Below are 56,491 nucleotides of genomic sequence, written 5' to 3'. Positions count from 1 at the left end.
TGCATTTATTGCTTCGCCCGTCCGACCCACGCCTTTCACAATCTCTCGCCGGGCCTCGATTTCGAAAGCAAGCTGTTCGCCAAGCCAAACGCTGCCGCGCTCCTCAAGACCGAACTCTGCAAGCGAGGATATGTCTGCAAGCCATTGGCAATGGGCACCAACACTGATCCCTACCAACCCATCGAGCGCGACTGGCGCATCACCCGCAGCTTGCTCGAACTTCTCGCCGACTGCCGCCACCCGGTCACCATCACCACCAAGTCCGACCGAGTCACCCGCGACATCGACCTGCTCGCCGCCATGGCGGCCGACCGCCTCGCCGCGGTGATGATCTCGGTCACTTCGCTCGACCCCGCCACAGCGCGCAGCCTCGAACCCCGCGCCCCCGCCCCGCACCGGCGCCTGGCCGCCATCCGCAAGCTCTCCGCCGCCGGTATCCCGGTCTGGATTTCGATCTCTCCGGTCATCCCTGCCATCACCGACCATGAGACCGAAGCCATTGTCGCCGCCGGGGCCGAGGCTGGGGCCATCGGCGCCTTCACCTTGCCCGTCAGGTTACCAAACGAAGTCGCCCCGTTATTCCGCGACTGGCTCGCCGCTTACCATCCGGACCGCGCCGCCCGCGTCATGTCCCACATCACCGAAATGCGCGGCGGCCGCGACAACGATCCCGATTTCCACACCCGTTTCCGCGGCCAGGGCCCCTATGCCGCGCTGATGCGCCAACGGTTCGAAAAAGCCATCGCCCGCCACGGCCTCACCAACGCGCGAATGAACCTCGACTCCACCCTCTTCCGCCCCCCAACCGACCAGCTAACCCTATTCTAAGCCACAGCTCTTTTGACCGTCACCCCGGCGAAGGCCGGGGCCCATCTCCCGCCCGCTGCCACAGGGAACCATCCCGAGCACCCCAAATCCACCTAAATTCCCGGGAACTTGAAATCCTTGTACCGCTCCCGCAATTCCGTCTTCAGCAACTTCCCCGTCGCCGTATGCGGCAAATCCGTCACCACAAGCACTTCATCCGGCATCCACCATTTCGCAATCTTCCCATCCAGATAATCGAGAACACCCTGTTTCGAGACAGTTGCACCCTCTTTCTCACGCACCAGCAAAAGCGGCCGCTCATCCCACTTCGGATGCGGCACCCCGATCACCGCGGCCTCGGCCACGCCAGGCGCGCCGACGGCAGCATTTTCGAGATCGATCGAACTGATCCATTCACCCCCCGATTTAATCACGTCCTTCGATCGGTCGACGATCTGCATATACCCCAGCGGGCACAGCGTCGCGACGTCGCCCGTATCGAACCAGCCTTCGGCATTGAGAACGTTGCCGCCATCACCCTTGAAATAGCTGCCGACGATCCAGGGCCCACGCACCAGCAATCGCCCAAAGGCTCGCCCATCGCGTGCCAATTCTGCCCCATCATCACCGACGATCTTCATCTCGACGCCGTAAATGCCCCGGCCCTGCTTCACTCGATACCCGACCTGTTCGTCGTAACCCATTGCCGCAACTTCGGGCAATGCTGTTCCAACCGTCCCCAACGGCGACATTTCGGTCATTCCCCACAGTTGCATGACGCGCACGCCCTGCTTGTCGAACGCCTCGATCATGCTGCGCGGCACCGCCGACCCGCCGATGCACGTCCGCTCCAATTTGCCCAAGCCGCCACCATGCTTCTCCAGATGCTGGAGCATGCCCAGCCAGATCGTCGGCACCGCCAGTGCCAAGTCGACATCTTCGTCGATGATCAGCTTCTGCAATGTCGGCGCGTCAAAATGCGGCCCGCCCATCACCAGCTTGGCGCCGCAAGCCGCCGCCGTGTACGGAATGCTCCAGGCGTTGGCGTGATACATCGGGGCGATCGGCAGCACCGCGGATTGCGCCCCAATGCCGAACGTGTCGGTCATGCAAGCGGCCATCGCATGCAGGACATTGGACCGATGGCTGTATTGCACGCCCTTCGGATTGCCCGTCGTCCCGCTGGTGTAGCAAAGCCCCGCCGGCGCCTTCTCATCGACGATCGTCCACGGCTCATCGGCCGGTGCCGCCGCCAGGAGGTCCTCGTAGCACAGCAAATCCAGCGGGCTTTCTACCGGCATGTGCGCCCGGTCGGTCAGCAGGACGAAATGCTCGATTGTCGTCAACCGCGGTGCCAATCGCTCGACCAGCGGCACGAACGTCAGGTCGAAAAACAGTACCCGGTCTTCAGCATGATTGGCGATGTAGACGATCTGGTCGTCGAACAGCCGCGGATTTATGGTGTGCGCCACCCCGCCCATCCCCGAAATGCCGTACCAGCTTTCAACGTGCCGATGCGTATTCCACGCCAGCGTCGCGACCCGATCACCGACCGAGATTCCCATCGTCCGTAACGCCGACGCGACCTGCATGGCGCGATGGCGGATCTCGCTCCAGTTGCTGCGATGCTCACCACCCTCGCAGGTCAGGCTGACGACCTCGCGCCGGCCATGATTGCGCGCGGCATGATCGACCAGCGTTGAAACCAGCAGCGGCCAATCCTGCATATTGCCGGCCTGCCCGATCCCCGGCTGCCAGGTTGCGCTCATCGAAATCTCCCCAAGAAATTGTTACCGCCCTTGTGGCCCTTTGCTGCTTTGTTGACAACAGAACAGAACAGGAACATAGAAAGTGGCACAAGGGGACAGGCCAATGACGCTTCTCGCAACAATTGTGACGATGATCGCTTTCGCTGCGGTTTATGCAGCGGTCTTGGCCATGCTGGCGGCGCGTACGCCCGACTTGGCGGCCGCGCTATTCCGTCGCCCGCTTGGTCAACTCGGCGCGGCAAGCCCAGCAGCGGCCTCGCGGCGCTTCAGCCGGGCATAGCTCCGCACTGCGAACGGGACCGATACCGCATAGGCGACACTGACCAGGGTCAACGTCATCCACGGCGCCGAGAACAAAGCCCCGGCAAACAGACCAATGCCTGCCAATGCCGGCAGCCGCTGCGACCGCCGTAACCGTACCGCGCCCCAGCCATAGGTCGGCAGGCTCGACGCCATCAGGAATGCCGTGCTGAGCACCATCACCGAGACAAGCGTATACCGCACCCGCATGTCATCGAGCAGCGCCGGCTCGAGCCAGAACGTCAGGAACAACGGGCTAAGCGTCAAGCCGGCCGCGACCGGCGCCGGCACCCCGGTTAAATAACCCGCCCGCTTGTGCGGTTGATCGGCCGAATCGATCTGCGCATTGAACCTTGCCAACCGGAGCGCGCACGTTACCGCATGGGACAGCGCAATTACCCAGCCGATGCCCGGCAAATATTGCAACGACCACAGGTACACGATCAAAGCCGGCGCCACGCCGAACGCCGTCACATCAGACAGCGAATCAAGTTCAGCCCCGAAACGACTGTCACCTTTCAATAATCGGGCAATCCGTCCATCGACACCATCGAGCACCGCGGCCACGATGATCGCCCCGACCGCCTTCTCCCACTCACCGGCAATTCCAAAGCGAACCCCGGTCAGGCCAAAGCACAGCGCCAGTACCGTCACCGCATTCGGGATCAGCGCCCGCAGCGGTATCCCGCCCGGCAATTTCCGTTCGCGAAGCGGCTCCCGAGGCAGTGTCACTGCGCCATGCCGCGCGGTGGCCGCTCAGGATCCCCGATACGCGCCAGAATCGTCTCGCCGGCGACGGCCCGCTGCCCCACGATCACGGCCGGCACATACCCCGCCGGCAGAAATACATCGACCCGGCTGCCGAAGCGGATCAGCCCGAACCGCTCCCCCGCCGACAGCCGCGCGCCCGCCTCGACGAAGCGCATGATCCGCCGCGCCACCAGGCCGGCGATCTGCGTAAACGCCACCTTGGTCCCCGCCGCATCCTCGACAATGAAATATTGCCGCTCGTTGTCGTCGCTGGCCTTGTCGAGATCCGCGTTGAGGAACTTGCCCGGCACATAGGCAACCCGCGTCACGACGCCCGCGATCGGAGAGCGATTGATATGCACATCGAAGACATTCATGAAAACCGAGATCCGCGTGCATGGCCCTGGCGGCAACCCGCCTTCGCCAGCCAGTTGCCGCGGAGGCTCGACGGTGGTGATCAGGCTGACCAACCCGTCGGCCGGCGACACGATGATCCCGGCCTCCTGCGGCGTCACCCGGATCGGATCGCGGAAAAACGCCGCGATCCACACCGTCAGCCCGGCCAGCAGCCAGGCAATGGCACTCCATCCGAGCACGAACCCCGTCACCAGCACTGCCACGCCGGCAATCCCCACGAACTTGCGCCCCTCGGGATGCATCGGCGGCAACTTGTACTTCGCCGATTCACCCGGCACGATGGGAAGTGGCCGCTCGGGAACGGTTTCGATTTCGGTCGGAATTTCGCTGCTCATGCCTGGTGCTTTAGCGGGCTGGCACAGCGGGTGCAAACTCTCGCGCACGCTTCCCGGCTGACATCGCCCGCGCCCTTCGCTACCAGCACGCCATGATCACTTCCCTTCTCGTCTTTTGCGGCTCGCGCGCCGGTCATGATCCCGCCCAGGCGGCGCTCGCCGCCGACCTCGGCGCCCTTCTCGCCCAGCGCGGCGTCACCCTCGTCTATGGCGGCGGCGGCGTTGGCCTCATGGGCATCACCGCCCGTGCCGTCCTCGCCGGCGGGGGCAATGTCGTCGGGATCATCCCCGAAGCCTTGATGACCGCCGAAATCGCGCAAGCCGGCCTCACCGAAATGCACGTCGTCACCACCCTGCACGAGCGCAAGGCACTCATGCACCTGCGCGCCGACGCCATCCTCGCCCTGCCCGGCAGCATCGGCACCCTCGACGAACTGTTTGAATCGATCACCTGGCGCGAGCTCGGCATTCACGACAAGCCTGTGTGGCTGCTTGGCGCCAACGATTATTGGGCGCCGCTGCTTTTTCTCCTGCAGCACATCGCGGACCAGGGGTTCGCCCCGCCCGATCTCGCCCGCCTTGCCGAAAATCTGCCCGACTTGGCGGCCCTCGCCGACATGCTGCCGCAAAACTGTTAGGGCCCAACCGGGCAGTTTCATCGCCGCCTTTCTTGACCCCCCGGCCACCATGCCCCTAGAGCCTCGCTACACAGCAACCGCAGCTTATTCCCCGAGGAACCCATGGCGAAAATCAAGGTCCAGAATCCCGTCGTAGAGCTCGACGGCGACGAGATGACCCGGATCATCTGGCAATGGATCCGCGAGCAGCTGATCCTGCCCTATCTCGATATCGACCTGATCTATTTCGATCTGGGCATCGAGCACCGTGACGAGACCGATGACAAGGTTACCGTCCATGCCGCCAACGCGATCCGCGAGCACGGCGTGGGCGTCAAATGTGCGACCATCACCCCGGACGAAGCCCGGGTGAAGGAATTCGGCCTCAAGCGCATGTGGAAATCGCCAAACGGCACCATCCGCAACATCCTCGGCGGCGTCGTCTTCCGCGAACCGATCGTCATCAAGTCCGTCCCTCGCCTCATCCCGGGCTGGACCGACCCCATCGTCATTGGTCGCCACGCCTTTGGTGACCAGTATCGTGCGACCGATTTCCTCGTCCCCGGCCCCGGCAAGCTGGTGATGAAATGGGTCTCGCAAGATGGTGAGGAAACCATCGAGCACGAAGTCTTCGATTTCCCCAGCTCCGGCGTCGCCATGGGCATGTACAACCTCGACGATTCGATCCGCGATTTCGCCCGCGCCTGCCTCAATTACGGCATCGCTCGCCAATGGCCGGTCTATCTGTCGACCAAGAACACCATCCTCAAAGCCTATGACGGCCGCTTCAAGGACCTGTTTCAGGAAATATACGATAACGATTTCAAGGCGCAATATCGCAAACTTGGCATCGTCTATGAACATCGCCTTATCGACGATCTTGTTGCCTCGGCCCTGAAATGGTCGGGCAACTTCATCTGGGCGTGCAAGAACTACGACGGCGACGTCCAGTCCGACATGGTCGCTCAGGGTTTCGGCTCGCTCGGCCTGATGACCTCGATCCTGCTCACTCCCGACGGCAACACCGTCGAGGCCGAAGCCGCGCATGGCACCGTTACCCGCCACTATCGCATGCACCAGGAAGGCAAGCCGACCAGTACCAACCCGATTGCCTCGATCTTCGCCTGGACCGGCGGCCTCAAGCATCGCGGCAAGCTCGACAATACCCCGCAGGTTACGGCCTTCGCCGAAACCCTCGAGCGTGTCTGCATCGAAACCGTCGAATCGGGCGCGATGACGAAGGATCTTGCTCTGCTCATCGGACCCGACCAGGCCTGGATGACTACCGAGAAGTTCTTCGAAGCAGTCCGCGCCAATCTCGACAAGGCGGTTGCTGCCGGAATCTAGTCAGGCAGCACGCCGGACGGCAGGGGCGTGGCCCCTGCCGTCGATTTGATCGCGGCAAAACTGTGATCGCGGGCTGAGCCCGAGACCAAGCTGCTTCTGAAAGCCCCGCGCCATGCGCAGACTAATTGCCATCGTCACCCTGCTCGCGGCCACGCTTTCCGCCCCTGCGCTTGCCTGGGGCCTGACAGGCCACCGCATCGTCGGGGCCCTTGCACAAGACCATCTCGATGCCCGCGCCCAAGCTGGCGTCTCCCGCATCCTGGGGACCGAAAGCTTGGCTGAAGCGGCGCCCTGGCCTGACTTCATGCGCTCGAGCTCAGAAGCGTTCTGGAAACAATCGGTTCCGTTGCACTATGTTACTGTTCCGACGGGCAAAAGTTACGCCGAAGTCGGTGCGCCGTCCGAGGGCGATGCCGTTACCGCGCTGGCCAAATTCACAGCGGTCGTTCGCAATCCCGCTTCCTCGCTCGCCGACCGCCAGCGCGCCTTGCGCTTCATCATTCACATCGTCGGCGATCTCCATCAGCCCCTCCACGTCGGCCGCCCGGGCGACAAGGGCGGCAATGACGTCAAGGTCAGCTTTTTTGGCGATCCGACCAACCTTCACACGGTCTGGGATTCGACCTTCATCGACCGCGAAAAGCTCTCCTACACCGAATGGGCGAACTTTCTTCGCGTCCGCCAGACTCCGGACAACCTCGACGCCTGGAGCAACCCCGATCCGCAGGTCTGGATCGCCGAAAGCGCCGCCGCGCGTGAAACCATCTACCCGGTCACGCCGGATCTCGGCTACGCCTATGTCTTTGAGCACAAGGCCACACTCGACCTTGCTCTCGAACGCGCCGGCATCCGCCTCGCCGCCTATCTGAACTGGATTTTTGCCTCGCCATCTCGGCAACGCTGACCGAGCCTTTCGCGTCAGCGATAAGGCGGACGGTGCAACCCCTTGGGACTGAGCGTGAAAATTTCCGGGCCTGCTTCGGTGATGCCGATCGAATGCTCGAACTGGGCCGACAGCGAGCGATCGCGCGTCACTGCTGTCCATTCGTCATCGAGGATTTTCACGCCCGGCTTGCCGATATTGATCATCGGCTCGATGGTGAAGATCATCCCCGGTCGCAACTCGGGCCCGGTACCGGGGCGTCCGTAATGATGGACATCGGGCTGGTCGTGATAGACGAGGCCGACGCCGTGACCGACGAAGTCGCGCACCACTCCGTAGCGATGCTTCTCGGCATGTTGCTGGATGGCGTGCCCGATATCGCCGAGATGGTTGCCGGCGACCGCCTGCTCGATACCGAGGGTCAGGCATTCATAGGTGACGTCGATCAGGCGCTTGGCCTTGATCGGCGCCTCCCCGACGATGTACATGCGGCTGGTATCGCCGTGCCAGCCATCGAGGACAGCGGTCAGGTCGATATTGAGAATATCGCCCGATATTAGCGCCTTGGAACCGGGTATGCCGTGGCAGACGACATGGTTTACCGAGATGCAGGTCGCGTGGGCATAGCCCTGATAGCCGATGTTGGTGGGGACGGCGCCGGCACCGACAATGGCGTCCCGGACGAAATCGTCGAGTTCTCCGGTGCTGACTCCGGGCACGACCAGCGGTACCAGTGAATCGAGCGTCTCGGCGGCAATCCTGCCGGCCCGGCGCATTCCCTCGAACGCGTCGGCGCCGTATAATTTTATGGCGCTTGTCCTTGACCGCGGCGTATCCCCAGTGACGTCGAGATAGATGGTCATTGCGATCCGATAGTAAACTCCTGCCAGAATTGCCAGCATGGCAGGCGCGCGCTGCCAGCACTAAATAACATCGTTACGCTCGCGATCGCCGATTGCGGCCGGCATTGTGCTGGCTACTCAAGCGCTCTCTGATCAAGTCACTGGAGACCAACATGAAATATTATGGCGCGCCCGATCCGGCTCCCAATCCGCGGCGCGTCCGGCTGGTCATTGCCGAGAAGGGCATCGACTTGCCCGAGCTCAACATCGACCTGCGCAAACGCGAGCACAAATCGGCCGAGCATCTGCAGCGCAATACGCTTGGCCAGGTACCGGTGCTCGAGCTCGATGACGGCACGATGATCACCGAGAGCGTTTCGATCTGCCGCTATCTCGATGCGATATACCCCGAGCCGCCGCTGTTCGGGACCAACCCGGTCGAATCGGCGGTCATCGACATGTGGACGCGGCGGGCCGAACTGCGGGTCATGATTCCGGTCAGCAATTTCTGGCGGCATGCGCATCCGTTGACGGCGTCGCTGATCGACCAGAACAAGGCGTTCGGCGAATCCAATCGCGGCGTGCTGGCGGATACGATGAAGTGGTTGGACGGCGAATTGGCGGCTGGGGCCGGGTATCTGGCCGGGCCGAACTTCACCATGGCCGATATCACACTGCTCACAATCGTTGATTTTGCGGGCTTTATCGGCCTTGTGCCGCTCGAGAACGTGCCGGCCGTGCAGCGTTGGCATGAGCTGGTCTCGGCGCGGCCGAGCGTTCGCGGCGGGGCGCGGTCATGACCACGGCGCGGCAGATCCATCTTGTCCGGCGTCCCATGGGGATTCCGGTGCCCGATGACTTTGCGCTGGTCGAGGCCGATATCGCCGACGCTGGCGAGGGCGAAGTGCAGGTTGCGGCGCTGTGGATGTCGGTCGATCCCTATATGCGGCCGCGGCTGGATGCCGACCAGGCGCTGGGCGAGCCGATGATCGGCGGCGGTATCGGGCGGGTCGTCCAGTCGCGCAATCCACGGTTTGCCGAGGGCGACCTGGTCCGCCATGGGTTCGGGTTTCGCGAACTTTTCACGCGCGATGGCAAGGGTTTGCAGAAACTTGCTCCCGATCCGGAGCTGCCACTGTCGGTCTATCTCCATGCCCTTGGCGGCACCGGGATGACGGCCTATGGAGGATTGCTGGAAGTCGGTGCGCTCAAGGACGGCGAGCAGGTGTTCGTTTCGACGGCTGGCGGCGCGGTCGGATCGGTGGTCGCGCAGATCGCCAGGATCAAGGGCTGCCGTGTCGTCGGGTCGACCGGGTCGGATGCCAAAGCTGCCTGGCTGCGCGATGTCGCTGGGCTCGATGCAGTGATAAACTACAAGACGCAGCCGCTTGCCAAGGCGGTTGCCGAGGCCACGCCGAAGGGCATCGACGTGTATTTCGAGAACGTCGGCGGAGCGCACCTCGATGCGGCGCTGCAGCGCATGAATGTTCATGGCCGGATCCCGGTTTGCGGCATGATTTCAACGTATAACGGCGGCGGTGAAGGCGTGCAAAACCTGTTCAAGCTGATCTATGGCAAGGTCCGCATGCAGGGGTTCGTGGCGAGCGATTTCGGTCATCTAGCCGCGCAGTTCGTTGCCGACATGACGGGTTGGTTGAAGGATGGCCAGATCAAATACCAGGAGACGGTGCTCGAGGGGTTCGAGGCGGCGCCGGAGGGGTTGATCGGGCTGTTCGAGGGACGGAATAGCGGGAAGATGTTGATCCATATTGCTGATTAGGGTTTGGCGCATTCTCGGACGTCGAGGTGCTTGGTGGCGCGATGGATGCTGAAACGAGTTCAACATGACGAAAACTTTGTTTAATCTATCTGGTTCTTTTGGTCAAGGTGGCGAACGCGGCCGTAGCGGGTGCGTTCGAACCACCAGAGCGTTGCCGACACCAGCAACCAGGCGATGAACCATGGCCATGACGAGCCGCGTCCGAGGGCGGCGTCTTCGTTTTTCTTGGGAATAACAGATGTTTGGAGACGCCAGGTTGCAGCCTGGGTGTCGCCCGCGAAAGTGTTGGGGGCGACGTAGAAACTCGTTCCAGCGGTGCCGTGCCAGCCGGTTTCCGTTGGATAAAATGCGGCGCAAGTGGGGATGGAGGGTTCGGGGATGAGAACCGTCGCGCCGCCGCTCGGGCTTAACACGCTGGCGGGTAATGATATTTTGCACAGGCTGAGGCGTTCGGCGGTGCCGGTGATGTTTGGTGTGGTCGTCGACTGCGGACGGGCGACGGCGCCGAGGATCTGGCTCCACAGCGCGGCGTGGCGGGTGCTTTGTCCGGCGATTACAAGGGTATAAAGGTCGGTGATCGGCAATAGTCCGATGCGGCCGCGTCCCAGGCTGCGCCAGTTGGCAATTGCGGGATTTGCGGGGTTTTCGAGCAGTTTCACGGTATCGCTGGAGGCTGCCACCGGGCTTTGGCGGGTTAGTTGCAGGGCGGTTTGCGCCTCGGAACCGGATTTGGCGGATATGCCGGGGGCGGTGCGTAGGGAAGGCTCGGTCGTTTCGCCGATCGGCAGACCTAGGTTCGCCCATTGACGGCGGGTTTCATCGGCGATCGGCCCGGTAATGCGGAGGACGACACCGAGGCCGGAGCGGACCGCCGAAATGACGTTGGCGCGCCCCCCTGCCCCGAGGCCGGCCCAGCTGCGTTCGTCGAGAACGAGCAGGTCGAGGCGCGACAGGCTGGACGGGTCGAGCCGCGCCGGGGCGTCGCCGACATCGAGGCCGGCGCCGGCGGCGATGCTGGTCGACAGCTGAACGCCGGCGTCGGTCGCCCAGCGGCGCAGATATTTGAGATCGGGGCCGGCCGATCCGGCGACGACCAGCATGCGCGGGGGTGGCTGGACGGCGGCGACGATCGGGACCGGATGAGTTTCGGTGATGGCGCCGGCGCGATCGCGCAGGCGCAGGCTGAAGTCGGCGGGACCGGCGACGCGCGCAGTGCCGGCGAGGGTGAATTCGCCGGACGATGACAGGGCGGCGGTGTCGACGGTCTTGCCCGAGGGGTCGAGAAGTTCGGCACGGCCGCCGGGGGTGCCGATAACGCTGCCGCCGATGCGGAAACCGGCACCGGGGGCGACCTGGCCGGGCAGGCCGAGCGCGGTGAGGCCGGGCGGTAGCGGCGCCGGGTCGAACGCGAGCGGCAGCCCGGCGGCGGCGGCGCGGTCGCGCGGCGGCAGGCCGTGGCCGATGATGCGCAGGCCCGACGTTCCCGGATGGCGGCGCAATGCGGTGGCGAGATCGGGGACCCGGACGGCGCCGGGCAGGTCGTGTGTCTCGGGCAGCGCGACGAGCGCATCGCCGGCGGCGAGTGCATCGAACCGCGGCGCGCCGGCGGTGGCGACGACCATGGTTCCGGCGGTGCCGGCGAGCGGCGGCGGCACCAAAGTCAGATAGAGCAGCCCGGCGGCGAGGGGTTGCAGGATTACCAGCAGGGCGAGCCGCCAGCCTTGCGAGCGGTCGGCGGGGGCAGCGCTGCGTTGCCACAGCGCCAGCCGGAGCCAGGCGAGCAGGACGGCGGCGGACAGCAGCGCCGGTAGCAGCATCTCGGATAGCGCCGACGATCCGGTCATCGCAGGGCATCCAGATAGCGGCGGCCGGTTTCATCGGCGGCCGGGCGGCGCGGAATCTGCGCCGGGGGCGTTTTCATGGCGGCCCAGAGGAGCCCGCGGAGCTGGCGGCGGCAAGGCTGGCAGCCGCGGTCGCGTTGGACGGCGTCGATGGCGGCGGCGAAGGCGAGCGGGTCGGCGACGGGGTTGTTCGCCACCCACGCCTGCAGGCTTTCGAGGTCCGCCTCCCCTGCCCCTGCGCCTGCCAGCGCCCGCCAGGCGGCGGCCGGGACGGCGCCCGGGTCGCCGGCCTCGCGCCGCGGCGGCGCCAGCGACGGCTGGCCAAGGTTGCGCCGGTCGCCGGTCAGGCGCCGCGTCGGATCGATCGGCGGCAGTTCGGGACCTGTTCGCGACAGGTAGATCCGCGACGCCTGCTGGACCTTCTTGATGAGCTCGAGCGCGGTGTACGCGAACGGCAAGGCGATCTCGGGCGCCGCCTGGCGCAGGTTGCGTTCGCTGTCCCACATCGCGTCGAGGGCCTGGCGCAGGGTCTCGCGGGTGACGGGGTCGGCGATGGTGGCGCTTTCGTCGCCATGCTCGTGGCCGTATTCGGCAAGGACGTCGATGGCCTTGCCGAAGCCTTTTTCGGGTGCGGCATGGCCGTGGCCGTCATCGGCGGCGTGACCGGCGGGGAGTGCGGGGGCTTCGGTTTTCTCGGCGGGTTTGTCGGCGGGCTGGGGCGCGTCGTTGGTCGGCAGGCTGTCGTTGACGGGAAGGCTGGGGGCCTCGCTGCTCTCCTCGCCGAGGAACTGGCCGTAGCGCATGCGCAGGATGCGCTGGTCCTCGCCGAGCGCGTCGGAGCGGGCGGCGAAGCGTTCGGGCGTGATGCGGCGCTTGTCGCGGAGCAGGGCCTCGGCGTCGATGATGATCTGGCGTTGGCTGCGGAAATAGGCGGGTAGCACGGTTTTCACCATGCCCTCGAGGCCGCCGGCTTGCTGGCCGAGGTTGGGGGGCCAGCGCAGGATGAGGCTGGGGCTGCGGACGGTCTGCGGGTTCGGGGCGCGATTGTCGGTGACGATGAGCTGGGCGACGATGTCGTTGCCGGGGGTGAGACCGAGGGCGGCGATGGGCAGGTTGGCGGTGAAGCGGCGTTTTTTCGGGGGGCCGGCGCCGGTCAGGGCGGCGGTGGATTCGCGGAAGGTGATGTTTTCGCCTTCGCCGCTGGTGACGATTATGCGGAGGCGCGCGGTGGGGGTGATGGCGTGGTCGTCGGTTGCCTCGAAGGTCAGGGGCCAGCGGGGTTGGGAGGGGGTCATCTCGGTGAGGGTGCGTTCGGGGGTGAGGACGCGGATGATGGGGGGGGAGTCTGGGATGGCGTTTATGCGGTTTAGGGGGGTGGTGGTTTGGGAGATTGGGAGATGGGCCCCGGCCTTCGCCGGGGTGACGGCCAAGGGTGGGCTGACGGTTGGTTCCCGGGTAGTGGGCGGGGTTTGGGTGGCCGACGCGGCTCGGAAGGCGGGCGCGGTGTGGGTGATGCGGTAGAGCATCGAGCGGTCGAGGGTGCGGGTGGCGGTCCAGGTGGTGCCGGTGCGGGTTAACGGGATGGTTTGGCCGGTCAGGAGGGTGAGGCTGGCGGCAGTTGGTTGGGGAGCGAAGGTGAGCGTCCAGGTCAGGCGGGAGTTGATGGGCGCGCTAGCGGTTAGGGGTTGGGATTCATTCGGATTTTGTGGGGTCCCCCACCCCGCTCGGCTGGCGCCGAGTCGCCCTCCCCGCAGGGGGGAGGGAGAGGTTGTGACGGTGCGGGTTTGGAGGCCGGTGTAGGCAGGCGGGGTGATGCGGAGGGTTTGCGAGATCAGGCGCGGTGGGCCGGAGGGGGTGGTGGCTGCCGGGGTTGGGGCGAAGGGGGCGGTACCGTCTGGGCCGGGCCAGAATAGCGCGGCGGCGGTGAGGGCGAGGCCGGTCAGCCAGGCGGCGATGATGGCGTGGGTGGTCCAGGCGGGGCGGAGTTGGGTGGCGGTTTCGGTTTGGAGGCGGGACTGGAGGCGGGCGCGCTGCAGGGTCTGGAGCGGGTTGAGGGTTGCGGGATCGGCGAGGAAGAGGTCGGCGCTGTCCTCCATTTCGGGGCGGGTGGAATCGAGTTCGCGGGTTAGCCAGCGGCTGTTGAATTTGCGGGCGCGTTGGGCTGCGATGGCGGCAGTTAGCGCAAGGGTTGCGGCTAGGGTGAACGCGGCGGCGATGGGGCCTTGAGCGCGCCAGGCGAGGGCGGCGGCGGCGAGCGCGAGGGGGGCGCCGATGGCGAAGGTGTCGGCGGTGCTGCGGGCTCGGGCGGGGCGCGACCATGCAGCGGTGAAGGCGTCGGCGGTCATGGGGCGACGGCTCGGGTGCGGCGGGTGGCGAGCCAGCGTTCAGTGATGAAGGCGAGCGCGATGAGCAGGGCGAGCCAGGGTTGCAGATCGCGGGCGGGTTGCGGCCAGGGGGGAGCGCCGGTGCTGGGGGCGAGGTTTTCGGCGGCGATGCGGGAGGGTAACTGGGCTGGCGGGCCGAGTAGTGCGGCGAGTTGGTGGGGAAAGTCGGGATCGCGGAGTTGGGGGATTTGCGCGGGGGTTAGCGGGCGGGTGAAGCGGATGAAGCGGCCTTTGCCGAGGGTCTGTCCCTCGGCGAGCGGGGCGGCGATGGGGTCGCGCCAGAGAGTGATGGCGGGGGTGGGTTCGGCGGGGGTCTCGTTGGTTACGAGGGCGGTGCCGCCGGCGGTGATCCAGTCGCGGACTGCGGTCGGGAGGGGGCCGGGGGTTAGCCAGACCAGGATGGTGGGGGGTGTTGGGAGGGGGGCGTTCGGAGGAGTGATGTCGTAGCTGGCGCGGGCGGTCCAGGCGGCGGCGGCGGCGCGGAGGGTGCGTTGGCCGCGGTCTAGGCCGGTGGGTTGGCGGATGCTCAGGTGGGGAAATTTTGCCGGTGGTGGCGTGGTTGTGGGCATTTCGCCGGGGGCGATTTTCCAGGTTATCGGGCGCGAAAGGTGGGGGCGTTGGGGGTCGGTGCCCTGGAGGATTTGGGGGACGATTATGGTCAGGGGGACGCCGGGGGCGAGTTCGGAGTCGAGTTGGCGGATCAGGGAGGAGATGTTGGGGCAATTTGGGACAGCCCCCTCTCCCGGCTCGCGGAGACGCGAGTCCGACTTCTCCCTCGAGGGGAGAGGTGACGGAAGTGAGGACCCCTCACCCGGGCCGCGTGACGACGGGTCTCTCGCCTCTCCCGCAGGCGGGAGAGGTGAAGACAAGCAGGTGGGTTGGGGTTCGGTGGCAGGGGGAAAGCCATCGGCTAGCCAGATGTTGCGGCTGCCTTTCGCCGGAGGGCCGGCGTTGACGCCGGGGAGGGCTGCGACGACGGGGGTGGTGTCGGCGCTGCCCGGGAGGATGGGACGGGCTAGCCAGATTGCGATCAGGGTTAGGAGGATCAGGCGGGCGATCAGGAGCGGCCATTCGTCGAAGCGAATTCTGGACTTCGGACGGGGTTTTTGGCGGAGCCAGCGGAGGGCTGCGAAATCGGTGGGGACGGCCTCGCTGCGGCGGGCGAGGTGGATGGCGAGGGGGATGAGAACTGCGAGGAGTGACGCCAGGGCGGCGGGAAGGAGGAGGGCCATCAGCGGTATTCGGCGGCGGACTGGCTGCCGAACAGGCGGCGGAGGGGGGTGTCGAGGGGCTCGTCTGTGAACAGTGCGGCGTGGCGGATGCCGAGGTGATCGAGGCGGGCGTGGCGTTCGGCGCGGGCCTCGGCGAAGCGGGCGAGGTATTCGGTGCGCAGCGCGGTGCCGTCGCCGAGGAGTTCCTCGCCGGTTTCGGGGTCGCGGAAGCGGTAGCCGCCGCGGAAGGGGAAGTCGCGTTCGTCGGCGGTGAGGACCTCGATGCCGAGGACTTCACGGCGGGCGCCGGCAAGACGCGCGGCGAGATCGAGGACGGCGGGGTCGAAGAAGTCGCTGATGATGACGACGAGGTCGTGGGCGCCGATGCGGTCCCAGAGCGGGGTTAGCTGGGCGAGGTTGGGGAAGTTTCCTGCCGGTTTCAGGGCGTGGAGGTCGAGGGCCAGGCGGTCGCGTTGGCGGGCGCCGGTGCCGGCGGCGAGGAGCTTCAGCCCGGCGTCGGAGAGGCCGATGAAGCCGAAGCGGTCGCCTTGCTGGAGGGCGAGTTCGGCGATGCTGGCGGCGAGGCTTTTGGCGGCATCGAGGCGGGGGTTGGCGGGGGTGGCGACGTCGGTCTGGGACATGGAGGCGCTGGCGTCGACCAGGAGCCAGACGGCGAGTGGGCTTTCGCGTTCGGATTCGCGGACGAAGAAGCGGTCGGAGCGGGCGTAGAGCTTCCAGTCGATGGTGCGCGGTTCGTCGCCGCGTTCGTAGGCGCGGTATTGGGCGAATTCTAGGCCGGCGCCGCGGCTGCGGCTGTGGTGGAGGCCGAGGCCCTGGAGGTTTACCGCGTTGCGGGCGGTGAGGCGGAGGGATTTGAGGCGGTTGCGGACTGCGGGGGGGATCAGGAGCGGAGTCACTTTTGGGGGGCGCGGGAGATGGGCCCCGGCCTTCGCCGGGGTGACGGGGGAAGGAGCCGGGGTGACGGAGTAGATGGTGGTAGCGGCATCCGGTTAGCCCGCCAGGTGCGGGACGGCGCGGAGGAGGCCGGCGATGACGTCGTCGGGGGATTTGTTTTCGGCTTCGGCGGCGAAGGAGAGGAGGAGGCGGTGGCGCATGACGGGGGCGGCGAGGGCGGCGATATCGTCGCGGGTGGCGGCGAGGCGGCCCTGGAGGAGGGCGCGGGCTTTTGCGGCGAGGACCAGGGATTGCCCGGCGCGGGGGCCGGCGCCCCAGCGGACGTAGTTGTTGACGATGTCGGGGGCGGCGGGGCCGGGGCGGCTGGCGCGGACGAGCTTGGTGATCCAGTTAAGGAGCTCCGCGCCGAGGTGGACGTCGCGGACCAGGGCCTGCAGCGCCAGCACGTCTTCGGCGTGCATGACCTGGGGCACGGCGGCGCTGCGGTTGCCGGTTGTCTGGACGAGGATATCGTGTTCCTCGGCCTCGGTCGGGTATTCGACGCGGATTAGAAGCAGGAAACGATCGAGCTGGGCTTCGGGGAGCGGGTAGGTGCCCGCCTGTTCGAGGGGGTTTTGCGTGGCGAGGACGAAGAAGGGCTTGGGCAGGGTGTGGGTGACGCCGCCGTAGCTGACGGTTTTTTCCTGCATGGCTTCTAGGAGCGCGGCCTGGGTCTTGGGGGGCGTGCGGTTGAGCTCGTCGGCGAGGAGGAGGTTGGTGAAGACGGGGCCTGGTTGAAAGCGGAAGTGGCGCTTGCCGGTGCCGTGATCTTCCTCGAGCAGTTCGGTGCCGAGAATGTCGCTGGGCATGAGATCGGGGGTGAACTGGACGCGGCGGAAATCGAGCTCGAGGGCCTGGCCGAGTGAGCGGACCAGGAGCGTCTTGCCGAGACCGGGGACCCCTTCGAGGAGGCAATGGCCGCCAGCGAGGAGCCCGATGAGGAGCTGTTCGACGACGTCCTGCTGGCCGACGATGGCCTGGGTGATGGCGGCGCGGAGGTCGTCCAATTTCGCAAGGCGGGCCTCGATCTCGGGTTCGGAGACGGTCATCGGGGATCCTAGGTGTTGAGCGCGTACATGATGATGTTGACGGCGAACTTGGTATTGTCTTCGGCGAGGAAGCGTTTGTTTTTCCAGTCGTAATCCCATTCGCAGCCGTAATCCTTGTTGCTGTACAGGAGCCCGAGCCGGCCATCGATGGTGATGCCCTTGAGATAGTCGTGGACGAGGTCGTCGCCCCAGCCGTTGAGCTCGAAACCGGTGGCGGGAGGGGCGTCGAACTTGAAGAAGCTGCGGTAGATGGCGTGGGTGGGCGGAAGTTTCTTGAGGGCGGCAGGGCCGAAGATTTTCGAAATTTCGGCTTCGAAGGACTTGGCGAAGAGGCCGTCGATATCGTGGTTGCAATCGTCGACCATGACGAAGCCGCCGTTGCGGATGTACGCCTCGAAATTGCGGCGTTCGGCGGGGTCGAACTCGACGAGCTTGTGGCCGGCAAGGTAACAGAAGGGCGCGGTGAGCATTGCCGGGTCGGACAGCGCAACGATGTGTTCCTTGGGGTCGACGCGCAGGTTGGTATAGTCGATCAGCGAGGTCAGGACGTTGTTGGGCATGCGCTGGTCGACGTCCCAGTCGCCGGAATTGTAGCGCAGCCGGGTGAACCAGAAGTCATAAGGCACTGCGGCGCGCGCGGTTGCCGGCAGCAGGACAGTCGCCGCCAGCAGGCGGAGGAATTGGGCGCGGTCGATCACTGGCCGCGCCCGTATTCCACGATCAGACGGCGTCCGACAATGATGTGAAGGTGAAGTCGCGCAGCTTCATCGGCGGGATCATCATGACCGAGCCGCGGCCATTGTCATCGCCCATGCGGACCGGCTTGCCGAGCTCGTCGATGTTGTTGAGCATGATGACGGGCGACTCGTTGAAGCGGAAATTCTTCAGCGGATATTTGATCTGACCGTTTTCGATGAAGAACGTCCCGTCGCGGGTCAGTCCGGTGAGCAGCACGGTCTGCGGATCGACCATGCGGATGTACCAGGTGCGGGTGACGAGGATGCCCTTTTCAGTGCTGCGGACGAGGTCGGCGGTGGTCTTGGTGCCGCCCGACATCAGCAGGTTTCCGGGCTGGCCGGCGGCGCGCTTGCCCTGTTTCTGGGCCCAGAAACGCGAATAGTTGAGGTTGGCGATCTTGCCGCCTTCGACGAGGAAGGTCTTTTCGCGCGGCAGCCAGTTTTCGTCCCATGGCACAACGGGCGCTTCGGGGTTCCACGGGTCCGACGAGAAGTTGACGCGGGGGTCGAAGACCTGCTCGCCGAGCTTGTTGCCGCCGCCCTTTTTCGACAGGAAGCTGCGGCCTTCGTCGGCCTGGCGGGCGTCGAAAAAGCGCATCATGAAGGTGATCAGGCCGGCAGCGGCAGCGGGTTCGAGGATGACGGTGTATTTGCCGGGCTCGAGGGCGCGGGCGTCGGCCGAGGCGCTGGCCTTGCGCATCGCCGTGCGGATGTCGTTGGCGGCGTTGAAGCTGGTCGAATCCTGGACATTGCTGGCGACCCAGCCCGAACCGCGGCCGTCTTCGGTGCGGACGGTGCAGGTGTAGTCGAGCATTGTCGAAGTCTGATAGCCATAGTTGCCGCGGCTGTTGGCGAAGGCGACGAAGGCGTTGGAGTCGCTTAGGAAGCCCGCGGCGATAAGCTTTTCGGCCTTGCACGGGCCGATCGAGTCGGACGCAACCTTGGCGCGGTATTCGGGGGTGATCGCGGCGGTCGCGGCGCTGAAGGTGTTGCTGGCGCGGTACGTCTGCTTGCCGACGGCGGGGACGAATTCGGGATTTTCCGGCGCGAGCTTGGCGAGGTCCTCGGCGCGGCGGACGACGCGTTCGAGCGCGGCGTCGCTGTATTCGTTAATGGTGGCGCTGCCGACGCGCTTGCCGAAGGCGACCTGGACGGCGAGCTCGGTGTCGCTGACGATGCCGCTGGTCGAGACGTTGTTGAGGGCAAAGCGGATGTTGCCGTCGGTGGCGCCGCTCATCTGGGCGGTGCACTCGTCGGCCTTCGACATCGCGACGACCTTGAGCAGGATCGCCTTGATCTCGGCTTCGGTGGGAAAGCTCATGTTCTTATCTCCTGCGCCATATTATCTCCTGCGTCGTGATCAGCCGAGAGAGCGGGCGGTGTTGATGACGTTGATGCCGTCGAAACGGGCGGTGCTGGAGCCATGGCTGACGGCCGATGACTGGGCCGGCTGGCCCTTGCCGTCGAAGAACGAGCCACCCATGCGATAGTCGCTGGCATCGCAGACCGCCGAACAGGCATTCCAGAATTCGGGCGTGCGGATCTGGTAGGCGACGTCCTCGATCTGGGCGCCGATCTTGCCGTTCTTGATCTCGTAGAACAACTGCCCGCCGAACTGGGCGTTGTAGCGCTGCTGATCGATCGAGAACGATCCGTCGCCGATGATGTAGATGCCGTTTTCGACGTTCGCCACCATGTCGGCGACGCTCAGCTTGGCCTTGCCGGGTTCGAGCGAGACGTTGGCCATGCGCTGGAACTGCACGCTCGACCAGCTGTCCGCGTAGCAGCAACCATCCGATTCCTTCTTGCCGAGGATGTGCGCCTGGTCGCGGATCGACTGGTAGTCGACCAGCTTGCCGGCCTTGATCAGGTCCCAGTTCTTGGTCTTCACGCCCTCGTCGTCGTAGCCGACATAGCCGAGGCTGCCGGGCTGCAGCTTGTCGGCGACGATGTTGACCTTGTCGCTGCCGTACTGGAAATTCGCCTTGAGCTTGTCGAGGGTCGCAAAGCTGGTGCCGGCATAGTTGGCTTCGTAGCCTAGGACGCGATCCAGCTCGAGCGGATGGCCGACCGATTCGTGAATGGTTAGCCAGGTGTGCGACGGATCGAGGACGAGGTCGTATTTGCCGGCCTTGACCGAGGGCGCGGTCAGCTTGGCGCGGGCCTGTTTGGCGGCGGCGATGGCGTCCTGCTTCATGTCGTAGGACTTGTTGAAATTGACGACGCCGTTGGGCGACACCATCTGGTCGGCCTTGTTGCCGTCGAGATATTCGAAGCCCATGCCCATCGGCGCCGACAGCTCGGCGCGGGTGCGGAACTTGCCGGTCGTCTTGTCGATGGCGGTGACGGTCATCGGCGTCCAGATGCGGTGGACGTCCTGGTCGATGTAGGAGCCATCGGTGCTGGCGAAATACTTCTGCTCGTTGACGAGGAACAGCGTCGAATTGATGAAGTCAGCGCCGGCAGCGAGTGCCGCGGCGTTGACCTGGAGCAGCATGTCGACTTTGTCCTTGATCGGCACTTCCATCGAATTCTTGACGATCGGCGTCTTCCACGAGACTTCGCCGACACCCTTGTTGGGGGCGAGCTGCACCGGCGCGGTCTGGCTGCCGGCATTGGCCTTGGCGATCGCGGTGGCCTGGCGCGCGGCGGCGGCGACGGCATCGACGCTGAGGTCGTAGGTCGCGGCAAAGCCCCAGGCGCCATTGGCGATGACGCGGACGCCGACGCCGGTGGATTCGGTGTTGAGGATGTTCTGGACGTTGGCTTCGCGGGTGACGACGAACTGGCGCAAATAGCGGCCGACGCGGACGTCGCAATAGCTGGCCCCTGCCCCGGTTGCCGCCGCGAGCGCGGCGTCAGCGAGCTGCTTCTTGATCTTGATGTCGAGGGTGGACTGGAGCGCCTCGGCGGCGATGACCTTGCCGAACGCCGAGGGCAGCGCGAGGCCGCCGCCGACAAGGCCGGTGATGGCCAGGAAATCACGTCTCAACAAGGCATTTCTCCACCTGATTCCGGGGAGCGGACAAAAGCCCTGGCCCCTTTTGTGCGCTGTTCATCGCCGCTCCGCACGGCGGGGTCAATTACAAGATGCGTCATTCTGGGCATATTGTCAGCGGGAATATGGTGAATGCCGAGAAGCGGTGGCGCGTCGGGCAGGCGTGGGCCGGCTGGTGTCCGTTTGGCGCGGCGATGGATGCCGAAACAAGTTCGACATGACGATCGGCTTTCATGTGTCTCAACCCAGTGACCGCGCAGTATTGATGACGTTGATACCGTCGAAGCGCGCCGTGCTGCTGCCGTGGCTGACCGCCGATGCCTGCGAGGGCTGGCCCTTGCCGTCGAAGAACGAGCCCCCCAGCCGATAATCGCTGGCGTCGCAGATCGCGCTGCAGGCGTTCCAGAATTCGGGGGTGCGCATCTGATAGGCGACGTCCTCGATCTGGGCGCCGATCTTGCCGTTTTTGATCTCGTAGAACAATTGCCCACCAAACTGGGCATTGTAGCGCTGCTGGTCGATCGAGTAGGAGCCGCGGCCGAAGATATAGACGCCGTTCTCGACGCCGGCGATCATCTGGGCGACGCTGAGCTTGTCGGGGCCGGGCTTGAGCGAGACATTGGCCATGCGCTGGAACTGCACGCTCGACCAATTGTCGGCATAGCAGCAGCCGTCGGATTCGGTCTTGCCGAGGATATGGGCCTGGTCGCGGACCGACTGGTAATCGACGAGCTTGCCGGCCTTGATCAGGTCCCACTTCTTGGTTTTCACGCCTTCGTCGTCGTAGCCGACATAGCCGAGGCTGGTCGGTTCGGTCTTGTCGGCGGTGAAGTTCACTTTGGCCGAGCCGTACTGGAAACCGGCGTCGCGCTTGTCGGTGGTGGCAAAGCTGGTGCCGGCGTAATTGGCTTCGTAACCGAGGACGCGGTCGAGCTCGAGGGCGTGGCCGACCGACTCGTGGATCGTCAGGAAAATGTGGGTCGGATCGAGGACGAGGTCGTATTTGCCGGCCTTGACCGACGGCGCAGTCAGCTTGGCGCGCGCCTGTTTGGCGGCGGCGATGGCATCGGCCTTCATGTCGTAGGATTTGCCATAAACGACGACGCCGTTGGGCATCTCGAACTTGCCCGAGAGGGCGGCGTCGAGGAATTCGAACCCCATGCCCATCGGCGAGGACAGGCCGTCGCGGGTGCGGAACTTGCCGCTCGCCTTGTCGATCGCGGTGGCGGTGAAGGGGGCCCAGATGCGGTGGACGTCCTGGTCGATGTACGAGCCATCGGTGCTGGCGAAGTATTTCTGCTCGTTGACGAGGAACAGCGTCGAATTGAAGAAGTCGGCGCCGGCGGCCATGGCCGCGGCGTTAACCTGGAGGAGCATGTCGACCTTGTCTTTGACGGGGACGGTCATGCCGTTGCGAACGATGGGGGTTTTCCACGTGACTTCGCCGACGCCTTTGACGGGGGCGAGTTGTACTGGCGCGGTCTGGCTGCGCGAATTGGCCACGGCGATGGCGGCGGCCTGGCGGGCGGCGGCGGCGACGCCATCGGTGCTGAGATCGTTGGTGGCGGCAAAACCCCAGGCGCCTTTGGCGATGACGCGGATGCCGACGCCGGTGGATTCAGTGTTGACGATGTTTTCGACATTGGCTTCGCGGGTGACTACGAACTGGCGCAGGTAACGCCCGATGCGGACGTCGCAATAGGTCGCCCCGGCCCCGGTTGCGGCGGCGAGCGCGGCATCGGCGAGGCGTTTCTTGACGGCGATGTCGATGCCGCCCTGAAGGTCCTCGGCGGCGATGGCTTTTCCGAACGCCGAAGGGATGGCGAGGCCGCCGGCGATGGCGCCGGTGATGGCCAGAAAATCGCGTCTGAGCACTGTGCTTCTCCGTGTGCGCTGTCCCGGGGTGGGATAGCGGGGCGGTGGGAGCGGTGCACGTGTAATCGGCGGGGACGGTATGGGGTATGCGGTGAATGGCTTAGCGGGCCGCCGGGCGGAGGGGGGCATTATCCGGCGCGGGCGGGAGATGGGCCCCGGCCTTCGCCGGGGTGACGAAATAAGGTGGCAGCGGTTCCTATTTTGTCTTGTCGAAGGCGACGGCGATGGTGATTTCGACCTTGTCGCTGATCAGCGGGACGTATTTGGCGACGCCGAAATCGCTGCGCTTGAGGGTGCCGACGGCGTTGAAGCCTGTCGTGTAGGTCTTGGACATCGGGTTGGTGCCGACGCCGACGAAGCTGGCATCGAGGACGAGGGGCTTGGTGATGCCGTGCATGGTGATCGTGCCGGCAATTTTCGCGGTCTTGGGGCCGGTCTGGGTGATCTTGGTCGAGACGAAGCGCATGGCGGGAAATTTGCCGGCGTCGATCCATTCGGGACCGCGGAGTTCCTCGTCGAGCGTGGCGTTGGTCGTCGAGACGGTGGCGACCGGGACCGAGATATCGAGCTTTGCCGCGGCGATGTTTTTCGGGTCGAGGCTGAGCGTGCCGGTGGCGCCGGGGAAGGTGCCGAAAAAGTCGCTGAAGCCCATGTGGCTGACCTGGAAACGGACAAGGGTGTGGCTCGTGTCGACCTTGTAGGTGCCGGCCTGCACGGTGGCGGGGCTGCTGGTGCCGGGGACGCCCGGGACCTGGGCCGAAAGCGGGGCGGCGAGGACGAGGGCGACGGCGAGGGCGGTGAATTTCATGGCGATGCTTTCTTGAACAGCGCGGCCGCCGACTGGAAAGTCCAGCCGGCGGTGCAGGTTAGCGGTGTTACGCGGCGTCGACGAGGACGATTTCGCTGTCCTCCAGGGCGGTGACGCGCAGGATCTCGACGTCGGTGATGGCGGCGCCGTCGCGGGCGTTGATGCGCTGGCCGTCGATTTTGACTGCGCCGGTGGCGGGGACGAGATAGCCGCGGCGGGCAGCGCCGAGGCTGTATTCGGCAGTCTCGCCGGCTTTCAGCGTGGCGCCGACGACGCGCGCATCGGTGCGGATCGGCAGGGCGTCATCGTCGTTCGCGAAACCGCTGGCGAGGACGACGAACTGCCCCGAACGCTCGCCTTTGGGGAAGGGCTTGGCGCCCCAGGATGGCTTTTCGCCGGTGCGGCTGGGCTCGATCCAGATCTGGAAGATCCGCGCGGCGACGTCCTCCTGGTTGTATTCGGAATGGGCGATGCCGGTGCCGGCGGACATGACCTGGACGTCGCCGGCGACGGTGCGGCCCTCGTTGCCGAGATTGTCCTTGTGGGTGATGGCGCCTTCGCGGACATAGGTGATGATTTCCATGTCGCGGTGGGGATGGGCCGGGAAGCCCGATTTCGGCGCGATGATGTCGTCGTTCCAGACCCTGAGCGAGCCCCAGTTCATGCGCTTGGGGTCGTGATAGCTGGCGAAGCTGAAGTGGTGCTTGGCGTCGAGCCAGCCGTGGTTGGCGCTGCCGAGGCTCGAGAAGGGACGAAGTTCGATCATGATCGGTCTCCTTTGCGAAAGGCACTGGTTTGCGAAAGGCACGGGCCTTGCGCTGTGACACCCAGATGGGGGGTGTCGACTTGCGGGATAAGTGGGATAAAGTCGGGCCAGCTATTCCAGAAAGTTGATATGTCAAATCCCGGGACGCCGACCTATGAACAGTTGCGGACTTTCCTTGCGGTGGTCGACAGCGGCAGTTTTGCCGGCGCCGGGCGGCAGCTCAACCGCGCCGTTTCGGTGATCAGCTATGGCATCGGCAATCTCGAGGCGCAGCTGGGCGTGCTGCTGTTCGACCGCGAGGGGACGCGGACGCCGAAGCTGACCGAGGCCGGGCGCGGCGTGCTGGCCGAGGCGCGGGCGATCGGTGCCGGCTTCGACGGGCTGCGTGCCAAGGTGAAGGGCCTGCTCGAGGGACTCGAGGCCGAGGTCAATATGGCGGTCGACGTGATGATGCCGGCCGAGCGGCTGGGGGCGGTGCTGCGCGAGTTCAACACGGCATTTCCGACCGTCAGCTTGCGGCTGCATGTCGAGGCGCTGGGCGGGATTGCGGCGCTGGTGCTCGACCGCAAGGCGGTGCTGGGGATTGCCGGGCCGTTGATCGACGGGGTGCGCGATATCGACAGCGTCGCGGCGGGGTCGCTGGTGATGGTGCCGGTGGCGGCGCCGGATCATCCACTGGCGCTGATGGCCGTAATCCCGCCGGGGGCCGGGCGCGATCATATCCAGCTGGTGCTGACCGACCGGTCGCCGCTGACCGAGGGCCGCGATTTTTCGGTGATGAGCTCGCGGACGTGGCGGCTGGCCGACCTGGGGGCGAAGCACGCGTTGCTGCGCGAGGGCATCGGGTGGGGCAACATGCCGATGCCGATGATCGCCGCCGACCTGATGGCGGGGACGCTGGTGCGACTGGCCATGCCCGATCATCCGGGCGGCATCTATCGCTTCGCGGGGATCTGGCGGCGGGACCAGTTGCCGGGGCCGGCGGCGTCGTGGCTGCTGCGGCAATTCACCGAGCGGGGGACCGCGGACAATGATCTCGATCGGCTCGGGGATCTTTGAAACCATCCGGGGCGTAATCCGTATCTAGGCAGATTCGTCATTGCCCGGGGACCCCGAATGAAGCATTTTCGCCTGACTTTTGCTGCCACGATCCTGGCTGGAAGCAGCCTGCCGGCGCTTGCCGCCGATGTTACGCTGGTCCAGTCGCAGCAGCAGGGCTCGGCGCTGGTGACGGTCGATTCAGCGGCGCCGACGACGGTCAAGCGGACTGTGCAGCTGACCGGGCTGGGGGTCGGCGAGCGGCTGATCGGCTTCGATGCGCGGCCGGCGGCGAACCGCGCGCTTTACGGCCTGAGCAACACCGGGCAGGTCTATGCGATCAACGGCGTGACCGGGACCGCGACCCGGCTGGGCGCGCCGCTGCCGCTCAGTGGTTTTCCGGCTAATGCGGGCTTCGATTTCAATCCGTCGGTCGATCGTATCCGCATCGTCACCGACGCCGACCAGAATTTCCGCGTCAACCCCGACACCGGCGCGATCGCGGCTATCGATCCCAACGTCGCCTATACGGCAGGTGATCGCGCTGCCGGGAGCAACCCCAACATCGTCGGCGCCGCCTATACCAACAATGTGGCCGGCGGCACGCCGACGGTGCTGTATCTGATCGACAGCGCGGCGCAGACTTTGGTGACGCAGGGCAGCGTCAACGGCGCGATTTCGCCGAACAGCGGCCAATTGCTGACGGTGGGCAGCCTTGGGGTTGCCACCAACGAGGCGACTGCTTTCGATATCTCGTCGACCGGCACGACGCTGGCGCTGCTGACCAACCCGCTGACCAATGTGCAGGGCGTCTACAGCATCAATTTGACGACGGGCGTGGCGACCTTTGTCGGTGCCTTGCCGGTTGGAGCGAATGCGCGCTTCACCGGGTTGTCGTTCACGCAGACGCCGTTCATCGCGGTGGGCGCGACGGCGAACACGCAAGGCGTCGGCAATGCGCTCGACCGCTTTACCGGCGCGCCTTCCGGCGAGCTGGTGCGGCTGTTCGGCGGCTTCGACAGCCTGCCCGACGATGCGGCGCGCGGCGCGGCGCTGGGCAGCCTGTCGGCGGCAAGCTTTGCCCTGCTGCCCGAGCTGGTGTTCCAGTCGATCAACAACCAGGACAATGTCGTCCGCGGTTACCTGCGCGATGTCCGCGCCGGCGGCACCGGGCGCAGCGACATGACGACCGTTGGCGCCGACCGCAGGATCGGCATGTTCCTGGTAGCCGGCGGGCGCACCGGCAGCCTGGCGGGCGATATCGACCGCAATCGCACCAGCTATGGCGCCGCCAGCGTCAGCGCCGGTGCCGATGTACGCTTTACCCCGGGGCTGCTGCTCGGGGTGTTCGGCGGTTACGACAAGGGCGACGCGCGGCTGAACAACGCCAGCGAGCAGAGCGACATCGATAGCTGGTACGCCGGCGTCTATGGCAGCGCCGCCATCGGGCCGTTCTTCATCGATGCGCATGGCAGCTATGGCAAGACCGATTTCGACCTGCGCCGCGGTGTCAGGGTGGGCAGCTTTTCGACGATCAATCTCGCACAGACGCGCAGCGAGAACTGGCAGGCGGCGGGCGTCGCCGGGCTCAATTTCGACCTCGGCAAGGCACAGCTCGAGCCTTATGGCGGCGTCCGTTATGCGCGAGTCGATCTCGATGGCTTCAGCGAAACCGGCGGCATCACGGCGTTGACGGTATCGGGCGACCGGGTCGAATCCCTGCAGTCGGTCGCGGGCCTGAAACTGGCGGGCAATTTGCCGGTCGGCGGGTCGGCGGTGCTCCGCGCGCATGTTCGCGGTGAATGGCGCCACGAGTTCGAAAACGACGAGGGCCGCTTGATCGTGGCGAATTTCAATGGCGCTTCGATCGCTTCGCCGTTCGCGTTCACGACGACGCCGCTGGGGCGCGACTATGCCGCGATCGGCGCTGGCTTTACCGTTTCGGGCAATTCGCCGGTGTCGCTGATGATCGATTATTCGGGTGAAGTCGCCGGCGACCGCGCCATCCACGGCATCATGGGCGGGATCCGGTTGGCTTTCTGATCGGATGACAGGTCCGCGATCAGGTCGCGGCGCCGTCCTTCTCGGGGTCGCGGCCATGCATCTGGCAGCGGGTTCGCTATGGCTGGCGGCTCGGATCGAGCCGCCGCTGGCGCCGCCCGAAGCGATCGCGTTGCTGGCGTTTCGGGCACCGGCGTCCCCTGCCCCGGCACCTGAGCCTGTTCCGGCAAAGGCTTATGTGCCGGTGCCGACGGCGGTTGCTCCGCAGCCCGAGATTGCCGAGGTAGTCATCGATCCGCCGGCCACGGCGAGCGCCCGCGATGCCGCATGTGCGCCGCTGAAAGCAGTACAGGCGGCGCTGGCGAGCGACCCCGCGGTGCGGACGGCGATAGCGGCGGTGCCCACCGGCGCGCGGTCGGTTGCCGAGGCGATCGTGGTCTGGAACCAGGGCTGGTCGCCGCTGGCGTCCCTTGAGGTGCCGCTGGCGGGCGGCGAGGCGCCGTTGGCGGGTGTTCGCGCGCTGGTTGCGCGAACGCTGGCGGCGCTGCCGGCGCATTGCCTTGCCGAGCCGATTACCGGCCCGCGCCTGGTGCTGGTCGAAGGGGCGGCGCAGACCGCCGTGCTGGCGTTCGGATCGGGGGCTTGGCGGTGGCGCGACCTGGACACCCAGGTGGTGACGCAGGCGCCGCAACAGGTGCCCGCGCAGGCACCACACCCGGCCGGCTGATTTATTTGTCGCAGCCTGCATACGCGCAGCGCTGCCCTGCGTAGCTGCGATCGACTGCCAGCAGATGCGCCAAAGAAGCGCGGATGGCGGCGGCTGTTACAGTGGCGAAACCAGTAAAAACGGGGTAAATTGGATGATTGCAAAAAAATTCGCAGCAATGGGCGCGGCGCTCTCGTCGGTTGCATTGCTTGCTATCTCGCCGGCGCTAGCATCTAGCCACCGCGAGGCACCTAATATTACGAAGATGCCGAAGATCGATAATACAGATACCTATGCGTTTCGCAGCTATGAACCGGGCCGCCAGGATTACGTAACGTTGATGGCCAACTTCCAGCCCGGCGAAAATCCCGGCGACGGTCCCAACTATTACACGATGGATCCAGACGCTCTTTACGAGATCCACATCGACAACAACGGCGATGCCGTCGAGGACCTGACCTATCAGTTCAAGTTCGCCAATACGCTGGTCAACGGTCGCGGCATCACGCTGAATGTCGGCGGCAAGGACTTGCCGATCGCGCTGCGCCATGTCGGGCCGATCACCAATGCGACATCGCCAACGCTGGGCGAGCGCGAGAGCTATACCCTGACGCAGGTGACCGGTGATCGCCGGTCGGGAACGCGGGTGCCGATTACCAATGCCAGCGGCGGCGCGACAGTCTTCGCCAAGCCCTTCGACAATGCCGGCAACAAGTCGATCACCGACTATCCGACCTATGCCAAGCAGTTCATCTTCCCGATCACCATTCCGGGCTGTTCGGCGCAGGGCAAGGTCTTTGCCGGCCAGCGCGCCGAATATTTCGCGGTCAACCTGGGCCCGATCTTCGATCTGGTGAACTTCGTGCCGATCCAGGGCGCCCCCGAGACGTTGCCGCAGTATCAGACGGCGTCGCCCTTCCCCGGCGGCATCACCCAAAGCCAGGACAACCAGGAACTGATCGGCAAGAAGAACGTCACGACGCTGGCGATCGAAGTGCCGATTGCCTGCCTCAAGGGCACCGGCAACGGCAGCATCGGCGTGTGGAGCACGGCCAGCCTGCCGCAGGCACGCTTGCTGCGTCCGAACCCGTCGCCGGAATCGGCGGCGCTGCAGGGCGGTGCCTATGTGCAGGTTTCACGCCTCGGCATGCCGCTGGTGAACGAAGTTGTAATCGGCCTGCCGCAGAAGGACCTGTTCAATGCGGCCAAGCCGACACAGGATGGTGCGCTTGCCGATTACGTCACCAACCCGACGTTCCCGGCCATCCTGAATGTGCTGTTCCGCAGTGCGGTCAACACGACCTTGGGCACCAATTTTGCCGATCTCGCACCGACCAACTTTCCGCGTAACGACCTGGTTGCGACGTTCCTGACCGGGATCGCCTCGCTCAACCGGCTGGCGACGGTGACGCCTTCGGAAATGCTGCGGCTCAACACCGGCATCGCGCCGACGCCGCAGGCGACGCAGAGCACGTTCGGCGTGGTCGGCGACGATCTCGCGGGCTTCCCCAACGGTCGCCGTCCGGGCGATGATACGGTCGATATCGTGCTGCGCGTGGCGATGGGGCGGCTTTGCCATCCGGTGCCGATTGCCGGGACGCCGACCGACCTCGGGCTGTGCACCCCTGCACAGGCTCCGACCGGGCTGGTTGCCTATACCGATGGTGCGCCGAGCCGGGCGACCAACATCCTCAACGAGTTCCCTTACCTGAACCCACCGCTGCGCGGCGCACCGCGTCCGCAGACCCAGCCATAAGGGAGCGCAGACCATGAACGATCGTATCTATCGTATCGGGTTCGTGCTGCTGGCGACGGCGACACTGGCCGCCTGCGGCGACAACGGCGCCGGCCCTGCCGCGCCGCCGCCGGCGCCGGTGGTGGTGCCCCCGGCACCGCAGGAAAACGCCTTTGGCGCCAATTTCGGCACGGCGTTCCGGGCATCGGATACCGCTACGCCGATCACGCCTGCCGACGGCGACATCATCCCGCTGTCGCTGACGACCGAACCTGCCCGAATCAGCTGAACCGGGTGATTCGTGCTGCCATCTGGGTGTTGGCGGCGCTTGCGGTGCCGGTATTTGGGTCGGCACCGGCGACGGCGCAGGTCATCGAAATCGGCGATGATGGCGTGGTGACACACTTTGATGGGCCGATGGTGTTCACCGCGTCGGGCGCTGCGCCGATCGAACCGCCGCGTGTCGTCCCGGCACTGGCATCGGCTCCGCTGGAGGTGCGGATCGATGCTCAGGCAGTGCGACATGGCTTGTCGCCGTCCTTGTTGAGGGCGGTGGCCTGGCAGGAATCGCGCGGGCGGGCGGCGGCGGTGAGCCCGAAAGGCGCACTCGGGGTGATGCAGCTGATGCCTGGGACCGCGGCGGCGATGGGCGTCGATCCGCGGGACCCCGACGACAATCTGCGCGGCGGTGCGCTGTATTTGCGGCGGCAGCTCGATCGCTTCGGCAGCGTGCCGCTGGCGCTGGCAGCGTACAACGCCGGGCCGGGCGCGGTGGCGCGGTTCGGCGGGGTGCCGCCGTTCCGCGAGACGCGCGCCTATGTCGCCTCGATCATGGCGCGCTGGCGGCCGGAGGCGATGCTGCTCGGGCGGGAGCCAGGCAGCCCGTCAGCCGTTACGCCTCTGCTATCCTTTATCGAGGTCCCTGCCCTATGAAGCGCTACTTTCCACTTGCCGCGCTGATTTGGGCGGGGCCTGCGCTGGCGCAATATGCGGCGCCCGATCCTGCGGGCTCGGGACCGATCCTGGGCGCGGTAAGCTGGTTGCAGGGGACGCTGCTGGGTAATGTCGCGACGGCGGTGGCGGTGATCGCGGTGGCGGCGATCGGCTTCATGATGCTGACGGGGCGGATCAACTGGCGTTATGGCGCGACGGTCGTCGTCGGGTTGTTCGTGCTGTTCGGCGCGGCGTCGATCGTCGGCGGCATTCGCTCGGTCGCGGGCGGCTGAGCATGGACCCGCTGTTCCGCGCGCTTGCCCGGCCGCAAATGGTGGCGGGCGTGACGTATCCGTTTTTCGTGCTTAACGGCATTCTTGCCGCCGAGCTGTTTCTCGTCACCAAGAGCGTGTTTGCGCTGCTGCCGCCGCTGGTCGTCCATGGGCTGGGCTATGCGGCGCATCTGCGCGATCCGCACGTCATGGCGCTGTGGATGACGCGGTTGCGGCGCACGCCGCGCGTGCGCAACCGGCGCTTGTGGGGTGCCAATGCGTACCGCCCGTAGCGCCGCCGCGGCGCATGAGGCGGCGATCGGCGACCATCTGCCGTACGCGGCGCAGGTCGATGATTTCACGATTTTGACGCGCGATGGCTGCGCGATACAGGTCGTGCGGCTGGCCGGCCTGGCTTTCGAGACGATCGACGCTGTGCAACTGGAAGCGCGCAAGGCGGCGCGCGACGCGATGCTGCAGGCGGTGGCGTCGTCGCGGTTCGCGCTGGTCCATCATGTCGTGCGCCGGGCGGTGACGGCGGAACTGGCGGGCGAGTTCGGCGATCCGTTCAGCGCGGCGCTGGATGCGGCGTGGCGGTCGCGGCTCGCCGACCGGCGGCTTTATGTGAACGACCTGTATTTGACGTTGGTGATCCGGCCGCTGGCGGGGCGTGCCGGGATGGCCGAACGATTGCTGCGGGTGTTCGGTGCCGGGTCGCCGCCGCCGCGCGAGACGAGTGCCGAGATCCGGTTGCTCAACCAGGCGCGCGAGACGTTGCTGGCGGCGCTCGATCCCTATGGGCCGGAATTGCTGTCGGCGTATGATTTGCCGAGCGGGCTGGCGTCGCGTTCGGCGGAATTCCTGGCGATGCTGGTCAACGGCACGACGGCGCCGGTGTTGTTGCCGGTCGGCGACCTTGGCCATGCGCTTGCGCGGCGGCGGCTGAGCTTCGGCGCCGATGCGATCGAGCTTGGCGCGGTCGATGGTGAGCCGGTGGAATTCGCGGCGATGCTGTCGGTCAAGGATTACCCGGCGCAGACCGGTGCGGGCATGTTCGACGACCTGTACCGGCTGCCGTTCGAGATGACCGTGACGCAGAGTTTCGCGGTCGTCGATCGCGGGCCGGGGCTCGAGCGGATGGACCTGGCGCTGCGGCGGATGCGGTCGGCGGACGATGCGGCGGTGTCGCTGCGGACGGAATTGGCGCAGGCCAAGGACGATGTTGCGGCGGGGCGGGCGGCGTTCGGCGAGCATCATCTGACGGTCATGCTGAAGGCGGCGAGCCTGGCGGAGTTGGACCAGAATTTGGGCGAGGCGCAGGCGCTGCTGGCGGAGGCGGGCTTTGCCGCGGTGCGCGAGGAGCTGGGGCTCGAGGCGGCCTATTGGGCGCAGTTTCCGGGCAATTTCGCGTATATCGCGCGGCGGGCGCTGGTCTCATCGGCGAATTTCGCCGGGTTTGCGAGCGCGCACAATTTCCCGGTCGGGCAGCCATCGGGCAATCATTGGGGCTCGGCAGTGACGCTGTTCGAGACGACCTCGGCGGGGCCGTATTTTTTCAATTTCCACCGCGGTGATTTGGGTAATTTTACCATTATCGGGCCATCTGGTTCGGGCAAGACGGTGGTGCTGGGGTTCCTGCTGGCGCAGGCGCGGCGGTTCGATCCGCGGATCGTGTTTTTCGACAAGGACCGGGGCGCCGAGATTTTCCTGCGCGCGATCGGCGGGGTGTACGACAGCTTGCGACCGGGCGAGCCGACGCGGTTGAACCCGCTGGCGCTGCCCGACAATGCCGCAAACCGGCTGTTCCTCGGCCAATGGCTGGCGCGGCTGGCGACCGGCGACAGTGCCGCGCCGACGACCGAGGAGCTGGCGTGGATCGCCGATGCTGTCGATGCATCGTACGCGGGGCCGCCCGAGCATCGCCGGCTGCGCTATATCGCCGAGCTGTTTCGCGGCCGCGGACGGGCGTCGAGCAGCGATATCGCGGCGCGGCTGGCGCCGTGGCATTCGGACGGCGAGCATGCCTGGCTGTTCGACAACGCCGCCGACGAGCTCGACCTGGGGGCCGACACGATCGGGTTCGACATGACGGCGATCCTCGATATCCCGGCGCTGCGATCGGCGGCGATGCTGTACCTGTTCCACCGCGTCGAGGAGCGGTTGGACGGCCGGCCGACGCTGATCGTCGTCGACGAGGGCTGGAAGGCACTGGACGACGAGGTCTTCGTGGCGCGCATCCGCGACTGGGAGAAGACCATCCGCAAGCGCGGCGGCATCATCGGTTTCGCGACGCAATCGGCGTCGGATGCGCTCGACAGCCGGATCGCGTCGGCGATCATCGAGCAGGCCGGCACGCAGATTTTCATGGCCAACGCGTCGGCGCAGGCGAGCGATTACATGGACGGTTTCGGGCTGACCGCGCATGAGTTCGAGCTGGTGCGGACGATCCCCGAAACGGCGCGGGCCTTCCTCGTCAAGCATGGCAGCGACAGCGTCGTCGTGCGGTTGAACCTCGCGTCGGAGCCTGAGTTGCTGACGGTGCTCTCGGGACGCGAGCGCACCGTGCGGCTGCTCGATGCGATCCGTGCCGAGGTCGGCGATGCGCCGGCGGCGTGGTTGCCGCGCCTGCTGGCAGCGGCATGAACCCGCTTTTTTGCACCCCGCCGGCAGTGCCTGGGCTGGCAGCGCGCCTGCTTGCGGATACTGATTGCCAGGCGTTCGGGCTCGTCGAGCGCGGTTACGCAGCGCTCGCGGCGCCCGGTGGCCCTGCGTCGGCGGCGCTGTCGGGACTGCTGGTGATTGCCGTGGCGATATTCGGTTATCGGTTGCTGCTTGGGCGCGGCGTCTTGTCGGATTCGATCGGGCTGGTGGTGCGGATCGGCATCGTGCTGGCGATCGCGACGTCATGGGCGACGTGGCAGACGCTCGCTTACGACACGCTGGCTCGGGCGCCGACGCGGATTGCCGGCGAGTTGCTCATCGGGGCGGCGACGATCGATCCGCTGCTCGGGGTGCAGGCGGTGCTCGACCGGATCGAGGCGGCGAGCGTCGGGTTTCGCACCCGCGCCGGGATCGCGTCGCCGCTGGTTGGCGGCCCGGCGGCGTCGTCGATGACGTTGACGGTTTCGGCGTTCGTGCTGACGCTGTCGACGGTCGGCCTGCTGGTAACGGCACGTCTGGTGCTGGCGATCATGCTGGCGATCGCGCCGTTGATGGCGGGGTTCCTGCTGTTCGATGCGACGCGCGGCATGGCGGAGGGATGGCTGCGCGCCATGGTCGCCGCCGCGCTGGTGCCGCTGTTCGTGTTGACGCTGGTAACGATCGAGACGGCGATCCTGCTGCCGCTGGTGGCGCGATTGCTCGCCGAGCAGGCGGCGGGCGTTTATGCAGCGGCCTCGGTGACGCCGATTGGGCTGGTGGCGCTGGTGTTTGCGGCGGCGATGCTGGCCGGTGCGGCGGCGGGAAGCCGGATTGCCGGCGGAATTCGCTTGCCGCGGCGCAGCGTTTCGCCGGTGTCGGACGTATCTGCAACGATGACGAACAACCAATCGAGCACCAGTATAGCGGCGCCTGCCGCTCCGCGCGCCGTTGCCGAGGCACTGGCGGCGGCGACGCGGCGCGAGGCAGCCGGGCGGAGTGGCGGGTCGCGACCGATGGCGACGGCGCTGGTGCAATCGCTCGAACGATCGTCGCGGACAGGGATTGCCTCTGGGCCGGTGATCATGCCGATGCAGGCGGGGACCCGCCCTGCCCTCAGCCGTGCGCCGCGCCGGACGCGTGCCGCGCAAAGGCGTGACCAGTGAGCGAGCGCGACACTTATTATGCGGCGGCGCGGACCTGGGCCGATGACCGGGTCGCGGCGGCGGCACGGCAGACAAAGCTGGCGTGGATCGTTGCCGGCAGTGCGGGCGGCGTCGCGGCCGTGCTGGCGATCGCGCTGGCGGTGCTGTTGCCGCTGAAAACCACCGTGCCTTATGTCGTCACCGTCGATCGGCAGTCGGGCGCGGTGCAGATCGCGACGACGCTGCAGGAGGGCCGGCTGACGCAGAACGAAGCCGTCATCCAGGCGCAATTGGCAGGGTATGTGCGGGCGCGCGAGACCTTCGACGAGACCGATTTGCGGGTGCAATATGCGCAGGTGCAGCGGCTGTCGGCGCCGCCGGTCGCGCGGACTTATGTGGCGGCGATGGCGGCGGCGAATCCGGCGAGCCCGCTGCGAACGCTGGGTCGCGGCGATACCGTTGCGGTCGATATCAAGAGCGTGTCGCTGATCGCGCCAGGGACGGCGATGGTGCGTTTCGACACGCGGCGGTCGGGGCTGGATGGCGGCATGCCCGGCCTGCAATCGCATGTCGCGGCCATCAGTTTCGGCTTCGCCAATGCGCCGCTGCGGATGGAGGATCGGTTCGACAATCCACTGGGATTTCAGGTGACGCGTTATCGCCGCGATACCGAGGGACTGCCGCGATGATCGCCCGTGTGTTGTTTCAGGCCGCGCTGTTCCCGGCCGCGCTGTTTCTGCTGACCGCGGCCGCGCCGCCGGTGCCGGGGTATCGCGACGCGCATATCCAGACGATCCTCCATGACGACGACCAGGTCGTGCAGCTCGTTGGTGCGATGGGCTGGCAAATCATGCTCGAATTCGGACCCGATGAACGGATCGAGACGGTGTCGATCGGCGATGCGCTGGCGTGGCAGGTGACGCCGAGCAAGCGCGCGCGGAACATCTTCCTGAAACCGCTGGCCAGGAATGCGGCGACCAACATGACGGTGATCACCGACCGGCGGCGCTATGTGTTCTCGCTCGATGTGGGCGCGCGCAAGACGACGACGCCGTGGGTGGTTCGCTTTGCCTATCCGCAGCCCATCGTCGCAGCGATCGAGGAAGCGCCGCTGCCGCCGCCGCGGGTGCTGAACTATGCCTATGAGCGCAAGGGCGCGGCGAATTTGCTGCCGGCGCGGGTCTGGGACGATGGCCAGATGACGTTTTTCGAGTTTCCGGACAGCGTGCCGGTGCCGGCGATCTTTGCCGGCGGGCCGGGCAAGGACGAGAGCCTGGTCAATACGGCGACGCGCGGACGGGTGACGGTCGTCCAGCAGACGGCGCCGCGTTTCACCTTGCGCAGCGGCAAGCAGATGGCGACGATCAGCGTCGCCGCGACGGCCCCACTATGACCCGCGACGGCGCCGCGATGACCACGGAAACGCCAGTCCCGGTCAAGCGACCGTCGATCGCGCGGGCTCCCAAACCGCTGTCCAAGCTCGGTGTCGGCGCGCTGATGCTCGTCGGCGGTGCCGGGGTGTTCCTGTGGTTGTCCGAGGCGCGCGCCGACCAGGTTGCGCTGGCGGCGGCGCTGCCACCAGTCGGGGCGGGCGGGGTTACGGCGGTGCAGCCGTTGCCGTTGCCGCCCGCGGGTTCGCCGCCGGTCGCCTATGTGCAGCCGCCGTTTCAGCCGGCACCGGCCGCGCCGTATATTGCGGCGCCGATTTCGCGGCCGCCGGTGTTCGTCGACAATGGCGCGCGCGAGCGGGCCGAGGCCCGGTTGCGAGCCCCTGCCCTGATCGTCGATCTCGCGCAGTCCAGCGCCTCGGCTGCTGCGGCGCCGTTGCCGGACCTGCCGGGCGGGGTTGCACCGCCTCCTGCGGCGAACGCGGCGCTCAACAATGCCGAGCGGTTTTCGGCGCGCATCGGCGCCGAGCGCGTGGAGGTTTCGCAGGCACAGCGGATGACCGGGCTCGACCGGCTGGTGCCGCAGGGCGCGATCATCGGCGCGGTGATGGAAACTGCGCTCAACTCGGACCTGCCGGGGTTCGCGCGCGCCATCGTCCAGCGCGACGTGCTCAGCTTCGACGGCTCGGCGGTGCTGATCCCCGCCGGAAGCCGGATCATCGGCCAGTACCAGTCGGGCGTCGCCCGCGGCGCGTCGCGGGTATTCATCATCTGGACGCGGCTGATCCGCCCTGACGGCGTGACGGTGACGCTGTCCTCGCCGGCAATCGACGAGATCGGGCGCGGCGGCGTCGCGGGCAAGGTCAACCGGCATTTCCTCCAGCGCTATGGCGGCGCGATCCTGTTGTCAGTGCTGACCGGCGGGCTCAACATCGCCGCGGCGTCGGTCAGCGGCGGCGGCGGCACGGTGGTCGTTGGGACGGCGGGCGAGGCCTCGGCGCTGGCGCAACAAGCCGCCGCCGACCTCGATATCCCGCCGACGATCACCACCAAGCAGGGCGCACTGGTGCGAATTTTCGTCGCGCAGGACCTGGATTTCACCAGCGTCGGCCCGGTCGCGTCCCGGTGAACGCAAGCCCCGCCGCCCGCGTCTATCTCGATGCGTTCCTCGCGCCGCTGGCCCCGTTCCTGGCGCGCGACGACGTCACTGACTTGCTCGTCAACCGCCCTGGCGAAGTGTGGATCGAAACCGGCGGTGCCACCGAGCGCCACGACGTTCCCGACCTGACCGATGCGGCATTGTGGCGCTTGGCCCGGCAGGTCGCCGCCGCCGCCGACCAGGGCATCAGCCGCGAGCATCCGCTGCTGGCGGCGACCCTGCCCGATGGCGCGCGGGTGCAGATCTGCGCGCCGCCCGCCACCCGCGGCAACGTCATCGCCGCGATACGCAAGCATAATGTGCCGGATTTGCGGCTCTCCGATTATGGCGATGCCGGCGCGTTCGCGCGCGTCGGCGAGGCAGCATTGTCGCGCGCCGCGATCGACCGCGAACTGGCGGCACAGCTCGCCACCGGCGATACCCTGGGGTTCCTCCAGGCCGCCGTGCGCGCCCGCAAGACCATTGTCGTCGCCGGCGCCACCGGCACCGGCAAGACGACGTTTCTTAATGCCTTGCTGCGCGAGGCACCCGCCGGCGAACGCCTGGTGCTGATCGAGGATACGCCCGAAATTCAGCTACACCACGCCAACGCCGTCGGGCTGGTGGCGGTACGCGGGCGCCTGGGCGAGGCAGCAGTGACGACCGCCGACCTGCTCGAGGCGTCGCTGCGCCTGCGCCCAGACCGGATCATCATGGGCGAAGTCCGCGGCCCCGAAGCACTGAGTTGGCTGCGCGCCGTCGGCACCGGGCATCCGGGGTCGGTAACGACGGTTCATGCCAGTTCGCCGCAGGGGGCGATCGAGCAGCTGGCGCTGATGGCGATGATGGGCGGTACCGAACTGCGCCGCGCCGAACTTGTCGATTATGTGCGCAATACCGTCGACGTATTCGTCCAGCTCGGACGCGATGGCGGGACGCGGCTTGTGACGACCGTCGAGTTTGTCGGGGCGGACCGGCAGGTTTGAGTTTTGCCGGCGTACTGTTAAAATTGCAGAAAATTGGAGGGGACGATCTTATGCGCATCCTTGTTATCGCGGCATTTTTGCTGGGTTCGGCAGCGTCTGCCGAGCCGCCGGCGGGATCGCCGCCGGGCATCGTGACGGCAGTGGCGATGACCGACCGGCCGGCGAGTGCCAGCGCGCTCGATGACAGCCGCAAGCCGGTCGAGGTGCTCAAGTTTCTCGGGCTGAAGCGCGGCGACCGGGTGCTCGATGTGATGACCGGCAGCGGCTATTATGCCGAGATCATCGGCAATGCGATCGGCAGCAAGGGGACTGTTGCGGCGCTCGAGCCGGTGGTGTTCGCCGACGCTAAATCGCGCGCCGAATTTGCCGCGCTGACCGGGCGCGTGCCCAATGTGAAGCTGGTGGAGGCGATGCCGGGCGATTTCGCGCCGCCGCCCAACAGCGTGGATTTTACGCTCATGCACCTGGTTTATCACGACCTTTATTGGGCGAGCGACAAGTATAGATTTCCCAGAATGGATCCCGCGGCGTTCCTGAAGCGGCTCTACACGGCAACCAAGCCCGGCGGTATCGTCGGCGTCGTCGACCATGCGGCAAGCCCCGGCGGCGATACTCGCGCCGTCGTCGACAAGCTGCACCGGATCGATCCGGCGGTGGTCAAGGCCGACTTTGCGCGCGCCGGGTTCAAGCTCGAGGCCGAGAGCGACCTGCTCAAGGTAGCCGGCGACGACCATTCCAAAACGGTGTTCGACCCGGCGCTGAAGGGCAAGACGGACCGCTTCGTGATGCGGTTTCGAAAACCCGCCTGATCAGAAGCGCATCGTTCCGGCGATGCGTAGCTGGCGGGGCTCGACCGGCTTGAGGTGAATGTCCTCGATGCCGCTGTCGGGCTCGCCGGGCAGGCGCGAGGCGTAGAAATAGTTGATCTCGGCGTCCCTCGACTGGAGCAGGTTGAGGATGGTTGCGGCGATCTCGTAGCGGCCGAAGCGATAGGCCAGCCGGCTGTTGACGACGGAGGTCGGGCGCGAGCGGACGCTGTTGTCCACGATCAGCGCGACGCTGCCGAAATGGCGGAGCCGCAGCGAGCCGGTGAAGCCGCCCGACTGGACGACGATGCCGCCGGCGATGACGCGCTCGATGGCGCCGGGGATGCGGTCGGCACCGCGCGGCAAGTCGGTCAGCCGGCCTTGCGACCAGGTATATTCGGCGTCGAGAGTCAGCCACGGCGCCGGCTGGTAGAAGGCGGCCAGTTCGACACCGTGGCGGTTCGACGGGCCTTGCGGCTCGGTGGTGCCGCCGTCGCCGACGAATAATAGCTCCGATTCGAGGTTGAGCCGCCAGGCGGTGGCGGTGATCGACATGCCGGAGACAGGCCTGAGGCGGGCGCCGACCTCGTAGCCGGTGGCGGCGACCAGCGGGACGACGCGCTCGGCGGCGTCGCCGCTGTTCGGGTCGATGTTGATGGCGGTGCCGCGGGCGTCGTTGGAATGGAAACCGCGGCCGTAGTTGGCGTAGAGTTCGACCTGTTCCACGGGGGTCCAGGCGATCGTCGCCTTCGGGCTGAAGATCGCGGCGGTGTCGGAGCCCGAATTGACGGCGAGATCGGAGCGGACATTGAACCGGTACAGGTCGCCGCGCGCGCCGAGTATGACGCGCAAATTCTCGGCGGGGCGCAGCGTGGCTTCGGCGAACAGCGCCGCCGAGCCTTGCTTGACGTCATCCTCGCGGACGGTCGAAAGTCGCTGGCGCGCGGCGGTGCGGTACAGGCCGACCTCCGGGATGAAGTCGTAGCGGCCTTCGGTGCCGATGAGGAATTCGACCGGGCCGGTCTTGAAGCGCTTGTCGACGCGGCCGCCGATGACCGTGCGGCGATCGGCTTGCTCGAATTCGTCGCCGTTGATGGGCTCATCGAGCAAATAGGTGAAGTTCGAGAACAGGTTGAACCTGTAGTAATGGGCGTAGGCGAGGACGGTCAGCGGCGTATCGCCATCCTGCGTCCAGTTCGAGATGACGCCGATGCGGGTGGTTTCGCCGCCAAGGTCGCTGTCGAGAAAGCCGAGGCGGCCGATGGTGGCACTGTCGATGGCACGCTGCGGGACCTGCTCGGATGACGCGAATTTCACATGATAGGCCGAGATGCTGGTGCGCAGCACGCCGTCTCCCAAGGGCACCGTGTATTTGCCGAAGCCGCTGAACAGATTAAGGTCGTCGGTCAGGTCGTAGCGGCCATCGTCGTGACGGGCTTCGAGCGCCAGCAGAGCAGTGCCGTCGCCGATTTTCGTCGATCCCGCGGCGACACCGCGCAGATAGGTGCCGCTGCCCGTCTCGATCGAGACCGTCGTCGGCAGCGTGTCATAGGTGCGGAACTTGCCGGCGCCGGCGGTGGCGAAATCGCCCAGGTCGGCGCGGTAGGAGCCCTTGGAATAGTCGATGTATTCAATGGTCTCGGGGATGATGAAATTGAGGTCGAGATAGCCTTGGCCGTGGCCGTGGCTGCGATAGTTGAGCGGCACGCCGTCGAAAAAGCCGGCGAAATCCGTGCCATGGTCGAGGTTGAAACCGCGCAGGAAATACTGGTTGGCCTTGCCGCCGCCCGAATGCTGGGTGGCGATCAGCCCGGGGATGACTTCGAGGAGCTCGCCGACGCGCTGGATGGGGCGGGTATCGATGTCTGCGCGGCCGACATGGCCTTCGGATGCAGCGGCGGCGATTCCGATAAGGTTGTCGGCGCGGCCGAAAACGGTGATCAGAGGGTCATCGGCGGCGACTGCTTCATCCGCAAATGCTGGTGTCGCGGCGCCGAACAACCGCAGCGGGACGAGAGTGCGGCATAACCGGTGATGGCGTTTCGAGAACATTGGCAGGCCCCTTGAACGTCGCCCCAGTCGTATGCAGTCCTCAGATGTTTTGCATACGTCAATTCACTTACGGACCGGCAGCGGCGGCGGATGCAGGGGCTTTGACTAAGCGTCGATAATGCCGATGATGGGCACGAACGGAGGGACATCATGCAGCGGCTGACCATACCGCTCGACGACAATCTGGCGGCGGCATTCGACGCGCTGCAGCAGGAGCGCGGCTATGCCAGCCGGTCGGAGGCGGTGCGCGACATCGTTCGGCGGACGGTCGACGCGGCGCGGCACGACAGCGAGGCGGGGACGCATTGCGTGGCGAACCTGTCGTATGTCTATGACTACCGGGTGCGGTCGCTGGCGCAGCGGCTGCTCGAGCTGCAGCACGCGCATCACGACCTGGTGGTCGCGACGACGCATGTCATCCTCGATCATGATTCATCGCTCGAAACGATCATCCTGAGGGGGCCGACGGGTCCGGTACGGGCGCTGGCGGATGCGATATCGGCCGAGCGCGGCGTGCGTTTCGGGGCGGTGAACCTGGTGATCGTGGCGCCTAACGACGCCCACGACGAGCCGCATTCGCACCATCATCACGGGCATGAACATGCCACGCCGCACCGGGGCTAGCGCGGCTTGTCGAAACCGAAGCTGAGGCTCGAGAAGACCGTTTCAAAGTCGGCCTTGGGGTTCGATGTAGGGCGCGTCCAGATCACGTTGAGCTGCCAGTGGCCGCGCAGCGGGACGCGGAAGGATGCCTGGCCCGCGGCGTTGCTGAGCTTTTCCTCGATCGGTCGGGCGTCGAAATCGAGATTGTTGAGCTTTACCGTCGCACCCGAAAGCGGCCGCCCGTCGTATAGGATAGTCACGGGCAGCGCTTCGCCCGGCTTCAGGTCATAGGGGTTCCTTTGCGGCACGATTTCAAGCTTGAGACCCGTCGGCCGCGTAACCTGGGCCGTCGTGCCGGCACCGACCTGGATCAGCGTCTTGGCGCGGCGGCTGTAGAATTCGCGCCCCGCGGCGCCGGTCTTGCCGGTGCGGGCGCGCTCGGCGATGGCGGTAGCCAGCCCCTCGACCTTGAGGTAATCGTTGAAGCGTATCGCCGGCAGCTCACTGAGCGCCGGGCCAGATTCCATGACGATCATGTGAGTTCCCGGCGCTGTCATCGGCAGGCTGCCGTCGTTGTCGCCGGTCTCGGTGTGGAGGACACCGCGGCGATCGGTGCTGCCGGCGGCAGTGATGTCGGCGAAACGCACGACGCGATCGTTAGGCACGCCCCAGCGCTGGCGGGCGGTGCCGTGGCCGACAAGCAGGGTAAAGGGCATCGCTTCCCCGACGCTCGCCGAAAAGCGATCGGGCTGGATCCAGAAATCATGCGCGGCGGCGGGCGCGGCGACGGGCGCTGTGGAGAGCGCAGCAATCAAGATCATCACAGCGCGCATCCACGAACTCCCGGCAGCGGGCGCGGCAGGTGGCCCGCATTGCTATACGCGCCAGCGGTGCTTTCGGTTTTGATCATGGCATCACCGGCGGCGGCGCATTCGGGCACCGGCCTGCCCGGCGGGCTGGCGGCGGGGTTCACGCATCCGTTCTCGGGCTTCGATCATATGCTGGCGATGGTCGCGGTGGGGCTGTGGGGCGCGTTCCTCGGGCGGCCGCTGATCGTGCTGCTGCCGGTGATCTTTCCCGCCGTCATGGCGATCGGCGGCGCGCTGGGCATTGCCGGCGTGCCGCTGCCGCCGGTCGAACTCGGCATCGCGCTCTCGGTGCTGGTGCTCGGCGCGATGATTGCCGGGGCGGTGCGGCCGCCGGTCTGGCTGGCTTGCGCCATCGTCGCGGTGTTCGCGATTTTCCACGGCTATGCCCATGGCACCGAGTTGCCCTCGGCGGCCGATCCAATCGGCTACAGCCTCGGGTTCGTGCTGGCGACGGGGCTCCTCCACGTCGCCGGCATCGGGGTCGGCATGGTCAAGGACCGCCCAGGCGGCACGGTCATCGTCCGCGGCGCGGGTGCGCTGATCGCCGCGTGCGGACTGTGGTTCCTGGGGCAAGCACTGTGAGGGGTGGCTTCTGGCCGCCGGCATTGCTGTGCGCGGCATTGGCCTTTGCGCTGGCGTTCGCGCCGGTGCGGGTGCGGCTGCCGGCGTTGCTGGCGCTGCTGGTCGCGGCGGCGGTGGCTAGCCGCATCTCGTTTCCGGCGGCGTGGCACGAAGCGATCTTCGCCGGCGTCTGGGCGAGCGTGGTCGTCGCCGCGCTGGCCGTGCATCGCCGGGAGGTCGGCCTGCTCGTGCCGGCGATGCTGCTCGCTGCCAATACCGGCATCTGGGCGGGTGCGGTGACGGCAATTTCCGGCAGCGACCGCGACCTGTTGCGCGCCTTGCCGATCGCGCTGCTGGCCTTCCCGGCCGGCTGGGTCGTCGCCCATCGCGGCGGGTTGGCGATCAAGGTGCTGGCGAGCTGGCTGATTGCCGTGGCGATCCTTGTCGCCGCGCTGCCGATGGTGGCGACCCCCGGCTATGCGCCCGACCATATGGAGTAATTATCCGGCGGTAGCGGCGCCGAACGGGCAGGCCATGATTCGGCGATCGGCGTCGATCAGGTCGAGCCCGGCCTGGCTGAAGGCGCGGCGAACCGCCACCGTCGCCCAGGCGAGGACGCCCGGCAGGCCGTGAGGAATATTGCGCGGCGTGCGGGCGCCGCCGACGAAGCGGCCCTGGTCGACCAGCGCCAATACGGCGTGCTCGTCGAAACCGACACGCTGGCCGTCGTCGTCCCCGGCCATCAGCGCGCGCGCGAGGCAGGATTCGGTCAGACTGAGCATGCTGTCGATCGCCACCGCGGCATGGCCATCGAGGCGGCAGGCTTCGGCGAAGGCGACAAATTCGGGCAGAAAATGTTCGCCGCGCCGGCGCTGCGCCACCCAGAAGCGCATCATGCGAACCAGGCTGCGCTCGGCGATGCCAAGGCTGGCGACATGCGTTTCGATGGCGGTGAACGCGTTCATATCGATGATCCGGCGGATTTTGGCATTTTCGATCCCCGTCATGATTGCCAGGAGGCTTGTCGCAGAATTGCGATTGACTCGCAATAGTCTTGGGTCATTATTGCGAACGGTTCGCAGACAAGGACGACAGATGAACAGTAGAATCACTCCGGCGCGGCCTGCCGATAGTGTCGCAAATGCCGCGCGGCCGCCGGTCCCCGGGCCAAGTTGCAAGGCGCTCGCGCCCGACGAGCGGCTGACGGTGGCGCTGATCCGGCACATCGTCATTCACGGCACGGGCGGCCCGCCGACCGGCAGGCTGTTCGGCCATCGGGCAGCCGAGAGCGGCTCTGAACCCTCCGGGATCGTGTTGTCGTCAACGGCCTATGCGGCGCTCGGCGACTGGTTGACGCTGTTGGCCGACGCCGCGACCCGGCAGATTGCCGTCGGCGCGCCGACGCATTGCTGCCCCAGCCCCGACGAGGTCCGCATGCTGGCGATCATCGCCGGCGCGCCGCGCGGCGATTTCGCCTTTGTCCATTCGCTGCTCGGTGAAATGGTGGGACCTGGTGCAGTCGATGCGCTGGCGCATGGTGCCGAACGGCTCGGCGAGGATTTGATTGCCGCCGGGATCACGCTGCGACCAGTCCGTTTTACCGGGCCGTAGCGCCTAGCCGAGCATGGCGGTGAAGGCCGGAGACTGGGCTTCGGTCGCACCGTCCGGGGTGCGCGTCACCATCACGGCGGCAAGGTTCTCGCGCGTCGCCAGCGCCATGCCCTCGCCCTGCCCCAGCACGGTCAGCGCGGTTGCCCAGGCATCGGCGAGCATGGCGCTGGGGTGCAGCACGCTGACCGACGCGACGCCGTTGCGGATCGGCGTGCCGGTGCGCGGGTCGATGCTGTGGCTGTCGCGCCGGCCCGACCGCATGCGAAAGCGGCGATAGTCGCCCGACGTCGCGATCGACAGGCCGAACAATGCAACACGGGTGGGGGGAACTGCAAGGCCAGGCACGCCCTCGAGGTCGACCCACCACGGCTGGCCATCGGACTTCAAGCCTTCACCGCGAAGCTCGCCGCCAACCTCGATCAGGAAGTCGGCGATACCCTGCGCAGTCAGCGCGGCCGCAACGGCATCGACGCCATGACCCTTGGCGATGCCGGAGAAATCGAGAGCGACGTCGGCGGTGCGGCGGGCGCGCTCGCCATCGATCTCGATGCTTTGCCAGGCGTCGGCGACGATCGCGCCGCTGCCGGCTTGGCCTTCGGGACCGAAACCCCAATGATCGACGATGTTGCCGATGGCCGGGTCGAAAGCACCGCCGCTGCGGGCGGCGATATCGAGCCCCGCGCGAAGCACGGCCATGAAGCCGACGGGCAGCGTGTGCCACGTCCAAGTGGGCTCGCGATTGAACCGGCTGATGTCCGAGCCGGGCTCCCAGTTGCTCATCTCGGCAACGACGCCGGCAAGAACCGCTTCGATGCGGCGCTGGACGGCGGCGGCATCGGTGGGGGCGGGGGCGCGGGCGGGCAGGACGGCACGCACCGTCCAGGTCGTGCCCATGGTGCGCCCGGTCATGACAATGATTTCGTCCCCCTGCCCCCGGGGCCGCAAAGCCCCGGGCGACAGCAGGACGGGGATCGCGACCCGGACCGGCACTGGCGTCAGGGAGCGAGGACTTCGAGCGTGGTGACATAGTTGGCACGGCGCGGCTGCGGGCCGGTCGGCATCGGCCGCGCGGCTGGTGGTGCTGCACCCGCACCTGCTCCGGGACCACCTGGACCACCCGGAGGTCCGCCCTCGCGGCCGCCGCCGACACTGGCGTTGACCCAGTACATGCCCGCCGACGGCCAGGTGACGCTGACCTTGCCCTGCGCATCGGTCTTCAGGTCCATCTGGCCGAGCACGCCGCGATAGCGGTTGCCGCCGGGGATGACGGTCACGCCCAAATTGGCGGCGGGCTTGCCGTCGAGCAGGAACTGGAAGGTCGCGGCTTCACCGGCGACGAGGTCGTTTGGATGGGTGACGGGGACCAGCTCGATGCCCTTGCCGCTCGGCTTGAACACGGTCGTCGTCGGCGCGCCGACGGTGACATAGATCTCGTTGCGGTTGCTGGCTTCGCTGGTGCGGACATCGGTGGCGCCGGCGGGGATGGCATCCTTCAGGTTTTCACTAGTGGTGCCGCGCGGCAGGCGCTTTTCCTCGCCGCCCAATTTGTAACTGCCCATCACGCCGTTTGAGGAATTCTCGATCCTGTAGGTGCCCTTCTGAAGCAGGTGGACGTCGAAGGTGCTGCGATACCGGCCGGTGGCGGCGTTCTCGATTTTCGTCTCGCTGCCATCGGGCGCAGTCGCCCTGATGCCGGTCGTCCCCATCGGCTGGTGATCGAAATAGAACAGGTCATTCGAAACGGCGGCGTCGACCGTCACCCAGGCGTCGTCGCCCGACAGGATCGTTGCCGACGGCAGCATCCACTGGCGATGGGCGAGCGCGGGCGTGGCGACCATGAGGGCGCCGGCGGCGAGCAGGGCGAGACGATGCGAAATGCGGCTGGTCATGTTCGAACTCCTATTTCTTGATACTGAGGCTGACGGCACCGAGTTCGGTGGTCCCGGCGGCCCTGACGATGCCGGGCTTGGGCGGCCACGAGAACGGCAACCGGACGACCTCGCGGCCGCCGACTTCGCGCGCCGCCTCAACGAGGATGGTGTATTCGCCGGGCGCCAGTTTCGGCATCGGGCCGGTGCCGGCGGTGAAGCTGATCTTCTGGTCGCCGGGTGCGCGGGTGGCGCCGGTGACGCCGTCGGACGGGAACTTCATCGACCGGCCGGCGGCGCGCCAGAATTGCCGGACATCGGCCAGCCACTTGGTGCCCTCGTTGTCCTTCATGTCATGGTCGTACCAAACCGACAGCGCGCGCGGTGCCGCGCCGGGCTGCTCGAGCCAGATCGCTACATAGGGGCGGTGATATTCGGCCACCGTCAGCCGCGGGATGGCAATGCCGAGGTCGAGTGTCTCGGCGCTGGCGGGAGTCACGGCGATGCCGAGCGCAACGCTGCTCGACAGGATCAGGCGGTTCCGGGAGTGCATGGCAGTCCTTAGTGGATGAAGATGACGGCGATGATCACCGGGATGGCGAGCCCGGCAAAAACCAGCGGCCATGTCGACGGCCGCCGCCCCGAGTGAAGCTGCAGGAGGAAAAAGCCGGTCGCTGCAAAGACGACGCAGGCGACGGCAAAAATGTCGATGAACCATTTCCACGCCGTGCCGGTGTTTCGGCCCTTGTGGAGGTCGTTGAGGTAGGAGATCCAACCCCGGCTGGTGGTTTCGCTGGTGACGGCGCCGCTGGTCCGGTCGATGGCGATCCAGCCGTCGCCGCCGGGCCGGGGCAGCGGCAAATAGACCTCGGACGCCGACCATTCCGCAGTCCCGGCGGCGTTCTCCCCGAGCGTGCTCGCCAGCCAGTCGGCGACTTCCGGCGGCAAGGTTTTCTTCGTATCCGCCCCGCCTGCGGGTGCCAGAAGACGCCGCAACGACGCCGGCATCACTGCGCTTGCCGGCGTCACTACCGGCTTGCCCTCGATCTCGCTGGCGTGGTTGAGCGTAATGCCGGTGATGGCGAACAGCAGCAGCCCGATCATGGCGACCGCCGAGCTCATCCAGTGCCAGGTGTGCAACTGCTTGAGCAACAGGTTTTTCTTGGGAATTCGAGGCTTGCCGGTCGGGGCAGTCTTGGCTGACATTGAAACGGCTTTTTACCCCAGAGGCGATCGCTGCTGACGATCGTTCCCCGTAGTAACGCGAACGATTCGCAATTGCAATCGACAGGCCTGGATTCGCCGGCAGTTCGTTAGTGCGGCGTAGCGATCAGGCCGACACGCCATCGATCGTGGTCACTGCAGCGCCTGGCAACGTCAGCAGGCCGTCGACAACTTTGGCAAGGGTGGCCAGGTCGAAGGGCTTGTGCAGGACAGGAACCGACGGAAAGTCGGCTTTTTCTACCAGCATGTGACCCGTGGCGAAGGCGAACGGCAGTCCAATCCTGGTCAAGGTCTCGGCGACGGGCGAACTATCGGTGCCGTGCAGATGGACATCGAGCAGCGCCGCGTCGAAGACTTCGGTGGCGATCAGGCGCTGGGCCTCGGCGATCGACCCGGCGGGACCAACACAAACGATGCCCAGGTCATCGAGCATGTCCTCGATCAGCATCGCGATCACCGCCTCGTCCTCGACGACAAGGATGCGCTTGCGTAGCTGGGCCAGGCCCAGAGCCGAGATGCCCGCTGTCCCGCTCGACACGCGCTCCTGATCGGTCAACGGATTTCCCTGGGCGTCATCATCAAGTCCGACCGGCAACGTCTGGTGACCCAATTGGTTCCCGATGGCCTTTTTGCGGCGCTCAGCCGAGCAACATCGCCGCCAGTTCGGCCTGGCGGAACGGCTTGGTCAACCGCGGCAGGTCGGCGGCGATGCCCTCAGCCTCGGCATATCCCGACACGATCAGCACACGGATATCCGGCAGGCTTTCCTGCAGCCGGCGCGCCAGCTCGACATCGGTCATGCCGGCCATCAGGTGATCGGTGACAAGGACAACGAACGACAGCCCGTCCTCGACAAGCTGCAGCCCGGCTTCGGCGGACTCGGCCTCGGCCTCGACGACCTCATAGCCCATGTCGAGCAGCATTTCGGCGGCGCTGGCGCGGACCAGCGGCTCGTCGTCGACCAGCAGGATGCGGCCGAAGCGCTGCGCGATCGCGGTGTGGCGGTTGCCGGGCGCAACCGGCGCATGATCCGCAGCGCCGGTCGGCAACCATAGTTCGATATTGGTGCCCTGCCCGGCCTCGCTCGACAACGTCATCGCGCCGCCCAGTTGCGACAACAGGCCATGGACCATCGACAGCCCGAGGCCGGTGCCCTTGCCGATGCCCTTGGTCGAATAAAATGGCTCGACGGCGCGTGCCAGCGTCTCGGCATCCATGCCGCTGCCGGTATCCGCCACGCCGATGCGCACATAATTTCCGCTGGGCAACTGCGTCCTGTGCCCCTCCGCAACGGTGTCGGCACCAACGGTGATACGCAAGGTGCCGCCATCCGCCATGGCGTCGCGAGCATTGAGGCTGAGGTTGAGCAACGCCATCTCGAGCTGGTTCGCATGGGCGAGCGCCGCCGGCACGTCCGCGGCGATGTCGACGACGACGCGGATCTGCGGCCCCGTGGTGCTTGCGATAAGGTCGGCCATGCCGGTGATCAACGCCGGCACATCGACATTGATCGTCTGCAGCGGCTGGCGGCGGGCAAAGGCCAGCAGCCGCTGGACCAGCGTCCGCGCGCGCTCGGCGGATTGCAGCGCGCCCTCCATCAGCCGGCGCTCGCGCGCATCGCCGATGCCGCGCCGCAGCAACATGTCGAGGCGGCCCATGATCGGCATCAGCAGATCGTTGAAATCATGGGCAACACCGCCGGTCAGCTGGCCCAGCGCCTCGAGCTTTTGCGACTGGCGCAGCGCCTCCTCGGCCAGCGCCAGCCTGGACGCCGCCTCGCGTTCCGCGGTGATGTCGCGGCCGATGCAATAGATCTTGCCGGCCTCGGGCACGCCGATCCACGACAGCAAACGATAACCGCCGTCCTTGCAGCGATAGCGGTTTTCGAATTGGGTCACCGTCGCGCCGGTCAGGATCGCTTCGAAGCCACCACGCGTGCGTGGCGCATCCTCGGGGTGCAGCATCTCGAAGATCGACATCGAGACGACTTCGGTTTCCGTCCAGCCGAGGACCGCGTGCCAGGCGGGGTTCGTCGTCTCGAAATGCCCATCGGCGCGCAGCACGCCCATCAGGTCGGGGCTGATCTTCCACACCAGGTTGCGATCGTCGGCGCGCTCGACGACCTGCCGCTCGATGTCGGAGTTGAGGGCATCGACTCGGGCTTCTGTAAAGATCCGGGCTTTTTCGCTGCGGACATGCTCGCTGACGTCATGGCCCCCGACGAAGATGCCGCTGACATGGCCTTTTTCATGCCGGATCGGCTGGGACAGCAAATCCACAAACCTGTCCTCGGGCTCGTCCCCGAGGCGGACCGGTATCGCCTTGAGCGACAGCGTCCTGCCGGTGGCATAGACCGCGTCGAGCCTCTCGTTGAAGCCCTGCCCTTCGAGCTCCGGAAAACCTCGCGCACGCTGCGCCCAAGGAAATTTCGCGGTCCGGTCAGCTCGACATAGGCCTTGTTGACATAGTCGAAGACATGCCGCGAGCCATGGAGAACCGCGACGAAGCCCGGCATTTGCTGGAACAGGATGTGCTGGCGCTCGCGTTCCTCCTGCTCGCGCCGCTCGGCAACCATCTTGGCGGTCGTATCGATGCAGATGTCGATCATGCCGGCGATGGCGCCGCTTTCGTCGCGCAGCGGGCTGTACGAGAACGACCACCAGGTGTCCTCGGGATAGCTATTGCGCGTCATCACCAGGTGCAGGTCGTCGAGCTTGACGGTTTCGCCCGCCAGGGCCCGGTCGACGAGCGGCGCGATGTCGGGCCAGACACCGGACCAGACATCGGCAATCGGCGCGCCTAGCGCCGCCGGATGCCGGGCACGAGCACGTGTATGTAAGTGTCGCTATAGAGGACGGTCGATTCGGGACCCCAGACCAGGCACATGGCATGGCCGTTGGCGAGCATGAGGCCGACGGCCGTTTTCAAAGATTGCGGCCAGTTGCGCGGATGGCCGAGCGCCGTACCCGACCAGTCATGCGCCCGCATCGACGCGCCGACGCTACCGCCATCGATCAGGAATTCGAGGCCATCCGAAGCTTTATGAGGCAGCGATACCATGTCTTCCTTGCCCGCTCGATAACCCTCGTCTGCAGCAGAAGCCGCGACGAGTCCAACCGCCTGCGATCACCCCGCCCGGCGCGACGGCACTATTTTTCCGCCGCCGCGACGACGTGATTGAAACCCTTGGCAATAAAATCGGCGCCGAGCCGAAGCCCGATCGGATCGACGCTATGGCCCAGTCCCGTGCTGACATGCGTCTCGGCCTCGATGCCCAGCTTGAGGAGATCGGCCTTGGCGGCGTGCAGCGCCGACACCGGCACGACGGGGTCGGCCGAGCCATGGACCAGCAGCACCGGCGGCCTGGGATAATCCTGCGACGCCAGCCCGGCAGTGCCGATCAGCATTCCCGAATAACCGACGATGGCGGCAACCGCGGCCTTGCGGCGCAGCGCGATGTGCAGCGCCATCATGGTGCCCTGGCTGAACCCGACGATCGCCAGCTCGGCCTCGGTCAGGCCATATTGCGCCAGCTTCCGATCGATGAAGGCGTCGACCGCCGGCGCTGCCTGCACGGCACCAGTCGCAAGTGCCTGCGGCGACAGGCCATGCAGCGGCCACCATTGATAACCGCCGCCATTGCCGCTGTTCTGCGGTGCGTTCGGCGCGAGGAACAGCGCGTCGGGAATTGCCTGCTGCCAGTGCGGCGCCAGCGAGATCAGGTCGGCACCATTGGAGCCATAGCCGTGCAGCAGCAGCACAATCTGTTTCGGCTTGGCGCCCGACAGCGGTTGCAGGCTGGCACCATTGACGATCTTCGACATCGATAGATTACTCGGTTGGAGTTGCGCGGGCGTTGATAGGCGGTGGGGCCGATGGCAGGCCAGCGGAAATCGGCGGCAGCGGCTAAAGGCCCAGGAAGCCGGGTTGGGGATCGTCACCGGGCTTGCCCGAATCGAGGTTCGACAGGGTGAGCCCGAGCAGCCGGATGCCGTTTTCGGCCGGCAGGATCGCCCGGAGCAGCGACCGCCCTGCCTCGCCGATCTCGGCCTCGGTGCGCAGCGGCTGGGCGGCGCTCTGCGACCGGCTCATGATCCGGAAATCGGCGAACTTGACCTTCAGCGTCAGCGTGCGCCCGGCCGCGCCGCTGCGCTCGATCCGGCGCCAAGCGGCGTCGATGACCGGCTCGAGCGCCGCCAGCAGTTCGGCATCGCCGGTCAGGTCGCGGTCGAACGTCCGCTCGGCACCGACCGACTTCAGCGGACGGTCGCTGCGCACCGGGCGGTCGTCGTCACCATGGGCGGCGCGGTGAAAATAGCCGGCGCTGCTGCCGAACCAGCCGGTCAATTTGTCGAGGCTGCGCGCCTTCAGGTCGGCGCCGGTCAGGATGCCGAGCCGTTCCATCCTTGCGGCGGTAACCGGGCCGACGCCGTGAAAACGCTTGACCGGAAGGCCGGCGACGAACGCCGGCCCCTGCGCCGGCCTGATGACGCACAGGCCGTCGGGCTTGTTCTGGTCCGACGCCAGCTTGGCGATGAACTTGTTGTACGACACCCCCGCCGACGCGGTCAGCTGCGTCGTCTTGCGAATACGCTGGCGGATTTCCGCGGCGATCGCGGTCGCCGAGCCGATGCCTTTGCGGTCGTCGGTCACGTCCAGATACGCCTCGTCGAGCGACAGCGGCTCCACAAGCTCGGTATAATCGGCAAAGATGGCGCGGATCTGCTCGGAAACGGCGCGGTACACATCGAAGCGCGGCGGGACGAACACCAGGCCCGGGCACCGCCGCAGCGCCGTCACTGACGCCATCGCCGATCGCACCCCGAACTTGCGGGCCTCGTAACTTGCCGCCACGACGACGCCGCGCGCCTGCGACGACCCGACCGCGACCGGACGCCCGCGCAGCGCCGGGTCATCGCGCTGTTCGACCGAGGCGTAGAACGCGTCCATGTCGATATGGATGATCTTGCGGATGACCACCGGCCTTCGTCTGCGTCGGCGCGGACCTGCGCCACTTGGCTTCATAGCATGGCTGATGCGCGGGTGAAGCGCCGCCCCGGACACCGCTCATACGAAAAACGCCCCCGGAACTGGTGTTCCAGGGGCGTTTCCCGCTGACGAGACTTCGGGTTCAGCGCGCGGCAAGTTGCTGGCGGCGCTGATTTTCAGCGTTGGCGATGATCTGCCGTTGCTGATTCATGGCGCCGTCAAAGGCGTCCTGACGGCAGCGGCTGGCCTGCGACATCGCGACCAGTTCGGTCGTGCTCGGGCTGCAGACCTTGCGAACGCCAGTCTTGATCCGCTGCACGAAGGTGGCCTGGCCGGCCGGCGACGTCAGGTCGAGATCACCATAGACGACGCGTGTCTCGACGCGCTCGGCCGATGGCGCGCCGCCCTCGACGGGCCAGGCAGCGGCGGGCTCGAGCGCAGTGACTGCAAGCATCGCGAACGGCAGCAGCTTCATCGTCTTGAGCAAGGAAATGGTCATGGCGAGTTCCTCCGTTTTCAAACCGCCGTGGCAGGGTGCCAGGGCGAACCGGCGAAAACCGGATGCCCTCTTCTGGTCGGCAAGCGTCAAAGGAGGCGGCGGAAAAGCGTCAATCCCGCGCTAATTGTTCGTGAAAAAAAATGGCTGCGCGGCCCGTCCGGACAGGCCCCATTATATAAGGCCTGCCGCGAGCTGGCGCGGATCTGGGGCCACGGAATTTCTCGCGCCGATCCGGCGATCGCAAACTATTTTCATCGGGCCCGTTTTTTTCACGCCCAATAGCGCGCGCTTCACGCGGCGCCGACGCCTGGCTTCACGGGGCCTGGGTAGAAGGGGTCATCGGCAACCGGGAAATGGTTCCCCAGGCCGCCCACCAGGAGACCCGCCATGAAGACCATTCTCAGCCTTATCGCCGCCTTTTCGCTCAGCTTCGTCTCGATCGGTGCCGCCACCGTCGATGTCGACGCCACCGTCGCCGGCGCGACCACCGCTTCCGCAACCTTCGCCTGAACCCAATTCACTCAAGGAGACCCGTCATGCAGACCATTCTCAGCCTCGTCGCCGCCTTCTCGCTCAGCCTCATGTCGATCGGTGCCGCTACCGTCGATGTCGATGCCACCGTCGCCGGTGTGACCACCGCTTCCGCAACCTTCGCCTGAACCCAATCCATTCAAGGAGACCCGCCATGCAGACCTTCATCGCCGCCGCCGCCGCCATCCTGTTCAGCTTCGCCTCGATCAGCGCCGCCACGATCGACCTCGGCGGCCAGCCCGGCAGCGGCCTCGTCGTGGTCGCCTTGGCCGATACGCCCCGGTTTGCGTGATGCCGGGCGGGACGGACAGCGAAATGCAAAAAAATAGGCGCCGCGCCGGTGATTAACCAGGTCGGCGCCTTTTCCGCTATCCGGAATGGTCCTGTCATGGTGTCTTGCCGGGGGAACAGCCTTGCGATAGCGTCACTAGTGCGTGACCGGGGCGCGCTGCAAGGCAATCCCCGGCGTTCGTGGCAACATGGAGCGCGAATGCTCACCACCCCGCAAAACGTCTCACTGCGCCTGTTCGGCAGCCCCGGTCTTTTCGTCGGTGACACGGCGCTCAACATTGGGCGCCGGGCCCGCGGCATGGTCGGTTATCTTGCAATGGTCAGGCCGCATCGCGCCAGCCGGGAGCGCATGACCGGCTTTTTCTGGCCCGACCGCGGCGACGCTCAGGCGCGTGCCAGCTTGCGGCAATGCCTTGTCGAATTGCGCGCGGCGATGGGGGACAGCCTCGCCGCCGATCGTGAATGGGTGTCGCTCGAAGGCGATGCCATCGACAGCGACCTGCATGTGCTCGAACGCGCCCTCGCCGGGCAGGACGCCGCAGAACTGGCGCCGGCGCTCGCGGCGATCGGTGCCGAACCTTTGCTCGACGGACTCGAATTCGGCGAGGCCTTCGACGACTGGCTGCGCGGCTGCCGGGCGGCGCACGAGGCGCGCTTTGCCGCCGGCGTGCTGCGCCATATCGAAACCGCGCGCGCCGCCGGCGATATTACCGCAGCACTCGCCGTCGCCGACGCCTGGCTGGTGCGCGATCCGCGCGACGAAGCCGTGGCCGCCGCCGCCATCGCCTGCGAGATGGCGCGCAACGCGGTCGCCGCCGCCCGCAAGCGCCTCCGCACGTTCGAGGACGAATTGGCCCGAGACGGTGACGGCCCCGCCGGGCCGGCCCTGCGCGCCGCAATCGACTATGCCCCCGCCGCCACCCTTGCCGGGATCACAAGCAGCGCCGTCGCGCTGGCCACCAGCGCCGAATTCGCCCTGCCCCACAAGCCGTCGATCGCCGTGCTGCCGTTCGCCGACCTCACCAGCGGCGTCGTCCAGGACGTTTTCGCCGACGGCATGGTCGAGGAAATCAGCATCGTCCTGTCGCGATTCTCGTCGCTGTTCGTCATCGCCGGCCAATCCAGCCTGACCTATCGCAGCACCATCAAGACGTCACAGCAGATCGGCCGCGAGCTCGGCGTGCGCTATCTCCTCGAAGGCAGCGTCCGCAAGGCCGGCGACAAGGTCCGCATCTCGGTCAAGGTCATCGAGGCGGCGACCGGCGAGCAGATCTGGGCCGAACGCTTCGACGGCGACGTGTTCGACGTCTTCGACCTGCAGGACCGCGTCGCCAACGCCGTCGCCAGCGCCATCGATTCGACTATCACCGACGCCGAGATGCGCCGCGCCGAGGCCCGGCCGGCAACCCATGCCGACGCCTATGACCTGACCATGCGCGCCTCGGCGCTGCTCAACCAATATTCGCGCGCCTCGATCGAGGCCGGCCGCGACGCCGCCGAACGCGCTTTCGAAATCGACCCGCGCTATGGCTGGGCGGCATCGGTCGCAGCGTTCTGCCACGGCGCGCTGCGGGTCAACCACTGGACCGACGACCTCGAGGCCACCGCGGCTCGCGCCCGCGCACTGGGCGAAGCCGCCGTCCAGCTCAGCCCCGACGACCAGACCGTGCTGGTCAACACCGCTGGCATGCTGATGAACATCGGCGGCAATTTGGCCGAAGCGCGCGACCTCGTCGAACGCGCCATCGCCATCAATCCCGAGCATGTCCACAGCGTCTTCTGGGGCGGCTGGGTCGACGTCGAAACCGGCAATCCATCGCGCGGGCTCGAACGCTTCGAAAAGGCACTGCGCCTTAACCCACGCTCGGTTTATCGCCCGTTCCAGCTATCGGGCATGGGCAACTGCCTGTTTTTCCTCGGCCGTTTTGATGAGGCCGCGATCGTTCAGGCCGAAGCGATCCGCGTGCGCCCGGGCTATGTGCCGGCCCATGCCGTGCGCGTCGCCAGCCTGGCACGCGCCGGCCGGCGTGACGAGGCGCTGACCGCATGGGCCGAGTTCCAGGCGCTCGGCGGGCCCGAAATGGGTCTGTGGTTCTTTCGCAGTGCCGACCAGCGCAAGCAGTTGCGCGCCGCGTTCG

Annotated in this window: 57 protein-coding genes and 1 pseudogene (2 of these 58 only partly in view); 29 read left to right on the top strand and 29 right to left on the bottom strand. The window is 66.4% G+C overall.

Going from position 1 to position 56,491, the window contains the following annotated elements:
• Positions 1–828: the 3' portion of a PA0069 family radical SAM protein gene (locus IEW98_RS03465; RefSeq protein ID WP_188761545.1), read on the top strand. It extends 246 nt beyond the left edge of the window; the window shows 828 of its 1,074 coding nt (coding positions 247–1,074); its start codon lies beyond the left edge, outside the window; the stop codon is at positions 826–828.
• 92 nt (positions 829–920) lie between these two features.
• On the opposite strand, the gene IEW98_RS03460 is transcribed toward IEW98_RS03465, so the two are convergent.
• From IEW98_RS03460 to IEW98_RS03450, 3 genes are all read right to left on the bottom strand, one after another.
• Complete coding sequence (locus tag IEW98_RS03460; RefSeq protein WP_243450536.1) at positions 921–2,576, bottom strand: long-chain fatty acid--CoA ligase; 1,656 nt, start codon at positions 2,574–2,576, stop codon at positions 921–923.
• A gap of 225 nt (positions 2,577–2,801) precedes the next feature.
• Complete coding sequence (locus IEW98_RS03455; protein WP_371870749.1) at positions 2,802–3,602, bottom strand: CDP-alcohol phosphatidyltransferase family protein; 801 nt, start codon at positions 3,600–3,602, stop codon at positions 2,802–2,804.
• A 2-nt stretch (positions 3,603–3,604) separates the two neighbouring features.
• Complete coding sequence (locus tag IEW98_RS03450) at positions 3,605–4,378, bottom strand: phosphatidylserine decarboxylase (protein ID WP_188761544.1); 774 nt, start codon at positions 4,376–4,378, stop codon at positions 3,605–3,607.
• A 92-nt stretch (positions 4,379–4,470) separates the two neighbouring features.
• On the opposite strand from IEW98_RS03450, the gene IEW98_RS03445 reads away from it, so the two are divergent.
• From IEW98_RS03445 to IEW98_RS03435, 3 genes are all read left to right on the top strand, one after another.
• Positions 4,471–5,016, top strand: a complete 546-nt coding sequence (locus tag IEW98_RS03445; protein ID WP_188761543.1) for an LOG family protein — start codon at positions 4,471–4,473, stop codon at positions 5,014–5,016.
• 102 nt (positions 5,017–5,118) lie between these two features.
• Positions 5,119–6,342: an NADP-dependent isocitrate dehydrogenase gene (locus IEW98_RS03440; RefSeq protein ID WP_188761542.1), complete on the top strand. Its 1,224-nt coding sequence runs from the start codon at positions 5,119–5,121 to the stop codon at positions 6,340–6,342.
• Between the two features lie 112 nt (positions 6,343–6,454).
• Complete coding sequence (locus IEW98_RS03435) at positions 6,455–7,246, top strand: S1/P1 nuclease (RefSeq protein ID WP_188761541.1); 792 nt, start codon at positions 6,455–6,457, stop codon at positions 7,244–7,246.
• A gap of 14 nt (positions 7,247–7,260) precedes the next feature.
• Here the strand turns inward: IEW98_RS03435 and map are convergent, their stop codons facing one another.
• Positions 7,261–8,088, bottom strand: coding sequence for a type I methionyl aminopeptidase (map, locus tag IEW98_RS03430; protein ID WP_188761540.1), 828 nt, complete (start codon positions 8,086–8,088; stop codon positions 7,261–7,263).
• 152 nt (positions 8,089–8,240) lie between these two features.
• On the opposite strand from map, the gene IEW98_RS03425 reads away from it, so the two are divergent.
• Positions 8,241–8,867 (top strand): glutathione S-transferase family protein, encoded by a 627-nt coding sequence (locus IEW98_RS03425; RefSeq protein WP_188761539.1) that lies wholly within the window; start codon positions 8,241–8,243, stop codon positions 8,865–8,867.
• Entirely contained in the window at positions 8,864–9,847 is a 984-nt protein-coding gene (locus IEW98_RS03420; RefSeq protein ID WP_188761538.1) for an NADP-dependent oxidoreductase, read from the top strand. Before IEW98_RS03425 ends, IEW98_RS03420 begins: the two co-directional genes overlap by 4 nt.
• An 80-nt stretch (positions 9,848–9,927) precedes the next feature.
• On the opposite strand, the gene IEW98_RS03415 is transcribed toward IEW98_RS03420, so the two are convergent.
• The 11 genes from IEW98_RS03415 to IEW98_RS03365 all read right to left on the bottom strand — a co-directional run bounded on the left by IEW98_RS03415 (position 9,928) and on the right by IEW98_RS03365 (position 24,470).
• Positions 9,928–11,691 (bottom strand): carboxypeptidase regulatory-like domain-containing protein, encoded by a 1,764-nt coding sequence (locus IEW98_RS03415; protein ID WP_188761537.1) that lies wholly within the window; start codon positions 11,689–11,691, stop codon positions 9,928–9,930.
• On the bottom strand, positions 11,688–14,033 hold the full coding sequence (locus IEW98_RS16705; RefSeq protein WP_188761536.1) for a DUF4175 domain-containing protein: 2,346 nt from the start codon (positions 14,031–14,033) through the stop codon (positions 11,688–11,690). The genes IEW98_RS03415 and IEW98_RS16705 overlap by 4 nt, the downstream gene beginning before the upstream one ends.
• Positions 14,030–15,304, bottom strand: coding sequence for a BatA domain-containing protein (locus IEW98_RS16115; protein ID WP_207792495.1), 1,275 nt, complete (start codon positions 15,302–15,304; stop codon positions 14,030–14,032). The genes IEW98_RS16705 and IEW98_RS16115 overlap by 4 nt, the downstream gene beginning before the upstream one ends.
• A complete protein-coding gene (locus IEW98_RS03400; RefSeq protein ID WP_188761535.1) occupies positions 15,304–16,200 on the bottom strand; it encodes a DUF58 domain-containing protein in 897 nt (298 codons plus the stop codon). Before IEW98_RS03400 ends, IEW98_RS16115 begins: the two co-directional genes overlap by 1 nt.
• A gap of 93 nt (positions 16,201–16,293) precedes the next feature.
• Positions 16,294–17,286, bottom strand: coding sequence for an AAA family ATPase (locus tag IEW98_RS03395; protein ID WP_188761534.1), 993 nt, complete (start codon positions 17,284–17,286; stop codon positions 16,294–16,296).
• 8 nt (positions 17,287–17,294) lie between these two features.
• Positions 17,295–17,984, bottom strand: a complete 690-nt coding sequence (locus tag IEW98_RS03390) for a DUF4159 domain-containing protein (RefSeq protein WP_243450534.1) — start codon at positions 17,982–17,984, stop codon at positions 17,295–17,297.
• Positions 17,985–18,006: 22 nt separating this feature from the next.
• Positions 18,007–19,344 carry a TldD/PmbA family protein gene (locus IEW98_RS03385; protein ID WP_188761533.1) on the bottom strand — a complete coding sequence of 446 codons (1,338 nt, stop codon included), beginning with the start codon at positions 19,342–19,344 and terminating at the stop codon, positions 18,007–18,009.
• A gap of 39 nt (positions 19,345–19,383) precedes the next feature.
• Positions 19,384–21,015 (bottom strand): TldD/PmbA family protein, encoded by a 1,632-nt coding sequence (locus tag IEW98_RS03380; RefSeq protein WP_243450533.1) that lies wholly within the window; start codon positions 21,013–21,015, stop codon positions 19,384–19,386.
• A 246-nt stretch (positions 21,016–21,261) separates the two neighbouring features.
• On the bottom strand, positions 21,262–22,896 hold the full coding sequence (locus IEW98_RS03375) for a TldD/PmbA family protein (protein WP_188761531.1): 1,635 nt from the start codon (positions 22,894–22,896) through the stop codon (positions 21,262–21,264).
• 196 nt (positions 22,897–23,092) lie between these two features.
• Positions 23,093–23,704 (bottom strand): YceI family protein, encoded by a 612-nt coding sequence (locus tag IEW98_RS03370; RefSeq protein ID WP_188761530.1) that lies wholly within the window; start codon positions 23,702–23,704, stop codon positions 23,093–23,095.
• A gap of 67 nt (positions 23,705–23,771) precedes the next feature.
• Positions 23,772–24,470, bottom strand: coding sequence for a pirin family protein (locus IEW98_RS03365; RefSeq protein WP_188761529.1), 699 nt, complete (start codon positions 24,468–24,470; stop codon positions 23,772–23,774).
• A gap of 129 nt (positions 24,471–24,599) precedes the next feature.
• On the opposite strand from IEW98_RS03365, the gene IEW98_RS03360 reads away from it, so the two are divergent.
• The 15 genes from IEW98_RS03360 (at position 24,600) to IEW98_RS03290 (ending at position 39,258) form a co-directional block, all read left to right on the top strand.
• Positions 24,600–25,529 carry a LysR family transcriptional regulator gene (locus IEW98_RS03360; protein ID WP_188761528.1) on the top strand — a complete coding sequence of 310 codons (930 nt, stop codon included), beginning with the start codon at positions 24,600–24,602 and terminating at the stop codon, positions 25,527–25,529.
• A 57-nt stretch (positions 25,530–25,586) separates the two neighbouring features.
• A complete protein-coding gene (locus IEW98_RS03355) occupies positions 25,587–27,551 on the top strand; it encodes a DUF4394 domain-containing protein (RefSeq protein ID WP_188761527.1) in 1,965 nt (654 codons plus the stop codon).
• A gap of 55 nt (positions 27,552–27,606) precedes the next feature.
• Positions 27,607–28,236, top strand: a complete 630-nt coding sequence (locus IEW98_RS03350) for a hypothetical protein (protein WP_188761526.1) — start codon at positions 27,607–27,609, stop codon at positions 28,234–28,236.
• Positions 28,237–28,369: 133 nt separating this feature from the next.
• Positions 28,370–29,971, top strand: a complete 1,602-nt coding sequence (locus IEW98_RS03345; protein WP_188761525.1) for a DUF4331 domain-containing protein — start codon at positions 28,370–28,372, stop codon at positions 29,969–29,971.
• 13 nt (positions 29,972–29,984) lie between these two features.
• On the top strand, positions 29,985–30,239 hold the full coding sequence (locus IEW98_RS03340) for a hypothetical protein (protein ID WP_188761524.1): 255 nt from the start codon (positions 29,985–29,987) through the stop codon (positions 30,237–30,239).
• A gap of 5 nt (positions 30,240–30,244) precedes the next feature.
• Complete coding sequence (locus tag IEW98_RS03335; RefSeq protein ID WP_243450531.1) at positions 30,245–30,883, top strand: lytic transglycosylase domain-containing protein; 639 nt, start codon at positions 30,245–30,247, stop codon at positions 30,881–30,883.
• Positions 30,880–31,176, top strand: coding sequence for a TrbC/VirB2 family type IV secretion system protein (locus IEW98_RS03330; RefSeq protein WP_188761523.1), 297 nt, complete (start codon positions 30,880–30,882; stop codon positions 31,174–31,176). Before IEW98_RS03335 ends, IEW98_RS03330 begins: the two co-directional genes overlap by 4 nt.
• A gap of 2 nt (positions 31,177–31,178) precedes the next feature.
• The gene (locus tag IEW98_RS03325; protein ID WP_188761522.1) at positions 31,179–31,448 is read left to right on the top strand and encodes a VirB3 family type IV secretion system protein; all 270 of its coding nucleotides are present in this window, start codon (positions 31,179–31,181) and stop codon (positions 31,446–31,448) included.
• The gene (locus tag IEW98_RS03320; protein WP_188761521.1) at positions 31,432–33,798 is read left to right on the top strand and encodes a VirB4 family type IV secretion/conjugal transfer ATPase; all 2,367 of its coding nucleotides are present in this window, start codon (positions 31,432–31,434) and stop codon (positions 33,796–33,798) included. The genes IEW98_RS03325 and IEW98_RS03320 overlap by 17 nt, the downstream gene beginning before the upstream one ends.
• Positions 33,795–34,958 (top strand): TrbL/VirB6 family protein, encoded by a 1,164-nt coding sequence (locus IEW98_RS03315; protein WP_188761520.1) that lies wholly within the window; start codon positions 33,795–33,797, stop codon positions 34,956–34,958. The genes IEW98_RS03320 and IEW98_RS03315 overlap by 4 nt, the downstream gene beginning before the upstream one ends.
• Positions 34,955–35,626, top strand: coding sequence for a VirB8 family type IV secretion system protein (locus IEW98_RS03310; RefSeq protein ID WP_188761519.1), 672 nt, complete (start codon positions 34,955–34,957; stop codon positions 35,624–35,626). Before IEW98_RS03315 ends, IEW98_RS03310 begins: the two co-directional genes overlap by 4 nt.
• A complete protein-coding gene (locus IEW98_RS03305; RefSeq protein ID WP_188761518.1) occupies positions 35,623–36,330 on the top strand; it encodes a TrbG/VirB9 family P-type conjugative transfer protein in 708 nt (235 codons plus the stop codon). The genes IEW98_RS03310 and IEW98_RS03305 overlap by 4 nt, the downstream gene beginning before the upstream one ends.
• Entirely contained in the window at positions 36,327–37,454 is a 1,128-nt protein-coding gene (locus tag IEW98_RS03300; protein WP_188761517.1) for a TrbI/VirB10 family protein, read from the top strand. Before IEW98_RS03305 ends, IEW98_RS03300 begins: the two co-directional genes overlap by 4 nt.
• Complete coding sequence (gene virB11 / locus IEW98_RS03295; RefSeq protein ID WP_188761516.1) at positions 37,451–38,449, top strand: P-type DNA transfer ATPase VirB11; 999 nt, start codon at positions 37,451–37,453, stop codon at positions 38,447–38,449. Before IEW98_RS03300 ends, virB11 begins: the two co-directional genes overlap by 4 nt.
• Before the next feature lie 50 nt (positions 38,450–38,499).
• Entirely contained in the window at positions 38,500–39,258 is a 759-nt protein-coding gene (locus tag IEW98_RS03290; RefSeq protein ID WP_188761515.1) for a class I SAM-dependent methyltransferase, read from the top strand.
• Here IEW98_RS03290 and IEW98_RS03285 read toward each other — a convergent pair whose 3' ends face one another.
• Positions 39,259–41,307: a TonB-dependent receptor gene (locus IEW98_RS03285; protein ID WP_188761514.1), complete on the bottom strand. Its 2,049-nt coding sequence runs from the start codon at positions 41,305–41,307 to the stop codon at positions 39,259–39,261.
• A gap of 150 nt (positions 41,308–41,457) precedes the next feature.
• Between IEW98_RS03285 and nikR the strand changes: the two genes are divergently transcribed.
• Entirely contained in the window at positions 41,458–41,931 is a 474-nt protein-coding gene (gene nikR, locus IEW98_RS03280; RefSeq protein WP_188761513.1) for a nickel-responsive transcriptional regulator NikR, read from the top strand.
• On the opposite strand, the gene IEW98_RS03275 is transcribed toward nikR, so the two are convergent.
• Positions 41,928–42,731 (bottom strand): DUF4198 domain-containing protein, encoded by an 804-nt coding sequence (locus IEW98_RS03275; protein WP_188761512.1) that lies wholly within the window; start codon positions 42,729–42,731, stop codon positions 41,928–41,930. The genes nikR and IEW98_RS03275 overlap by 4 nt on opposite strands.
• 69 nt (positions 42,732–42,800) lie before the next feature.
• Here IEW98_RS03275 and IEW98_RS03270 point away from each other — a divergent pair, with 69 nt between their 5' ends.
• Complete coding sequence (locus IEW98_RS03270; protein WP_243450530.1) at positions 42,801–43,361, top strand: HupE/UreJ family protein; 561 nt, start codon at positions 42,801–42,803, stop codon at positions 43,359–43,361.
• Positions 43,358–43,840 carry a hypothetical protein gene (locus IEW98_RS03265; protein ID WP_188761510.1) on the top strand — a complete coding sequence of 161 codons (483 nt, stop codon included), beginning with the start codon at positions 43,358–43,360 and terminating at the stop codon, positions 43,838–43,840. Before IEW98_RS03270 ends, IEW98_RS03265 begins: the two co-directional genes overlap by 4 nt.
• On the opposite strand, the gene IEW98_RS03260 is transcribed toward IEW98_RS03265, so the two are convergent.
• Entirely contained in the window at positions 43,841–44,347 is a 507-nt protein-coding gene (locus IEW98_RS03260; RefSeq protein ID WP_188761509.1) for a hypothetical protein, read from the bottom strand.
• Positions 44,348–44,435: 88 nt separating this feature from the next.
• Here IEW98_RS03260 and IEW98_RS03255 point away from each other — a divergent pair, with 88 nt between their 5' ends.
• Positions 44,436–44,951: a hypothetical protein gene (locus IEW98_RS03255; protein ID WP_188761508.1), complete on the top strand. Its 516-nt coding sequence runs from the start codon at positions 44,436–44,438 to the stop codon at positions 44,949–44,951.
• A 3-nt stretch (positions 44,952–44,954) separates the two neighbouring features.
• Here IEW98_RS03255 and IEW98_RS03250 read toward each other — a convergent pair whose 3' ends face one another.
• The 11 genes and pseudogenes from IEW98_RS03250 to IEW98_RS03200 all read right to left on the bottom strand — a co-directional run bounded on the left by IEW98_RS03250 (position 44,955) and on the right by IEW98_RS03200 (position 53,621).
• Positions 44,955–45,845 (bottom strand): FAD:protein FMN transferase, encoded by an 891-nt coding sequence (locus IEW98_RS03250; protein ID WP_188761792.1) that lies wholly within the window; start codon positions 45,843–45,845, stop codon positions 44,955–44,957.
• Positions 45,846–45,946: 101 nt separating this feature from the next.
• Entirely contained in the window at positions 45,947–46,840 is an 894-nt protein-coding gene (locus IEW98_RS03245) for a DUF4198 domain-containing protein (protein WP_188761507.1), read from the bottom strand.
• A 10-nt stretch (positions 46,841–46,850) separates the two neighbouring features.
• On the bottom strand, positions 46,851–47,372 hold the full coding sequence (locus tag IEW98_RS03240; protein WP_188761506.1) for a DUF2271 domain-containing protein: 522 nt from the start codon (positions 47,370–47,372) through the stop codon (positions 46,851–46,853).
• An 8-nt stretch (positions 47,373–47,380) separates the two neighbouring features.
• On the bottom strand, positions 47,381–48,025 hold the full coding sequence (locus tag IEW98_RS03235) for a PepSY-associated TM helix domain-containing protein (RefSeq protein WP_188761505.1): 645 nt from the start codon (positions 48,023–48,025) through the stop codon (positions 47,381–47,383).
• Between the two features lie 124 nt (positions 48,026–48,149).
• On the bottom strand, positions 48,150–48,653 hold the full coding sequence (locus IEW98_RS03230) for a response regulator (RefSeq protein ID WP_207792494.1): 504 nt from the start codon (positions 48,651–48,653) through the stop codon (positions 48,150–48,152).
• A gap of 28 nt (positions 48,654–48,681) precedes the next feature.
• On the bottom strand, positions 48,682–50,322 hold the full coding sequence (locus IEW98_RS03225) for a hybrid sensor histidine kinase/response regulator (RefSeq protein ID WP_207792493.1): 1,641 nt from the start codon (positions 50,320–50,322) through the stop codon (positions 48,682–48,684).
• Between the two features lie 359 nt (positions 50,323–50,681).
• Positions 50,682–50,801: pseudogene (locus tag IEW98_RS16885) on the bottom strand (hypothetical protein); the annotation flags it as partial.
• A gap of 41 nt (positions 50,802–50,842) precedes the next feature.
• On the bottom strand, positions 50,843–51,103 hold the full coding sequence (locus IEW98_RS03215) for a hypothetical protein (RefSeq protein WP_188761504.1): 261 nt from the start codon (positions 51,101–51,103) through the stop codon (positions 50,843–50,845).
• A gap of 89 nt (positions 51,104–51,192) precedes the next feature.
• Complete coding sequence (locus IEW98_RS03210; RefSeq protein WP_188761503.1) at positions 51,193–51,867, bottom strand: alpha/beta hydrolase; 675 nt, start codon at positions 51,865–51,867, stop codon at positions 51,193–51,195.
• A gap of 82 nt (positions 51,868–51,949) precedes the next feature.
• Positions 51,950–53,068 carry a DNA polymerase IV gene (dinB, locus tag IEW98_RS03205; RefSeq protein WP_188761502.1) on the bottom strand — a complete coding sequence of 373 codons (1,119 nt, stop codon included), beginning with the start codon at positions 53,066–53,068 and terminating at the stop codon, positions 51,950–51,952.
• Positions 53,069–53,174: 106 nt separating this feature from the next.
• The gene (locus IEW98_RS03200; RefSeq protein WP_188761501.1) at positions 53,175–53,621 is read right to left on the bottom strand and encodes a UrcA family protein; all 447 of its coding nucleotides are present in this window, start codon (positions 53,619–53,621) and stop codon (positions 53,175–53,177) included.
• A gap of 297 nt (positions 53,622–53,918) precedes the next feature.
• On the opposite strand from IEW98_RS03200, the gene IEW98_RS16700 reads away from it, so the two are divergent.
• The 4 genes from IEW98_RS16700 to IEW98_RS03190 all read left to right on the top strand — a co-directional run.
• A complete protein-coding gene (locus tag IEW98_RS16700; RefSeq protein ID WP_279380336.1) occupies positions 53,919–54,041 on the top strand; it encodes a hypothetical protein in 123 nt (40 codons plus the stop codon).
• Between the two features lie 26 nt (positions 54,042–54,067).
• Positions 54,068–54,190, top strand: coding sequence for a hypothetical protein (locus IEW98_RS16695; protein ID WP_279380335.1), 123 nt, complete (start codon positions 54,068–54,070; stop codon positions 54,188–54,190).
• A 26-nt stretch (positions 54,191–54,216) separates the two neighbouring features.
• Entirely contained in the window at positions 54,217–54,354 is a 138-nt protein-coding gene (locus IEW98_RS03195; protein ID WP_188761500.1) for a hypothetical protein, read from the top strand.
• A gap of 198 nt (positions 54,355–54,552) precedes the next feature.
• A protein-coding gene (locus IEW98_RS03190) for a hypothetical protein (RefSeq protein WP_188761499.1) crosses the window boundary here: on the top strand, positions 54,553–56,491 show its 5' portion. The gene runs 59 nt beyond the window's last position; the window shows 1,939 of its 1,998 coding nt (coding positions 1–1,939); it begins with the start codon at positions 54,553–54,555; the stop codon falls past the right edge of the window.

Source organism: Sandarakinorhabdus glacialis (assembly GCF_014643455.1).
GTDB classification, from domain to species: domain Bacteria; phylum Pseudomonadota; class Alphaproteobacteria; order Sphingomonadales; family Sphingomonadaceae; genus Sandarakinorhabdus; species Sandarakinorhabdus glacialis.
The sequence above is the reverse complement of the archived record's forward strand: the minus strand, read 5'-3'. Positions and strand labels throughout refer to the sequence as shown.

Coding starts and splice junctions, on each gene's coding strand:
- IEW98_RS03365 (WP_188761529.1), bottom strand. CDS start 24,470: ATGATCGAACTTCGTCCCTTCTCGAGCCTCGGCAGCGCCAACCACGGC.
- IEW98_RS03395 (WP_188761534.1), bottom strand. CDS start 17,286: ATGACCGTCTCCGAACCCGAGATCGAGGCCCGCCTTGCGAAATTGGAC.
- IEW98_RS16705 (WP_188761536.1), bottom strand. CDS start 14,033: ATGACCGCCGACGCCTTCACCGCTGCATGGTCGCGCCCCGCCCGAGCC.
- IEW98_RS03440 (WP_188761542.1), top strand. CDS start 5,119: ATGGCGAAAATCAAGGTCCAGAATCCCGTCGTAGAGCTCGACGGCGAC.
- IEW98_RS03345 (WP_188761525.1), top strand. CDS start 28,370: ATGATTGCAAAAAAATTCGCAGCAATGGGCGCGGCGCTCTCGTCGGTT.
- IEW98_RS03420 (WP_188761538.1), top strand. CDS start 8,864: ATGACCACGGCGCGGCAGATCCATCTTGTCCGGCGTCCCATGGGGATT.
- IEW98_RS03305 (WP_188761518.1), top strand. CDS start 35,623: ATGATCGCCCGTGTGTTGTTTCAGGCCGCGCTGTTCCCGGCCGCGCTG.
- IEW98_RS03315 (WP_188761520.1), top strand. CDS start 33,795: ATGAACCCGCTTTTTTGCACCCCGCCGGCAGTGCCTGGGCTGGCAGCG.
- nikR (WP_188761513.1), top strand. CDS start 41,458: ATGCAGCGGCTGACCATACCGCTCGACGACAATCTGGCGGCGGCATTC.
- IEW98_RS03320 (WP_188761521.1), top strand. CDS start 31,432: ATGCGTACCGCCCGTAGCGCCGCCGCGGCGCATGAGGCGGCGATCGGC.
- IEW98_RS03285 (WP_188761514.1), bottom strand. CDS start 41,307: ATGTTCTCGAAACGCCATCACCGGTTATGCCGCACTCTCGTCCCGCTG.
- IEW98_RS03350 (WP_188761526.1), top strand. CDS start 27,607: ATGCATCTGGCAGCGGGTTCGCTATGGCTGGCGGCTCGGATCGAGCCG.
- IEW98_RS03240 (WP_188761506.1), bottom strand. CDS start 47,372: ATGCACTCCCGGAACCGCCTGATCCTGTCGAGCAGCGTTGCGCTCGGC.
- IEW98_RS16115 (WP_207792495.1), bottom strand. CDS start 15,304: ATGGCCCTCCTCCTTCCCGCCGCCCTGGCGTCACTCCTCGCAGTTCTC.
- IEW98_RS03290 (WP_188761515.1), top strand. CDS start 38,500: ATGCGCATCCTTGTTATCGCGGCATTTTTGCTGGGTTCGGCAGCGTCT.
- IEW98_RS16700 (WP_279380336.1), top strand. CDS start 53,919: ATGAAGACCATTCTCAGCCTTATCGCCGCCTTTTCGCTCAGCTTCGTC.
- IEW98_RS03385 (WP_188761533.1), bottom strand. CDS start 19,344: ATGAGCTTTCCCACCGAAGCCGAGATCAAGGCGATCCTGCTCAAGGTC.
- IEW98_RS03450 (WP_188761544.1), bottom strand. CDS start 4,378: ATGAGCAGCGAAATTCCGACCGAAATCGAAACCGTTCCCGAGCGGCCA.
- IEW98_RS03245 (WP_188761507.1), bottom strand. CDS start 46,840: ATGACCAGCCGCATTTCGCATCGTCTCGCCCTGCTCGCCGCCGGCGCC.
- IEW98_RS03215 (WP_188761504.1), bottom strand. CDS start 51,103: ATGGTATCGCTGCCTCATAAAGCTTCGGATGGCCTCGAATTCCTGATC.
- IEW98_RS03275 (WP_188761512.1), bottom strand. CDS start 42,731: ATGATCTTGATTGCTGCGCTCTCCACAGCGCCCGTCGCCGCGCCCGCC.
- IEW98_RS03370 (WP_188761530.1), bottom strand. CDS start 23,704: ATGAAATTCACCGCCCTCGCCGTCGCCCTCGTCCTCGCCGCCCCGCTT.
- IEW98_RS03330 (WP_188761523.1), top strand. CDS start 30,880: ATGAAGCGCTACTTTCCACTTGCCGCGCTGATTTGGGCGGGGCCTGCG.
- IEW98_RS03325 (WP_188761522.1), top strand. CDS start 31,179: ATGGACCCGCTGTTCCGCGCGCTTGCCCGGCCGCAAATGGTGGCGGGC.
- IEW98_RS16695 (WP_279380335.1), top strand. CDS start 54,068: ATGCAGACCATTCTCAGCCTCGTCGCCGCCTTCTCGCTCAGCCTCATG.
- IEW98_RS03250 (WP_188761792.1), bottom strand. CDS start 45,845: ATGGGCACGACCTGGACGGTGCGTGCCGTCCTGCCCGCCCGCGCCCCC.
- IEW98_RS03460 (WP_243450536.1), bottom strand. CDS start 2,576: ATGAGCGCAACCTGGCAGCCGGGGATCGGGCAGGCCGGCAATATGCAG.
- IEW98_RS03300 (WP_188761517.1), top strand. CDS start 36,327: ATGACCCGCGACGGCGCCGCGATGACCACGGAAACGCCAGTCCCGGTC.
- IEW98_RS03435 (WP_188761541.1), top strand. CDS start 6,455: ATGCGCAGACTAATTGCCATCGTCACCCTGCTCGCGGCCACGCTTTCC.
- map (WP_188761540.1), bottom strand. CDS start 8,088: ATGACCATCTATCTCGACGTCACTGGGGATACGCCGCGGTCAAGGACA.
- IEW98_RS03210 (WP_188761503.1), bottom strand. CDS start 51,867: ATGTCGAAGATCGTCAATGGTGCCAGCCTGCAACCGCTGTCGGGCGCC.
- IEW98_RS03235 (WP_188761505.1), bottom strand. CDS start 48,025: ATGTCAGCCAAGACTGCCCCGACCGGCAAGCCTCGAATTCCCAAGAAA.
- IEW98_RS03445 (WP_188761543.1), top strand. CDS start 4,471: ATGATCACTTCCCTTCTCGTCTTTTGCGGCTCGCGCGCCGGTCATGAT.
- IEW98_RS03360 (WP_188761528.1), top strand. CDS start 24,600: ATGTCAAATCCCGGGACGCCGACCTATGAACAGTTGCGGACTTTCCTT.
- IEW98_RS03340 (WP_188761524.1), top strand. CDS start 29,985: ATGAACGATCGTATCTATCGTATCGGGTTCGTGCTGCTGGCGACGGCG.
- IEW98_RS03355 (WP_188761527.1), top strand. CDS start 25,587: ATGAAGCATTTTCGCCTGACTTTTGCTGCCACGATCCTGGCTGGAAGC.
- IEW98_RS03425 (WP_188761539.1), top strand. CDS start 8,241: ATGAAATATTATGGCGCGCCCGATCCGGCTCCCAATCCGCGGCGCGTC.
- IEW98_RS03195 (WP_188761500.1), top strand. CDS start 54,217: ATGCAGACCTTCATCGCCGCCGCCGCCGCCATCCTGTTCAGCTTCGCC.
- dinB (WP_188761502.1), bottom strand. CDS start 53,068: ATGAAGCCAAGTGGCGCAGGTCCGCGCCGACGCAGACGAAGGCCGGTG.
- IEW98_RS03260 (WP_188761509.1), bottom strand. CDS start 44,347: ATGACGGGGATCGAAAATGCCAAAATCCGCCGGATCATCGATATGAAC.
- IEW98_RS03255 (WP_188761508.1), top strand. CDS start 44,436: ATGAACAGTAGAATCACTCCGGCGCGGCCTGCCGATAGTGTCGCAAAT.
- IEW98_RS03415 (WP_188761537.1), bottom strand. CDS start 11,691: ATGACCGGATCGTCGGCGCTATCCGAGATGCTGCTACCGGCGCTGCTG.